The organism is Streptococcus australis ATCC 700641, assembly GCF_000186465.1.
Classification (GTDB): Bacteria; Bacillota; Bacilli; order Lactobacillales; family Streptococcaceae; genus Streptococcus; species Streptococcus australis.
This window is the reverse complement of the sequence record NZ_GL636091.1, coordinates 1-57,671: the sequence shown is the minus strand read 5'-3', so window position 1 is coordinate 57,671 and position 57,671 is coordinate 1. Positions and strand designations below refer to the sequence as shown.

General features: G+C 39.9%; 57 protein-coding genes, 1 tRNA gene and 1 pseudogene (1 of these 59 running past the window's edge). 56 read left to right on the top strand and 3 right to left on the bottom strand.

The genetic code is table 11. The annotated features are described in order from the left end of the window. The 40 genes and pseudogenes from HMPREF9421_RS00295 to HMPREF9421_RS00105 all read left to right on the top strand — a co-directional run. On the top strand, window positions 1-621 hold the 3' portion of the coding sequence (locus tag HMPREF9421_RS00295) for a tagatose-6-phosphate kinase (RefSeq protein WP_006595005.1). 309 nt of this gene lie to the left of the window's left edge; only the last 621 of its 930 coding nucleotides appear in the window; the start codon falls outside the window, past its left edge; the stop codon is at window positions 619-621. Between the two features lies 1 nt (window position 622). Further along, entirely contained in the window at window positions 623-1,603 is a 981-nt protein-coding gene (gene lacD, locus HMPREF9421_RS00290) for a tagatose-bisphosphate aldolase (protein ID WP_006595004.1), read from the top strand. 291 nt (window positions 1,604-1,894) lie between these two features. Further along, on the top strand, window positions 1,895-2,728 hold the full coding sequence (locus HMPREF9421_RS00285; protein WP_006595002.1) for a PRD domain-containing protein: 834 nt from the start codon (window positions 1,895-1,897) through the stop codon (window positions 2,726-2,728). A gap of 42 nt (window positions 2,729-2,770) precedes the next feature. After that, window positions 2,771-3,088 carry a PTS lactose/cellobiose transporter subunit IIA gene (locus HMPREF9421_RS00280; protein WP_006595001.1) on the top strand — a complete coding sequence of 106 codons (318 nt, stop codon included), beginning with the start codon at window positions 2,771-2,773 and terminating at the stop codon, window positions 3,086-3,088. After that, the gene (locus HMPREF9421_RS00275; protein ID WP_006595000.1) at window positions 3,088-4,782 is read left to right on the top strand and encodes a lactose-specific PTS transporter subunit EIIC; all 1,695 of its coding nucleotides are present in this window, start codon (window positions 3,088-3,090) and stop codon (window positions 4,780-4,782) included. The genes HMPREF9421_RS00280 and HMPREF9421_RS00275 overlap by 1 nt, the downstream gene beginning before the upstream one ends. 213 nt (window positions 4,783-4,995) lie before the next feature. Continuing rightward, on the top strand, window positions 4,996-6,402 hold the full coding sequence (gene lacG, locus HMPREF9421_RS00270) for a 6-phospho-beta-galactosidase (protein ID WP_174263572.1): 1,407 nt from the start codon (window positions 4,996-4,998) through the stop codon (window positions 6,400-6,402). A gap of 276 nt (window positions 6,403-6,678) precedes the next feature. Beyond that, window positions 6,679-7,671, top strand: a complete 993-nt coding sequence (locus HMPREF9421_RS00265) for an ABC transporter ATP-binding protein (RefSeq protein WP_006594998.1) — start codon at window positions 6,679-6,681, stop codon at window positions 7,669-7,671. 1 nt (window position 7,672) lies between these two features. Continuing rightward, window positions 7,673-8,491, top strand: coding sequence for an ABC transporter permease (locus HMPREF9421_RS00260; protein ID WP_006594997.1), 819 nt, complete (start codon window positions 7,673-7,675; stop codon window positions 8,489-8,491). Window position 8,492: 1 nt separating this feature from the next. Continuing rightward, on the top strand, window positions 8,493-9,278 hold the full coding sequence (locus tag HMPREF9421_RS00255; RefSeq protein WP_006594996.1) for an ABC transporter permease: 786 nt from the start codon (window positions 8,493-8,495) through the stop codon (window positions 9,276-9,278). 39 nt (window positions 9,279-9,317) lie between these two features. Then, window positions 9,318-9,779, top strand: a pseudogene (locus tag HMPREF9421_RS11010) (GNAT family N-acetyltransferase). 47 nt (window positions 9,780-9,826) lie between these two features. Then, window positions 9,827-9,899, top strand: a tRNA-Thr gene (locus HMPREF9421_RS00245). 401 nt (window positions 9,900-10,300) lie between these two features. After that, the gene (locus HMPREF9421_RS00240) at window positions 10,301-10,750 is read left to right on the top strand and encodes a CopY/TcrY family copper transport repressor (RefSeq protein ID WP_002908710.1); all 450 of its coding nucleotides are present in this window, start codon (window positions 10,301-10,303) and stop codon (window positions 10,748-10,750) included. A 19-nt stretch (window positions 10,751-10,769) separates the two neighbouring features. Further along, window positions 10,770-12,956 (top strand): copper-translocating P-type ATPase, encoded by a 2,187-nt coding sequence (locus HMPREF9421_RS00235; protein ID WP_006594993.1) that lies wholly within the window; start codon window positions 10,770-10,772, stop codon window positions 12,954-12,956. Between the two features lie 645 nt (window positions 12,957-13,601). After that, entirely contained in the window at window positions 13,602-14,216 is a 615-nt protein-coding gene (locus HMPREF9421_RS00230; protein ID WP_002911684.1) for a CadD family cadmium resistance transporter, read from the top strand. An 11-nt stretch (window positions 14,217-14,227) separates the two neighbouring features. After that, window positions 14,228-14,566 (top strand): Cd(II)/Zn(II)-sensing metalloregulatory transcriptional regulator CadX, encoded by a 339-nt coding sequence (gene cadX, locus HMPREF9421_RS00225; protein WP_040802757.1) that lies wholly within the window; start codon window positions 14,228-14,230, stop codon window positions 14,564-14,566. Between the two features lie 43 nt (window positions 14,567-14,609). Further along, window positions 14,610-14,744 (top strand): hypothetical protein, encoded by a 135-nt coding sequence (locus HMPREF9421_RS11080; protein ID WP_264081591.1) that lies wholly within the window; start codon window positions 14,610-14,612, stop codon window positions 14,742-14,744. Between the two features lie 69 nt (window positions 14,745-14,813). Next, window positions 14,814-15,098, top strand: a complete 285-nt coding sequence (locus tag HMPREF9421_RS00220; RefSeq protein ID WP_014334291.1) for a hypothetical protein — start codon at window positions 14,814-14,816, stop codon at window positions 15,096-15,098. Window positions 15,099-15,767: 669 nt separating this feature from the next. Beyond that, window positions 15,768-15,971: a hypothetical protein gene (locus HMPREF9421_RS00215; protein ID WP_003010127.1), complete on the top strand. Its 204-nt coding sequence runs from the start codon at window positions 15,768-15,770 to the stop codon at window positions 15,969-15,971. After that, entirely contained in the window at window positions 15,964-16,950 is a 987-nt protein-coding gene (locus HMPREF9421_RS00210; RefSeq protein ID WP_003010129.1) for an ABC transporter ATP-binding protein, read from the top strand. The genes HMPREF9421_RS00215 and HMPREF9421_RS00210 overlap by 8 nt, the downstream gene beginning before the upstream one ends. Then, on the top strand, window positions 16,947-17,741 hold the full coding sequence (locus HMPREF9421_RS00205; RefSeq protein WP_003013825.1) for an ABC transporter permease: 795 nt from the start codon (window positions 16,947-16,949) through the stop codon (window positions 17,739-17,741). Before HMPREF9421_RS00210 ends, HMPREF9421_RS00205 begins: the two co-directional genes overlap by 4 nt. Window position 17,742: 1 nt before the next feature. After that, on the top strand, window positions 17,743-18,528 hold the full coding sequence (locus tag HMPREF9421_RS00200) for an ABC transporter permease (protein WP_003013947.1): 786 nt from the start codon (window positions 17,743-17,745) through the stop codon (window positions 18,526-18,528). A gap of 519 nt (window positions 18,529-19,047) precedes the next feature. Next, window positions 19,048-19,359 carry a hypothetical protein gene (locus HMPREF9421_RS00195; RefSeq protein ID WP_006594989.1) on the top strand — a complete coding sequence of 104 codons (312 nt, stop codon included), beginning with the start codon at window positions 19,048-19,050 and terminating at the stop codon, window positions 19,357-19,359. 177 nt (window positions 19,360-19,536) lie between these two features. Beyond that, the gene (locus tag HMPREF9421_RS00190; RefSeq protein ID WP_006594988.1) at window positions 19,537-19,983 is read left to right on the top strand and encodes a LytTR family DNA-binding domain-containing protein; all 447 of its coding nucleotides are present in this window, start codon (window positions 19,537-19,539) and stop codon (window positions 19,981-19,983) included. A gap of 4 nt (window positions 19,984-19,987) precedes the next feature. Continuing rightward, window positions 19,988-20,683 (top strand): LiaF transmembrane domain-containing protein, encoded by a 696-nt coding sequence (locus HMPREF9421_RS00185; RefSeq protein WP_006594987.1) that lies wholly within the window; start codon window positions 19,988-19,990, stop codon window positions 20,681-20,683. A gap of 118 nt (window positions 20,684-20,801) precedes the next feature. Then, a complete protein-coding gene (rpmB, locus tag HMPREF9421_RS00180; protein ID WP_001140948.1) occupies window positions 20,802-20,990 on the top strand; it encodes a 50S ribosomal protein L28 in 189 nt (62 codons plus the stop codon). A gap of 155 nt (window positions 20,991-21,145) precedes the next feature. Then, window positions 21,146-21,511, top strand: a complete 366-nt coding sequence (locus HMPREF9421_RS00175) for an Asp23/Gls24 family envelope stress response protein (protein WP_006594986.1) — start codon at window positions 21,146-21,148, stop codon at window positions 21,509-21,511. A gap of 2 nt (window positions 21,512-21,513) precedes the next feature. Continuing rightward, complete coding sequence (locus HMPREF9421_RS00170; RefSeq protein ID WP_006594985.1) at window positions 21,514-23,178, top strand: DAK2 domain-containing protein; 1,665 nt, start codon at window positions 21,514-21,516, stop codon at window positions 23,176-23,178. A gap of 162 nt (window positions 23,179-23,340) precedes the next feature. After that, a complete protein-coding gene (locus HMPREF9421_RS00165) occupies window positions 23,341-23,910 on the top strand; it encodes an SP0191 family lipoprotein (RefSeq protein ID WP_006594984.1) in 570 nt (189 codons plus the stop codon). Between the two features lie 126 nt (window positions 23,911-24,036). Then, entirely contained in the window at window positions 24,037-24,228 is a 192-nt protein-coding gene (locus HMPREF9421_RS00160; protein ID WP_006594983.1) for a hypothetical protein, read from the top strand. After that, on the top strand, window positions 24,225-24,422 hold the full coding sequence (locus HMPREF9421_RS00155; RefSeq protein ID WP_006594982.1) for a hypothetical protein: 198 nt from the start codon (window positions 24,225-24,227) through the stop codon (window positions 24,420-24,422). Before HMPREF9421_RS00160 ends, HMPREF9421_RS00155 begins: the two co-directional genes overlap by 4 nt. Further along, complete coding sequence (locus HMPREF9421_RS00150) at window positions 24,409-25,326, top strand: ABC transporter ATP-binding protein (RefSeq protein ID WP_006594981.1); 918 nt, start codon at window positions 24,409-24,411, stop codon at window positions 25,324-25,326. Before HMPREF9421_RS00155 ends, HMPREF9421_RS00150 begins: the two co-directional genes overlap by 14 nt. Continuing rightward, entirely contained in the window at window positions 25,295-26,035 is a 741-nt protein-coding gene (locus tag HMPREF9421_RS00145; RefSeq protein WP_006594980.1) for an ABC transporter permease, read from the top strand. The genes HMPREF9421_RS00150 and HMPREF9421_RS00145 overlap by 32 nt, the downstream gene beginning before the upstream one ends. After that, on the top strand, window positions 26,032-27,129 hold the full coding sequence (locus HMPREF9421_RS00140; protein WP_006594979.1) for a sensor histidine kinase: 1,098 nt from the start codon (window positions 26,032-26,034) through the stop codon (window positions 27,127-27,129). Before HMPREF9421_RS00145 ends, HMPREF9421_RS00140 begins: the two co-directional genes overlap by 4 nt. Before the next feature lies 1 nt (window position 27,130). Beyond that, window positions 27,131-27,730 carry a response regulator transcription factor gene (locus tag HMPREF9421_RS00135; RefSeq protein ID WP_006594978.1) on the top strand — a complete coding sequence of 200 codons (600 nt, stop codon included), beginning with the start codon at window positions 27,131-27,133 and terminating at the stop codon, window positions 27,728-27,730. A 185-nt stretch (window positions 27,731-27,915) separates the two neighbouring features. Beyond that, window positions 27,916-29,616 carry an acetolactate synthase large subunit gene (locus tag HMPREF9421_RS00130; protein ID WP_006594977.1) on the top strand — a complete coding sequence of 567 codons (1,701 nt, stop codon included), beginning with the start codon at window positions 27,916-27,918 and terminating at the stop codon, window positions 29,614-29,616. Next, on the top strand, window positions 29,609-30,085 hold the full coding sequence (gene ilvN / locus HMPREF9421_RS00125; RefSeq protein WP_006594976.1) for an acetolactate synthase small subunit: 477 nt from the start codon (window positions 29,609-29,611) through the stop codon (window positions 30,083-30,085). Before HMPREF9421_RS00130 ends, ilvN begins: the two co-directional genes overlap by 8 nt. Before the next feature lie 67 nt (window positions 30,086-30,152). Beyond that, window positions 30,153-31,175, top strand: coding sequence for a ketol-acid reductoisomerase (gene ilvC, locus HMPREF9421_RS00120; protein WP_006594975.1), 1,023 nt, complete (start codon window positions 30,153-30,155; stop codon window positions 31,173-31,175). A 215-nt stretch (window positions 31,176-31,390) separates the two neighbouring features. After that, window positions 31,391-32,641, top strand: coding sequence for a threonine ammonia-lyase IlvA (gene ilvA, locus HMPREF9421_RS00115; RefSeq protein ID WP_006594974.1), 1,251 nt, complete (start codon window positions 31,391-31,393; stop codon window positions 32,639-32,641). A gap of 61 nt (window positions 32,642-32,702) precedes the next feature. Then, window positions 32,703-33,590, top strand: a complete 888-nt coding sequence (locus tag HMPREF9421_RS00110) for an SPFH domain-containing protein (RefSeq protein WP_006594973.1) — start codon at window positions 32,703-32,705, stop codon at window positions 33,588-33,590. Window positions 33,591-33,699: 109 nt separating this feature from the next. After that, entirely contained in the window at window positions 33,700-33,915 is a 216-nt protein-coding gene (locus tag HMPREF9421_RS00105; RefSeq protein WP_006594972.1) for a capsule biosynthesis transcriptional regulator, read from the top strand. 194 nt (window positions 33,916-34,109) lie between these two features. On the opposite strand, the gene HMPREF9421_RS00100 is transcribed toward HMPREF9421_RS00105, so the two are convergent. Further along, a complete protein-coding gene (locus tag HMPREF9421_RS00100; RefSeq protein WP_006594971.1) occupies window positions 34,110-34,850 on the bottom strand; it encodes an amino acid ABC transporter ATP-binding protein in 741 nt (246 codons plus the stop codon). Continuing rightward, window positions 34,850-36,412, bottom strand: a complete 1,563-nt coding sequence (locus tag HMPREF9421_RS00095) for an ABC transporter substrate-binding protein/permease (RefSeq protein WP_006594970.1) — start codon at window positions 36,410-36,412, stop codon at window positions 34,850-34,852. The genes HMPREF9421_RS00100 and HMPREF9421_RS00095 overlap by 1 nt, the downstream gene beginning before the upstream one ends. 120 nt (window positions 36,413-36,532) lie before the next feature. Between HMPREF9421_RS00095 and HMPREF9421_RS00090 the strand changes: the two genes are divergently transcribed. The 10 genes from HMPREF9421_RS00090 to HMPREF9421_RS00045 all read left to right on the top strand — a co-directional run bounded on the left by HMPREF9421_RS00090 (window position 36,533) and on the right by HMPREF9421_RS00045 (window position 47,462). Continuing rightward, a complete protein-coding gene (locus tag HMPREF9421_RS00090; protein ID WP_006594969.1) occupies window positions 36,533-38,440 on the top strand; it encodes a DUF2207 domain-containing protein in 1,908 nt (635 codons plus the stop codon). A gap of 159 nt (window positions 38,441-38,599) precedes the next feature. Next, a complete protein-coding gene (locus tag HMPREF9421_RS00085) occupies window positions 38,600-39,436 on the top strand; it encodes an undecaprenyl-diphosphate phosphatase (RefSeq protein ID WP_006594968.1) in 837 nt (278 codons plus the stop codon). A 164-nt stretch (window positions 39,437-39,600) separates the two neighbouring features. Beyond that, window positions 39,601-40,347: an adaptor protein MecA gene (gene mecA / locus HMPREF9421_RS00080; RefSeq protein ID WP_006594967.1), complete on the top strand. Its 747-nt coding sequence runs from the start codon at window positions 39,601-39,603 to the stop codon at window positions 40,345-40,347. Further along, window positions 40,344-41,501, top strand: a complete 1,158-nt coding sequence (locus HMPREF9421_RS00075) for a glycosyltransferase family 4 protein (protein WP_006594966.1) — start codon at window positions 40,344-40,346, stop codon at window positions 41,499-41,501. Before mecA ends, HMPREF9421_RS00075 begins: the two co-directional genes overlap by 4 nt. Before the next feature lie 86 nt (window positions 41,502-41,587). After that, entirely contained in the window at window positions 41,588-42,358 is a 771-nt protein-coding gene (sufC, locus tag HMPREF9421_RS00070) for a Fe-S cluster assembly ATPase SufC (RefSeq protein WP_006594965.1), read from the top strand. A 41-nt stretch (window positions 42,359-42,399) separates the two neighbouring features. Beyond that, window positions 42,400-43,662: a Fe-S cluster assembly protein SufD gene (gene sufD / locus HMPREF9421_RS00065; protein ID WP_006594964.1), complete on the top strand. Its 1,263-nt coding sequence runs from the start codon at window positions 42,400-42,402 to the stop codon at window positions 43,660-43,662. 2 nt (window positions 43,663-43,664) lie between these two features. After that, window positions 43,665-44,891: a cysteine desulfurase gene (locus tag HMPREF9421_RS00060; protein WP_006594963.1), complete on the top strand. Its 1,227-nt coding sequence runs from the start codon at window positions 43,665-43,667 to the stop codon at window positions 44,889-44,891. Next, a complete protein-coding gene (gene sufU / locus HMPREF9421_RS00055) occupies window positions 44,878-45,312 on the top strand; it encodes a Fe-S cluster assembly sulfur transfer protein SufU (RefSeq protein WP_006594962.1) in 435 nt (144 codons plus the stop codon). Before HMPREF9421_RS00060 ends, sufU begins: the two co-directional genes overlap by 14 nt. Window positions 45,313-45,456: 144 nt before the next feature. Beyond that, window positions 45,457-46,869, top strand: a complete 1,413-nt coding sequence (gene sufB / locus HMPREF9421_RS00050; protein ID WP_006594961.1) for a Fe-S cluster assembly protein SufB — start codon at window positions 45,457-45,459, stop codon at window positions 46,867-46,869. 20 nt (window positions 46,870-46,889) lie between these two features. Continuing rightward, a complete protein-coding gene (locus HMPREF9421_RS00045) occupies window positions 46,890-47,462 on the top strand; it encodes a hypothetical protein (RefSeq protein WP_006594960.1) in 573 nt (190 codons plus the stop codon). 64 nt (window positions 47,463-47,526) lie between these two features. Here the strand turns inward: HMPREF9421_RS00045 and pbp3 are convergent, their stop codons facing one another. Then, window positions 47,527-48,768, bottom strand: a complete 1,242-nt coding sequence (pbp3, locus tag HMPREF9421_RS00040; protein WP_006594959.1) for a D-alanyl-D-alanine carboxypeptidase PBP3 — start codon at window positions 48,766-48,768, stop codon at window positions 47,527-47,529. Window positions 48,769-48,943: 175 nt separating this feature from the next. Between pbp3 and HMPREF9421_RS00035 the strand changes: the two genes are divergently transcribed. From HMPREF9421_RS00035 to HMPREF9421_RS00010, 6 genes are all read left to right on the top strand, one after another. Then, window positions 48,944-50,908, top strand: coding sequence for a peptide ABC transporter substrate-binding protein (locus HMPREF9421_RS00035; RefSeq protein ID WP_006594958.1), 1,965 nt, complete (start codon window positions 48,944-48,946; stop codon window positions 50,906-50,908). Window positions 50,909-51,099: 191 nt separating this feature from the next. Then, the gene (locus HMPREF9421_RS00030) at window positions 51,100-53,085 is read left to right on the top strand and encodes a peptide ABC transporter substrate-binding protein (RefSeq protein ID WP_006594957.1); all 1,986 of its coding nucleotides are present in this window, start codon (window positions 51,100-51,102) and stop codon (window positions 53,083-53,085) included. Window positions 53,086-53,149: 64 nt separating this feature from the next. Continuing rightward, on the top strand, window positions 53,150-54,649 hold the full coding sequence (locus HMPREF9421_RS00025) for an ABC transporter permease (RefSeq protein ID WP_006594956.1): 1,500 nt from the start codon (window positions 53,150-53,152) through the stop codon (window positions 54,647-54,649). Beyond that, on the top strand, window positions 54,649-55,575 hold the full coding sequence (gene oppC, locus HMPREF9421_RS00020; RefSeq protein WP_006594955.1) for an oligopeptide ABC transporter permease OppC: 927 nt from the start codon (window positions 54,649-54,651) through the stop codon (window positions 55,573-55,575). Before HMPREF9421_RS00025 ends, oppC begins: the two co-directional genes overlap by 1 nt. Window positions 55,576-55,586: 11 nt before the next feature. Beyond that, complete coding sequence (locus HMPREF9421_RS00015) at window positions 55,587-56,654, top strand: ABC transporter ATP-binding protein (RefSeq protein ID WP_006594954.1); 1,068 nt, start codon at window positions 55,587-55,589, stop codon at window positions 56,652-56,654. 9 nt (window positions 56,655-56,663) lie between these two features. Beyond that, window positions 56,664-57,587: an ATP-binding cassette domain-containing protein gene (locus tag HMPREF9421_RS00010; RefSeq protein ID WP_006594953.1), complete on the top strand. Its 924-nt coding sequence runs from the start codon at window positions 56,664-56,666 to the stop codon at window positions 57,585-57,587. The last annotated feature ends 84 nt before the right edge of the window (window positions 57,588-57,671 follow it).

Genomic DNA, 57,671 nt, shown 5'->3' with positions numbered 1-57,671 from the left:
AAAGGTCCGTCTGTTTCTGAAGAAGAAGGACAAGCCTTTCTTGATCACTATGAAGCCTTGCTTCCAGATGTAGCAGTCGTTGCTATCTCAGGTAGTTTACCAGCTGGCTTGCCACTTGATTATTATTCTCAATTGGTCGAGCGCGCTAAGAAGGCAGGAAAACCAGTCGTTCTGGACTGCTCAGGCGCTTCCCTAGAAAAAGCACTAGTAGCTCCCGTTCAACCAACAGTGATTAAACCCAATAATGAAGAGTTGTCTCAACTGTTAGGCTACGAAGTGACTACGGATTTAGATCAATTAAAAGAGGTCCTTCAATCTGACTTGTTTAAAGGGATTGACTGGGTCATCGTCTCCCTAGGGGCTGACGGTGCCTTTGCTAAACATGGTGATGTCTTCTATAAAGTGGATATTCCAAAAATTGAAGTGGTTAATCCAGTGGGATCTGGTGATTCGACAGTTGCTGGGATTGCCTCAGCTCTCTATCATCAGGAAGACGACCAAGCACTTTTAACCAAAGCCAATGTCCTTGGCATGTTGAATGCTCAAGAAGCAACGACAGGCCATATCAATATTCATCGCTATGATGATTTGTATCAACAGATAAATGTAAAAGAGGTATAAGATGGTATTAACAGAACAAAAACGCAACTATTTAGAAAAATTGAGCACCAAAGAGGGGGTAATCTCAGCCTTGGCCTTTGACCAACGTGGCGCTTTGAAACGCCTCATGGCTCAGTATCAAGACACAGAACCAACAGTGGCTCAAATGGAAGAATTGAAGGTCCTAGTGGCTGAAGAATTGACACCATTCGCATCTTCTATGCTCTTGGACCCTGAGTATGGACTTCCAGCAACTAAGGTCTTGGATGCGGAAGCAGGGCTCTTGTTGGCTTATGAAAAAACAGGCTACGACACTTCAAGCACCAAGCGTCTACCAGACTGCCTCAACCTTTGGTCAGCTAAACGCATCAAAGAACAAGGTGCAGATGCAGTGAAATTCTTGCTCTACTATGATGTGGATAGTGCAGAAGAACTCAACCAAGAAAAACAAGCCTACATCGAACGCATCGGTTCAGAATGTGCGGCAGAAGAAATTCCATTCTTCCTTGAAATCTTGGCTTACGATGAAACAATCGCTGATGCAGGTTCTGTAGAATACGCTAAAGTGAAACCTCGCAAAGTCATCGAAGCGATGAAAGTCTTCTCAGACCCACGCTTCAACATCGATGTCTTGAAGGTAGAAGTTCCAGTCAATGTTAAATACGTTGAAGGCTTTGGCGATGGGGAAATCGTTCATAGCCGTGAAGAGGCTGCAGCCTTCTTTAAAGAACAAGAAGCAGCAACCAAGCTTCCATACATCTACTTGAGTGCCGGTGTTTCTGCAAAACTCTTCCAAGAAACCTTAGTCTTTGCGCATGAAGCAGGCGCAAACTTCAACGGGGTCCTTTGTGGCCGTGCTACTTGGGCTGGATCAGTTGAAGCCTACATCAAGAATGGCGAAGAGGCAGCTCGTGAATGGTTGCGTACCGAAGGTCGTCGCAATATTGAAGAGCTCAATCAAGTCTTGGACCAAGTCGCAACTTCTTGGAAAGAGCGCATTTAAAAGTGTAGACCACTCCTTTAACAATGGGCGTTCGAATTTCCTTGAAGAGCCCAGAGAAGACAGCTATAAACAGCTATTTGTTAGAAAAAAACAAAAAAGTTAAAAAGTTGTTAAGAAAGGGTTTACAAAAACAAAAGCGTGTGCTATACTTAATCCATAAGTGAATACAAGGTGAGTGTTAGTAAGTTAGATTACGCATGATCACAGATGAATCGGGGAGAGACCTCTCTGATCTCATTTGTGGTCATTTTTTATACCCTTAACCTTAAATAAACTAGCAAGGAGAGTACCATGTATCGGATTTTAAATCCACTCAATCACAATGTTGCTCTGGTGAGGAATGACAAAGGGGAAGAACTGATTGTCATTGGAAAAGGAATCGTTTTTGGCAAAAAGAAGGGCGACCTAGTCCCTAAAGAAAAGGTAGAAAAGCTCTTTCGGATGAAAACAGAGGAATCCCGAGAGAACTTTATGACCCTGCTAAAAAATGTTCCATTAGACTTCATCACAGTGACCTACGAGATGATTGATTACTTGAGCAAAAAGTATCACTACCCCGTTCAAGAATATATCTATGTGACCTTGACAGACCACATGTTTTGCTCTTACCAGGCAGTGACTCAAGGCAGGTATAAGGAAAGTAATCTTTTGGATATCTCAGAGAACTATCCAGTGGCTTTTAAGATTGCCAAAGAGGCAGTAGACATCTATCGGGAGAAGCTCACAACTAGCTTCCCTGAAGATGAGGTCACTCGCATCGCCTATCATTTCATCAATGCAGAAGGTGAAAATGGAGCGGAGGTCGTGGATTCCATGGACCAGCGCAAAGAAATCTTAAAAGGTGTGGAAGAGGTTTTGGATAGTTATTCAATCAAACGAACCGAGACCAACAACAACTTTTATGATCGTTTCATGATTCATCTTAACTACTTCTTGGATTACCTGGATCGCAATCGGGATGACAATCAATCGCTTCTAGATATGGAGGAACATATCAAAAGCTCCTATCCCAAAGCCTTTGAGATTGGTTCCAAGATTTATGATGTGATTTCTAGGGAGACCGGGGTTGACTTATACAAGAGTGAACGGGTCTATCTGGTCTTGCACATTCAACGATTATTGTAACAACTTTTAAAAATTAAGAAATTCAAATTGGAGGAATTAGTCATGACCAAAGAAGAAATGACACTATTAGGTTTTGAGATCGTTGCGTATGCAGGGGATGCTCGTTCTAAACTCTTGGAGGCCCTCAAGGTGGCTGAGAAGGGTGACTTCGCTCAAGCGGAAAGCTTGGTAGAAGAAGCAGGAAGCTGTATCGCAGAGGCTCACAAGTCTCAAACAACTATGCTAGCGCAAGAAGCAGCAGGAGAAGACCTCCCCTACAGCATTACCATGATGCATGGACAGGACCACTTAATGACAACGATCCTATTAAAAGATGTGATTCATCATCTCATTGAACTATACAAAAGAGGAGCTAAATAATGCATAAATTAATTGAATTAATTGAGAAAGGAAAACCTTTCTTCGAGAAGATTTCTCGTAATAAATATTTGCGTGCGATTCGTGATGGATTTATCGCGGGGATGCCTGTGATCTTATTCTCGTCTATCTTTATATTGATTGCTTACGTCCCAAATGCATGGGGCTTCCATTGGTCAAAAGAAATTGAAAACTTCTTAATGACACCTTATAGCTATTCGATGGGAATTCTGGCTTTCTTCGTAGGTGGAACCACAGCCAAAGCTTTGACAGATTCTGTCAATCGTGATTTACCTGCAACAAACCAGATCAACTTCTTGTCAACCATGTTGGCATCTATGGTTGGATTCCTTTTAATGGCAGCTGAACCAGCGAAAGAAGGAGGTTTTCTGACTGCCTTCATGGGAACAAAAGGTCTTTTGACAGCCTTTATTGCAGCCTTCGTTACCGTTAATGTTTACAAAGTCTGTGTGAAAAATAATGTTACTATTCGCATGCCAGACGAAGTTCCACCAAATATCTCTCAAGTATTTAAAGACTTGATCCCATTCACTGTATCTGTCGTTCTCCTTTATGGACTTGAACTGATTGTGAAGGGTAGTCTTGGTGTAACAGTAGCTGAATCTATTGGTACTCTTCTTGCGCCTCTATTCTCAGCAGCAGACGGTTATGTTGGTATTACGATTATTTTCGGTGCCTTTGCATTCTTCTGGTTTATTGGTATTCACGGCCCATCTATCGTTGAGCCTGCGATTGCAGCGATTACTTATGCAAATGCCGAAGTCAACTTAAACCTTCTTCAACAAGGTATGCACGCTGATAAGATCCTTACATCTGGTACACAAATGTTTATCGTCACTATGGGTGGTACTGGTGCAACTCTTGTTGTTCCGTTCATGTTTATGTGGTTATGTAAATCAAAACGAAATCGTGCTATTGGACGTGCTTCAGTAGTTCCTACATTCTTCGGTGTAAACGAACCAATCTTGTTTGGTGCACCGCTTGTTTTGAACCCAATCTTCTTTATCCCATTCATCTTTGCACCAATTGCAAACGTATGGATCTTTAAGTTCTTTATTGAAACACTTGGCATGAACTCATTTACTGCCAACCTTCCATGGACTACACCAGGACCTCTTGGTATTGTTCTTGGTACAAACTTCCAGTTCTTATCATTCGCTCTTGCAGCATTGTTAATTGTAGTAGATACTGCTATCTACTATCCATTCCTCAAGGTTTATGATGAACAAATTCTTGAAGAAGAACGTTCAGGTAAAGCTAATGATGAATTAAAAGAAAAAGTAGCTGCAAACTTTAACACTGCAAAAGCAGATGCTATTCTTGCAAAAGCTGGAGTAGAACAAGCACAAAATACAATTACTGAAGAAACAAACGTCCTCGTTCTTTGTGCGGGTGGTGGAACAAGTGGTCTTCTTGCCAATGCTTTGAATAAAGCCGCAGAAGAGTATAAAGTTCCAGTTAAAGCTGCAGCAGGTGGCTATGGAGCCCACCGTGAAATGTTGCCAGAATTTGACCTTGTTATCTTGGCGCCTCAGGTTGCTTCCAACTTCGAAGATATGAAGGCTGAAACAGATAAACTAGGCATCAAATTGGCGAAGATAGAAGGTGCTCAATACATTAAGTTGACTCGTGATGGTAAAGGCGCTCTTGCCTTTGTTCAGGCGCAATTCGATTAACGATAGGGACTGTGAAACAGTCTCCTATCGTAACGGAAATCGCTATGGCGATTTTCCTAATCGCCTTGTTAATTCGTCGGTAAAAATATATCGTTTTTACCTCCTCATGTCACAATTCGGTGGCTTGGAACAAGAAGTGAGATGGAGATGGATGGCTCACTAACTCCTCTCCCCTCACTTTTCATTTTATCCAATCAAGAAATAGGTGAAAAAATGACAAAAACACTTCCTAAAGATTTTATTTTTGGTGGGGCAACGGCTGCCTATCAAGCAGAAGGAGCTACGCATACAGATGGTAAAGGTCCTGTTGCCTGGGACAAATACTTAGCTGATAACTATTGGTATACAGCAGAACCAGCTAGTGATTTTTACCATAAATATCCAGTAGACTTACAGTTGGCGGAAGAATATGGCGTAAACGGAATTCGTATTTCTATTGCTTGGTCACGTATTTTCCCAACTGGTTATGGTGAAGTCAATCCAAAAGGGGTAGAATTCTATCATAAGTTATTTGCAGAATGTCATAAACGTCATGTAGAACCATTCGTAACTCTTCACCACTTTGATACTCCGGAAGCTCTTCACTCAAACGGAGACTTCTTGAATCGTGAAAATATCGAACACTTCGTAGATTATGCTGCATTCTGTTTCGAAGAATTTCCAGAAGTCAACTACTGGACAACCTTCAATGAAATTGGCCCAATCGGTGATGGTCAATACTTAGTCGGTAAATTCCCACCAGGCATTCAGTATGATCTTGCCAAAGTGTTCCAATCACACCACAATATGATGGTTTCTCATGCGCGTGCTGTGAAATTGTACAAAGACAAAGGATATACAGGTGAAATCGGGGTTGTTCACGCCCTTCCAACTAAGTATCCATTGGATCCTAAAAATCCTGCAGACGTTCGGGCGGCTGAATTGGAAGATATCATCCATAACAAGTTTATTCTAGATGCTACTTACCTTGGACACTACTCAGATGCAACCATGGAAGGTGTAAACCACATCTTATCCGTCAATGGTGGTGAGTTGGATCTTCGAGACGAAGACTTTGTGGCACTTGAAGCAGCTAAAGACCTGAATGACTTCCTTGGAATTAACTACTACATGAGTGATTGGATGGAAGCATTTGATGGTGAAACTGAAATCATCCACAACGGTAAAGGGGAAAAAGGAAGCTCTAAGTACCAAATTAAAGGTGTTGGTCGTCGTGTAGCTCCTGACTATGTACCTCGCACTGACTGGGACTGGATTATCTATCCTCAAGGATTGTATGACCAAATCATGCGTGTGAAGAAAGATTATCCAAACTATAAGAAAATCTATATCACAGAAAACGGTCTTGGATATAAAGACGAGTTTGTGGATAACACTGTTTACGATGATGGTCGTATTGATTACGTGAAGCAACATTTGGAAGTTATTTCAGATGCGATTGCAGATGGTGCAGTTGTGAAAGGATACTTCATCTGGTCATTAATGGACGTTTTCTCATGGTCAAATGGTTACGAAAAACGTTATGGTCTCTTTTATGTGGACTTTGAAACCCAAGAGCGCTATCCGAAGAAATCGGCTCATTGGTACAAGAAAGTAGCAGAAAGCCAAGTAATTGAATAAAGAAATAAACATGTAAGAAGGCTTATCCGTAAGGGTAGGTCTTTTTTGGTGTCTTAAGGAAACTATTTAACAGAATTTTTGATTAAAAGTTTCATTTTAAGAGAGAAATCTCTAATTTCATAATCAATAAGCAAACGCTTGCATTCCTTTTTTTATTAGATTATAATAGGTTGGTATAAAGCCCTCTGTAATAATATTGAAAAAGTGTAGAAAGTAAGGATTTAGAATATTTGTAGTCAAAAATACAATGTTGCTTCTTACGATAGGGAGATAGATATGGCAATGATAGAAGTGCAACATCTTCAGAAAAATTTTGTGAAGACAGTTAAGGAGCCGGGGTTAAAGGGAGCCTTGCGCTCCTTTGTTCATCCTGAAAAGCAGACTTTTGAAGCGGTCAAGGATTTAACTTTTGAAGTTCCAAAAGGGCAGATTTTAGGATTTATCGGGGCAAATGGTGCTGGAAAGTCGACAACCATCAAAATGCTGACAGGGATTTTGAAACCGACATCTGGTTTTTGTCGGATTAACGGCAAGATTCCACAGGACAATCGCCAAGATTATGTCAAGGATATTGGAGTCGTTTTCGGACAACGCACCCAGCTATGGTGGGATTTGGCACTGCAAGAGACCTACACAGTTTTGAAAGAGATCTATGATGTACCGGACTCGCTTTTTCATAAGCGCATGGACTTTTTGAATGAAGTTTTGGATTTGAAGGAATTTATCAAGGATCCTGTGCGGACTCTTTCACTAGGTCAACGGATGCGGGCGGATATTGCGGCTTCCTTGCTTCACAATCCCAAAGTTCTCTTTTTAGATGAGCCGACTATTGGTTTGGATGTGTCGGTCAAGGATAACATTCGACGTGCTATCACCCAGATCAATCAGGAGGAAGAGACAACTATTCTCTTGACTACTCATGATTTGAGTGATATTGAGCAACTCTGTGATCGGATTTTTATGATTGACAAGGGACAAGAGATTTTTGATGGAACGGTTAGCCAGCTCAAGGAGACCTTTGGCAAGATGAAGACTCTTTCCTTTGAACTGACGCCAGGTCAAAGTCACCTCCTTTCTCACTATGAAGGCTTACCTGATATGTCCATTGATAGACAAGGAAATACTCTCAATATTGAATTCGATAGTTCCCGCTACCAGTCAGCCGATATTATCAAGCAAACCCTGTCTGATTTTGAAGTCCGTGATTTGAAGATGGTAGATACGGATATTGAAGATATTATCCGTCGCTTCTATCGAAAGGAGCTCTAAGATGGTCAAATTGTGGAGACGTTATAAACCCTTTATCAATGCAGGGATTCAGGAGTTGATTAGCTATCGAGTCAACTTTATTCTCTATCGGATTGGTGATGTCATGGGGGCTTTTGTCGCTTTCTATCTCTGGAAGGCTGTCTTTGACTCCTCCCAGGAGCCTTTGATTCAGGGCTTCAGTATGGCGGATATCACCCTCTACATCATCATGAGTTTTGTGACCAATCTTTTGACCAGGTCTGATAGCTCCTTTACGATTGGTGATGAGGTAAAAGATGGCTCTATTATCATGCGCTTGCTGAGACCAGTCCATTTTTCGACCTCTTATCTTTTCACCGAGCTTGGTTCCAAGTGGTTGATTTTTATCTCTGTTGGACTGCCATTTTTAAGTGTCATTGTTTTGATGAAAATCTTATCTGGTCAAGGGATTGTAGAAGTGCTGGGATTAACTGTCCTTTATCTCTTTAGCTTGACTCTGGCTTATCTGATTAACTTTTTCTTTAATATCTGTTTTGGTTTTTCAGCCTTTGTGTTTAAAAATTTATGGGGTTCCAATCTACTCAAGACTTCAATAGTGGCCTTTATGTCTGGCAGTTTGATTCCCTTGACGTTTTTTCCAAAGGTGGTTTCAGATATTCTCTCCTTATTGCCATTTTCATCCTTGATTTACACTCCGGTTATGATCATTGTTGGGAAATACGATGCCAGTCAGATTCTTCAAGCACTTTTGCTTCAGCTTTTCTGGCTTATAGTGATGGTGGGCTTGTCTCAGTTGATTTGGAAACGAGTCCAGTCATTTATCACCATTCAGGGAGGTTAGGATGAAAAAATATCAACGCATGCATCTGATTTTTATTAGACAATACATCAAGCAAATCATGGAATACAAAGTTGATTTTGTGGTTGGTGTGTTGGGAGTCTTTCTGACTCAAGGCCTAAACCTCTTGTTTCTCAATGTACTCTTTCAACACATCCCCTCGCTAGAAGGTTGGACCTTTCAAGAGATTGCCTTTATCTATGGATTTTCCTTAATTCCAAAGGGATTAGATCACCTCTTTTTTGACAATCTCTGGGCTTTAGGTCAACGACTAGTTCGAAAAGGGGAGTTTGACAAGTATCTGACTCGTCCTATCAATCCCCTCTTTCATATTTTGGTAGAGACCTTTCAGATTGATGCCTTGGGTGAACTTTTGGTCGGTGGAATCTTACTAACGACAACGGCGACTAGCATTGCTTGGACTCTTCCCAAATTCCTGATTTTTCTAGTTTGTATTCCTTTTGCGACCTTGATTTATACTTCCTTGAAAATTGCAACAGCCAGCATCGCTTTTTGGACCAAGCAGTCAGGTGCCATGATTTACATTTTTTATATGTTTAATGATTTTGCCAAGTACCCGATTTCCATTTACAATTCGCTCCTTCGTTGGTTAATTAGCTTTATTGTGCCTTTCGCCTTTACGGCCTACTATCCTGCCAGCTATTTCTTGCAGGACAAGGATGTCTTCTTTAATATTGGTGGTTTGATTCTGATTTCTCTTATCTTTTTTTGCATCTCTCTGAAACTTTGGGACAGGGGGTTAGATGCCTACGAAAGTGCAGGTTCGTAAGAGCTAAAGTAAGACTAAAATCAAGAAAAGGAACTTATGATGCTTGTTATTAAAGAAGTTAAGGATGAAGAGCAAAAAATGGCAGTTGTCGCTGAGGTTTTAAAGGATTTGCCAGAATGGTTTGGAATACCAGAAAGCACGCAAGCCTACATCGAAGGAGCCAAGGACTTGAAGGTGTGGACCGCCTTTTAGGAGAGTAATTTGCTTGGCTTTGTAAGCTTGTCCTATTCTAGTGAAGATTGTGCAGAAATTGATTGTCTCGGTGTAAAAAAAGCTCATCAAGGTAGAGGAATTGGGAGTCAATTGCTTGCTACTTTAGAGAGTGAAGCTGGCAAAAATGTTGATTTTTTGCAGGTGAAAACAGTGGCAGAAGGCTCTAATAAAGATTATGACCGAACCAATGTCTTTTATCGCAGTCTTGGCTTTAAAAAACTAGAGATTTTTCCGCAACTGTGGGGGCCTCAAAATCCTTGTCAGATTTTGATTAAAAAGATGAATTAAGAATCCCTTGACATCCTTCCTTATAGTGCTATACTATAAGGGTAATCGCCGATTTAGCTCAGTTGGTAGAGCAACGCACTCGTAACGCGTAGGTCACAGGTTCGATCCCTGCAATCGGCATCAAATGATACAAGAAAAAGCCTATTGTGATAGGCTTTTTTTGATGTTGAATCACTTTTTGTACCAAAATTTGTACCAAATTATTATAAAAGTTTTCGGATGTTTTCAAACTCATCGTTAATATTCTCTTGTAATGTATAATCGAGTCTTAGCTAATATGGGAATGACTTTATCAATATTCTAGAGCTATTTTAGAAATGCTCAAAACTATCTTTCCAGAAAATACTTATTTTTCGGAAAGTTAGTTATTAATATTTATCAATTATAAAAATAGCATGTTTTAAGGGACTGACCCCAAAAAGTGAGAATTTAATAAAAAGACTTGACATAATTCGTTTACAATGGTAAACTTATTTTAAACATATTCGTTTACATCTGTAGACGACTAGGGAGGAAGGAGAATGAGCACAATAGAATTTAATACTTATATCACAGATGCAGAATGGGAAGTCATGCGTGTAGTTTGGGCAAATGATCGAGTAACTAGTAAAAAAGTCATTTCCGTATTGCAAGAAAAAATGGACTGGACACAATCCACTATCAAAACGATCTTAGGTCGATTAGTTGGAAAAGGCGTACTAAATACAGAGCATGAAGGTAGAAAGTTTATTTACACTGCCAATATTGAAGAGACAGAAGCCGTAAGGGATTATGCAGAAGATATTTTTAACCGTATTTGCAATAAGAAAGTCGGAAATGTAATAGGAAGCATCATTGAAGATCATGTTTTAAGCTTCGATGATATAGATCGACTAGAAAAAATATTAGAGATGAAAAAATCTTTCGCAGTAGAAGAAGTGGATTGCAATTGTCCAGAAGGACAATGCGAATGTCATTTACATCATCATTAAGCATAAGGAGGAATTTAAAATGAATAATGACAACATGGATAAGTTAAAACACGAGCATGGAATCACAGATGAACATGGATACCATAAGGATCAACATCAAGTACATCATGCTGGGCATGATCACTGCGGGCACAGTGGGAATGACCACAGCGGGCACAGTGGACATAATCACAGCGGGCACAGTGGACATAATCACAGCGGGCACAGTGGACATAATCACAGCGGGCACAGTGGACATGATCACAGCGGACACAGTGGGCATGCCCACCATCATCACGGAAGCTTTAAGGAACTTTTCTTAAAGTCATTGCCACTAGGAATCATTATTATGCTCTTAGTCCCTTTGCATGGATTTGAACTACCATTCCAGTTTACTTTTCCATATTCTGATATTGTAGTAGCTATTTTATCTACTATATTAATTATTTATGGTGGACGTCCATTCTATCAAGGTGCAGTTGACGAATTTAAACAAAAAGAACCTGGAATGATGTCACTCGTTTCTTTAGGTTTAAGTGTTTCATATTTATACAGTATTTATGCTGTGATCATTACCTACGTAACGGGTGAACACGTGATGGACTTTTTCTTTGAATTTGCTTCATTACTATTAATCATGCTATTAGGTCACTGGATTGAGATGAAAGCTATTGGAGAAGCAGGAGACGCACAAGCAGAATTGGCTAAGTTAGTGCCGAAAGATGCTCACGTTGTATTAGAAGACGATTCAATTGAAACACGTCCAGTTGCTGACTTAAAGGTAGGTGATTTAATTCGTGTTCAAGCCGGAGAAAATGTGCCAGCAGACGGGATTATCGAGCGTGGCGAATCACGTTTAAATGAAGCTCTTTTGACTGGAGAATCAAAAGCAGTTAAAAAAGGCCCTGGCGATGAAGTAATCGGGGGCTCAACAAATGGAGAAGGGGTTCTTTATATTAAAGTGAATGAGACAGGTGATCAATCCTTCATCTCTCAAGTTCAGAATTTAATTAGCCAAGCTCAAAGTCAGCCTTCCAGAGCAGAAAATATTGCTCAAAAGGTTGCAGGGTGGCTCTTCTATATTGCTGTTATTGTCTCGCTAATTGCTTTTGTAGTGTGGATGATTATTGGAGATATCCCAACGGCAGTTATATTTACTATTACTACATTAGTTATTGCTTGTCCGCACGCATTGGGTCTGGCTATTCCATTGGTAACCGCCCGTAGCACAAGCTTAGGAGCTAGCCGTGGCTTACTAGTAAAAGACCGCCAAGCCTTAGAAATAGCTCAAGATGCAGATGTGATGATTTTAGATAAAACGGGTACTTTAACAACTGGTGAATTTAAAGTATTAGATGTAAAACTTCTTAATGACAAATATACAAAAGAGGAAATCATTGCCTTATTGGCAGGTATTGAAGGAGGATCTAGCCACCCAATTGCTCAATCAATTGTAAGTTTCGCCGAGCAGCAAAATATACGTCCAGCATCTTTTGATTCGATTGATGTGATTTCCGGTTCTGGAGTAGAGGGTAAAGCAGGTGGGCACCGTTACCAATTAATTAGTCAAAAAGCCTATGGACGTAATCTTGATATGGCTATTCCAAAAGGAGCAACTCTTAGTATCTTAGTAGAAAACGATGATGCCATTGGTGCTGTAGCTTTAGGGGACGAATTAAAACCAACGAGTAAAGAGTTAATTAAAGCTCTTAAAAAGAACAATATTCAACCAATTATGGCAACAGGTGATAATGAAAAAGCGGCTCAAGGCGCGGCAGTAGATTTAGGGATTGAATATAGATCAAATCAATCTCCACAAGACAAATATGAGTTAGTTAAAACACTTAAAGATGAAGGAAAGAAAGTTATCATGGTAGGTGATGGTGTAAATGATGCTCCTTCTCTTGCCTTAGCAGATGTTGGTATAGCTATAGGTGCTGGAACTCAAGTTGCATTGGATTCAGCTGATGTCATATTGACTCAATCCGATCCAGGAGATATTGAATCATTCATTGAATTAGCACACAAAACAACTCGTAAAATGAAACAAAACCTATTTTGGGGAGCTGGTTATAACTTTATAGCTATCCCTCTAGCTGCAGGAATTTTGGCTCCTATTGGTATCACATTAAGCCCTGCATTAGGAGCAATCCTAATGTCTGTGTCAACAGTCATCGTCGCCATTAATGCGATGTTGTTAAGTTTAGATCCAAAAAATAACGGTTAACAGATTGAATGATTGAAACTCCTTAAAGTATCAAGATACAATAGTTTTACAGGAGAAAAAGAGATGTAAGTACTGGCTCTTTGTAAAATCGTGTTGGTAGAAGTAGACGATTTTTCTACCAACACGATTTTTAATTTATTATAGAACTGATTTCTTTTAAAATCCTAAAAGCCACCTATTTCGACAGTTTTATAGCTTGTTATTCTATTTTCTTGACAATAATACCACCGTCTCCAACTTGGAGGTGTTTTTATTTAATTCTCATTTACGGGGGTCAGTGCCAATTAAAATTGCGTATTTTTTATTTAAAATGTATTAGAATTAAATTCATATAAAATATGCACGAAAAATAAATCAAAATTAAAAAGTACAAATTAATGAAGTGATTATTGATAAAAATAGTTAATAATTGGTTAAACAAAATATATAACTCGTTTATAAATTTATAGAAATGAACCATTATAAATCTCCTCTTAAATATTGAAAAAACCTTTGGCAGTGGACATACTTTAAGACTATATATTTCTGAAACTAGTTTCACAATACAAATATTGACATGCAATTATTAATTGGTGGATTTTAAGTTGACATCTACAAAGTTTAATGTTAGAATACATTCAAAAATATATTTGAATGAGGTGTTTTATGATTCAAAATATTGTTACTTCAATAATCCTGTATTCTGGGACAGCCGTAGACTTACTTATTATCCTAATGTTATTTTTTGCCAAAAGAAAAAGCAGAAAGGACATCATTAACATCTATTTAGGACAATTTCTAGGCTCTGTTAGTCTAATATTCCTAAGTTTGCTTTTTGCATTTGTCTTAAATTATATTCCTAGTAAAGAGATTTTAGGTTTACTCGGTTTGATTCCAATTTTCCTAGGCCTCAAAGTTTTGCTTTTAGGAGATTCTGATGGAGAAGCTATTGCAAAAGATGGTTTGCGAAAAGACAATAAAAACCTGATTTTTCTAGTCGCTATGATTACTTTTGCAAGTTGTGGCGCTGACAATATTGGTGTCTTTGTCCCATATTTTACCACCTTAAATTTAGCGAATTTGATAGTGACTTTACTTACTTTTCTAGTCATGATTTATCTCTTGGTTTTTTCTGCCCAAAAATTAGCACAAGTCCCTTCTGTTGGGGAAACTTTGGAAAAATATAGCAGATGGTTTATTGCCGTTGTCTATTTAGGATTGGGGATGTATATCCTGATTGAAAACAACAGCTTTGACATGCTATGGGCTGTGTTAGGCTAGGAGAAAAAATTATGAAAAAAGATAGTATCTGTCAAGTGGATGTTATAAATCAACAAAATGTTACAACCGCAACGAACTACCTTGAAAAGGAAAAAGTCCAAAAATCACTTCGCATTTTATCAAAATTTACCGATAATAAACAGATAAATATCATCTTTTATCTCCTTGCCGTCGAAGAACTCTGTGTCTGCGATATAGCCTGTTTATTAAATCTCAGTATGGCATCTGCCTCCCACCATCTTCGTAAACTAGCCAATCAAAACATCTTGGGCACTAGAAGAGAGGGGAAAATTATATATTATTTTATAAAAGATGAGGAAATCAGAGATTTTTTTAATCAACTAGGATAACAACTATTTTTACTACTTTTCCATGATTATAGGGAGATTATATATGAAATTTTTTGATGAAAATTACTCACAAGAAATACCTACTCGTATCAAATGTTTAAGAAAAAAGTATAATTTAAAGCAAAGCGACCTAGGTAATGCAGGTCAAGTTAGCCAAGTTGAAAAGGGAGAAATTTGAAAGAATTTGTATCTTTTATTTTTTGTTTCATTTATGCCCTATGCTACTGGAATAGTTAGTAGTCATTTCATGAATCATACGGCACAGCTCTTTTATGGACTGATTGTTATTGTTTCAACGGTAGCAAACTGGTTTTTACATAAAGTAATTGATAAACCCAATATAGATCAGAAAGAATTACTTGAAGCTACCGCACAATATAGGAAGTTATTGATACCTGACCTAATAATTAAAGGAGTGGGATTGATTCTATCCTTAATTCTCTATCCTCCGATTATGATGTATAGTGTTTTAATTGCGGCATTTTACATCATAACTTTAAAAACACTATCCGAAAAAAGAGTGAATAACTAAAAAACGGTGACCAAAGTTAGGTGTATTATTTTAATGCTTAGAGACCTAAACTATTCCCCTATTTTAAAAATATTGATTCAGATTTTATGAAATTAATCAGTAGATATCGTTCTGAAAAGCCTTGATAATACGCTGTTTTTAGTCCAACTGAAACCCATACTTTCCAAACCAGGTCTTAAGAAAGCTCGTAAAGCATCACAATTATCAAAACGTTAATCAACACGCTTATATCAACGTTTACAGACATTTAAGAAATTTCTCTTGGATGTCTTTTTTTGTCTAGCTAAATTTTACAAATTGGGCAATTTAGGTTACTCAATAATATAAAAAAGATAAAAATTTAAAGTTCGAATTTTAATTTTAAAAAAGTAATTATTATTGAGTATCTGTTCAAACATTTTTTCTTTTCTAAGGTTAATATAAGTATATATACTTTAAAAAAGGAAGTCAAACATCTTGCTCATAGATTTTTGCATTTTTAAAAAATACATTTTGTCATATAATAATGTGGAAAATTGACGGATTCCTTACATAATCATATAATATGAATATGTAAACCCTTACATACTATTCTACTTATACTTGATAAAATGCAAGTTCTTGAGGATCTATAAATATATAGACACTCTTCTATTTATAAAGTGAAATAAAGAATCACGGAGAAAGTTTATGGATATTAAAGAGACATTCAACCAGCTAGACAATACAAAATTTAATGATTTCAATAATCGCCTTGAAGGTTTTGAGAAACTTTTTAAAGACAAATATTATTTTACCCATCCCGAAGATTTTAGCTCAATCTTTAGCATTTTGGTAAAGTATGGAAAAAGTACAAGTAAATATATTTTATCGAAAGGAGAGATATATGAGTGAAATAGTTATTAATGCTCAGAATTTATCTAAAAATTTTTATAATTTTGATTCAAGACTCCCATTTATCAAGAGATTTTTGAAACGTAATCAAATAACGATTCGAGCTGTTCAAGATATTAGTTTTACGATTAAGAGAGGGAGTATAGTTGGCTTTATTGGGAGTAATGGAGCTGGTAAATCCACAACGATTAAAATGTTGACTGGGACTCTTTATCCTAGTTCCGGAAAATTAGAAGTGAATGGAGAAATTCCATTTAAAAGAAGTATAAATTTTAGAAAAAAAATTTCAATAGTAGTAGGAAATAAATTACAGTTATTTCAAGATGTTTCGGCTATGGATTATTTTCAATTGATTGGTACTTTATATGAGGTAGAACCGGCGATTTTACAAGAACGAATTCAGGAATTAAGCAATTTGTTGAATGTAAAAGATCAGCTTTACCAGCAGGTCCGGACCCTCTCTCTTGGACAAAAAATGAAAATGGAGTTTATCGCGGCATCTTTAACAAGTCCGGAAATATTATTTTTAGACGAGCCTACTATAGGGTTAGATATACAGTCTAAAAAAGATATCAGAACATTTTTAAAGAAAATGAATGAAGAATGTCATACTACTATTATTTTAACGAGTCATGATATGGATGATATTTCGTCTGTTTGTGACGAATTAATCGTCATTGACAAAGGAAAAATTATTTTGCAGGAGTCAATGGATGTTATTTTATCTAAATTTTCTGATTTTAAATATTTAAAGATAAAAATGACATTAGATTTGGTACCAGAGTTATGCTCTGTTAAAGGAGTAGTAGTCATTTCTCAAACAAAATCGGAATGTATACTAAAAATACCTAGAGATTTTGTCTTTGAGACATTAGAATCAATCAATAAGCTTGTAGATATAGAAGATTTTGAAATATCAAATCTTTCTTTAGAAGAAATTATTTTACAAAACTATTTTACAAAAAAGGAGCACAATTGAAAAAAGAAATGTCTATTATTCTGATATCATTTCGATCTATTTTGAACTATAAATCAAGTGTACTATTGTTAATGTTACAGGCAAGTATACAAATTATGATATCAGTATTTTTATGGACGTATATATATCAGAGTAACCAGATAAATATAGCAGGATATGATTTTACCTCAATGGTTCAATACTATTTGGGGACTATAATTTTTTCATATTTTGTTTTTTATCCAGTTGATTGGGAAATCAATGACGATGTTCATTCAGGAAATTTTTTTAGCATATTAATAAAACCTGTTACTTTTTATAAGTATTATTTTTGTAAAATGCTTGGAGATAGGCTTGCTCATTTATTATTTATCATCATTCCTGTCATTTTATTCTCCAGTGTTTATTACAAGAATGAGTTATTAACCATTGAAATTCTTATTTTAGGAAGTATTGCAATTATTCTATCTATGGTTCTATGGTTTTTAATATCATGTTGTGTAGGTATGCTTTCTTTTTGGTTAGAAAATATATTTTTTGTCCTTACTGTTAAAGAAATAGTAATTCAGTTTTTATCAGGAATATTATTGCCTTTAAGTTTTTTTTCAAATAATTTTCGTCTGTTTTTAGATGTATTACCTTTTAAATACTTAGTATATGAACCGCTTCAGATGTTTAGTAATGATACATATAAATTAATAGACTATTTGAGAATTATTTGTATTCAATTGATTTGGTGCATCATTTTTTATATTATATCAAGATTCATATTGAGAAAAGGAGTGGAGCACTTCTCAAATGTGGGAGGATAAAATGTTTAGAATAAAAGTAATTTTTAGGCTACTTCATTTTGGTTTTAAATCTGATATGAATTTTCATTTTGACTTCTTTTGTGGTCTATTTTCGTCGATACTGTGGATTGGTTTACCTATTGTATTTTTTAGATTGATTTTCTTAAACATAGACTCTTTTAATGGTTGGGACTATTATCAAATTTTATTTTTGGTAGGTTCCTACACTATTGTAGATGGAGTTATGATGGGATTGTTAATTAGAAGTATGGGAATTTTAGAATCAGATATTTTGAGTGGTAACTTGGATCAAATTTTATTGAGGCCGTTTGATACTCAGTTGTTCTATATTTTTAGATCATTTAATTTAGTTCAATTCGTGAATACTTTTTTTGGTCTTGCGATCATTTTTATAAGTTATGGAAATTTAAATGTACATTTAAATTCATTAAAAATATTATTTTATATCCTTTCTTTAATGTGTGGTTGTATTATATATTATTCAATTTGGTTTCTAATAACGATTAGTTCATTTTGGTTCCCAACTAAATTTTCAAAAGTAGATGTATTTTTGAATTATATTGGAATTTCTAAGTATCCATATAATATTTTTACAGGTATTAACAGATTGATCACTATGTTATTTGTTCCCAATTTATTAATTGCCAATCCTGCAGTATTAATATTTTTAGGGAAAGATACATTGAACCTATTTTTCTATCAAATAGTTTTTACAGTTTTTTTGATTATTATCAGTCGTACAATTTTTAGAAAAGGATTGAAAAAATATGAAAGTGCAGGAAGATAAACAATGTTGTTCAGTTATATGTTTGACTAAAGGAAGTGATTCGCTGTACTTTGTTTTGTGGTCATTGAAACATCAGATAATTATAAACTATAATTTAAAGAATAGTATTATTAACTTATAGGTGCTAAGAAAAAATTTAAAGAAATTCCCTCATTCAATCAAACTTATTCATATTTTTTAAAATAAGAAAATAGTTGGATTTTGATGATGGTTGATATAAAGCTAAACTGAAAGTACCTGAAATCCAACTGTGTCAAACCAGGTTTTACGAAAAGTTTTATTTGTACCAAAAATGACAAAGCATCCAAAACCTTTTCTCCATCTCTACGGTAATTCATTGACCTTCCGTTATCCTCGAATATTGTCTTCTAACGCCTAGGAATGAACGGAGATTTGACCAGATAGTCCGATAATTTGACCACTTATCTAAATTTCCTTGTCACTCTTGCCTCTGTTTGCTATAGTAGTATTATCAAAAGAAGCTAGTCTTCTGATAACATTACAAAAAGAGGTAGTATCATGAAAAAATTAATTGGTTTTGGATTTATCCTTGCAGCTCTCGCCGTCATCACCTTTAGTATCATTGGTTATCCAAAAATAGATGCCAATCTTTGGCCCTTGGTTCCAGTCGTCTTGTTTGCTTTCTTTACTCTTGAAAATGCACTCAAGAAAGACTACAAGTCCAGTTTGATTTGTGCAGTGATTGGCTTTATCATTGCCAATGCCATCTATGATCTTCTTCCGATTTCAAATGGGGTTGTGATTACTGCGGGGGTCTTAGCTTGTCTTGGTTTAGGTTTTCTTTTTCCAGACGCACCAAAAGAAAAATAATGCTTCCGCTTTTATTCGCTCTAGGGACTTGGCATGAAGAGATTTCTTCAGACCAAGTCCTTTTTAGCTGTCTGAAATAACCACTTAGTGGCTGAAAATAACCACTTACTGAAAAGGACTTGTAAGATTTTGAACAGCTGTTATAATGTTACTAACAAAGGTTAAGAAAGGAGTCCTATGAAAGTTCGCATCGAATTAGATACGCAGATGGATGAGCCAGAAATGATCATTCGGGCTCCTCGATTGACGGAGGATGTCGCCCGCTTGCAACAGTTGATCTTGGAGCAAAAAATGACACCCTTGACCTTTTACAAGGATCGCAGCGAATACTTTGTAGATGTGTCAAAAATTCTCTTCTTTGAGACAGATGGTGAAAAGATCTATGGTCATACCAGAGAAGAGGCCTATGAGGTTCGTCAAAAACTCTATGAGTTGGAAGAGATCTTGCCGGTTGCTTTCTGTCGTGTCTCCAAGTCGACCATTGTCAATACTAAGCAGATTTATTCCATCGAAAAATCTTTTTCGGGAACCAGTACAGTGAATTTTTATCAAACCCATAAACAGGTACACGTGTCCCGACACTATTATCAACTCTTAAAAGAACGGTTAAAGGAAATGAGGTAACAAGATGAAAAATAAATTAATTGGGATTTTCTTAATCCTCCTAGCGGCTCTAGTTCTCTTACAAGGCTATTTTGTAAAATGGGAAATCAGTATTTGGACGCTGGCTTGGGTTGTTTTGCTAGCAGTCCTTTCCCTCTCAAGTTTTTTGAAGCGGCACTTTGGCTGGGGCTTCCTATATGGGATCTTGGCCCTGTTCTCCCTTAATGGCCAATACCATTTTCTTCCGGTATCCAATTCGGTCGTCATCTTTTCTTCTATTTTAGCGGTGATTGGTCTCAATATTCTCTTTAAGCCCTCTAAAAAAGCAAAAACGACTTGGAATTTGTATTCAGCAGGATCGCATGGCCAAACTGCTGGCAATGACATCGATGTCTCCTTCTCTACAGTGACCAAGTATTTGAATGACCAGAATTTTACGGGCGGAAGTGCGGATGTGAGCTTAGGAGAAGCTTCTATCTATTTTGACAATTGCCGGATCGAAGGGCCGTCAGCTCAGTTTGCGGTGGATGTTTCCCTTGGAAGTTTGAGTCTCTATGTTCCAAGCGACTGGCGGGTTCATGTCAATGTAGAAAGTTCTCTGTCAGCTATCCAACACCAGGAAAATCCTAGCAATTTAACCAGCAAAGACTTTTACATCGTCGGAGAGGTCTCACTGGGGAACCTAGAAATCATCTATGTAGGTGAGAATTCCTTTTCATAAGCCGATCTAAGAAAAACTTATTCAAAGGTCTTGCCAAGAGAAAGTTTTTTTGGTAATATAGTACGGTATGTGGTGCTAGCACATCCGTAATATTAGATCTAATAGGAGGCAAAACAGAATGGCTAAAGTATGTTATTTTACTGGTCGTAAGACTGTATCAGGAAACAACCGTTCACACGCGATGAACCAAACCAAACGTGCCGTAAAACCAAACCTTCAAAAAGTAACTGTCCTTATCGATGGTAAACCTAAAAAAGTTTGGGCTTCAGCTCGTGCATTGAAATCTGGTAAAGTAGAACGCGTTTAATCAGAAATGAGGATCTCTCGGAGATCCTTTTCTTTTTTCTTCATTTTTTCTCTTTTTGGACATTTGTATCAACCGATAGGAGAAAGGTGTATCCCTTTTACACGCGCCCTCTTTTATGGTAAAATAGAATATAAAATACTTTTGAGGTAGAAATTATGACAGTAAAAATCAATACAAAAGATGGTCAAATTGAATTGACTGATGATGTCATCGCAACTGTTGTAGGCGGTGCAGCCACTGAAATTTTTGGAGTGGTTGGAATGGCTAGCAAAAACGCGATTAAAGATAATTTCCAAGCTCTCTTAGGTAAGGAAAACTACTCTAAGGGTGTCGTTGTGAAAACAGCGGAAGCAGGAAGTATTGCGGTTGATGTTTACACTGTTTTGAGCTATGGTACAAAAATTAGCGAAGTCTCAAAAAATATTCAAGAGCGTGTCAAATTCAGTCTAGAAAATCAACTTGGAATCACAACGGATACAGTCAACGTCTATATCCAAAACATTAAAATTGTGGGAGAATAATCGTGTCTAAAATTACAACTAGTTTATTTCAAGAAATGGTCCAAGCAGGGGCTACTCGCTTAAATAAACAAGCCGAGTATGTCAATTCATTGAACGTTTTTCCTGTACCAGACGGTGATACTGGAACCAATATGGGGATGACCATTGAAAATGGTGCAAAAGAAGTAGCCGATCGCTCTGCTTCAACTGTTGGAGAAGCAGCAAATATCTTTGCGAAAGGGCTTTTGATGGGAGCGCGTGGAAACTCAGGAGTGATTACGTCACAATTGTTCCGCGGATTTTCTCAAAGTGTCAAAGACAAGGATGAATTGGATGGTGCAGCTCTTGCGGCAGCCTTTCAAGCAGGGGTTGAAGTAGCCTATAAAGCGGTAATGAAGCCTGTAGAAGGAACCATCTTGACCGTTTCTCGTGGTGCTGCCATCGGTGCCAAGAAAAAAGCAGAATCTACCAATGATGCTGTCGAAGTCATGCGTGCGGCCCTTGAAGGAGCTAAGACAGCTCTTGCCAAAACACCAGATATGCTTCCTGTATTGAAGGAAGTTGGTGTAGTGGACTCTGGTGGTCAAGGTTTGGTCTTCATTTATGAAGGGTTCCTATCAGCTTTGACAGGAGAATTTATCGCTTCTGAAGAATTTGTGGCGACTCCAGCAACTATGTCAGAAATGATCAACGCAGAGCACCACAAGTCCGTAGCGGGCCATGTGGCAACCGAAGATATCACCTTTGGTTACTGTACAGAGATCATGGTCGCTTTGAAACAAGGCCCAACCTATGTCAAAGACTTTGACTACGACGAATTCCGTAACTATTTGAACAATCTTGGGGATTCTCTATTAGTGGTTAATGATGACGAAATCGTCAAAGTCCATGTCCATACTGAAGATCCAGGTCTTGTTATGCAAGAAGGATTGAAATATGGTAGCTTGGTCAAGGTAAAAGTCGACAACATGCGCAACCAGCACGAAGCACAAGTTGAAAAAGAAGAGCGTCAAGCGAAACCAGCTGAAGCAAAAGAATATGCTATTATTGCAGTCGTTGCGGGTGACGGATTAGCGGATATCTTCAAAGCGCAAGGTGTGGACTACATCATCTCTGGTGGTCAAACTATGAACCCATCAACAGAAGACTTTGTCAAAGCTGTTGAAGAGTTGAATGCGCGCAATATCATTATCTTGCCAAACAATAAAAACATCTTGATGGCTGCTCAATCTGCAGCAGAAGTCATTGAACAACCTGCAGCTGTTGTAGAGACCAAGACCATCCCTCAAGGATTGACCAGCCTTCTAGCATTTGATGAGAGCAAGTCTATCGAAGAAAACTACGAACGCATGAGCGCTTCATTGGAAGATGTTGTATCAGGTAGTGTGACGACAGCCGTTCGGGATACCACGATTGATGGTCTTGAAATCCATGAAAACGACAATCTTGGAATGGTCGATGGCAAAATCGTTGTTTCCAATCCAGATATGATGGAAACCTTGACTGCTACCTTTGACAAGATGTTGGACGAAGATAGTGAAATTGTGACTATCTATATCGGTGAAGATGGTCAAGAAGATCTAGCCAATGAGTTGGCTCAAAACTTGATGGCTAAATATGAAGATGTCGAAGTCGAAATTCATCAAGGAAATCAACCGGTTTACCCATATTTGTTTAGCGTCGAATAATCAAAAAATTTCAAAAATAGAAAGAAAAAGAGCCAAAAAAATGATTTTTTGGCTCTTTTTTTTGATAAAAAAAGTTTTATGAAAGCGATTAGATAGGTGTTTTTAGACAATTTTTGTTTGATATGTTATACTTTAGAAAAATAGAAATAGGAGAAAAAGCACATGAAAAAGGTAATCTGCTTTTTAGGAGCTTTGCTTTTTGTGATGACAGGTTGTGCTACTAAGTCCCAGTCCACAGAAACATCAAAAAGCTCAACCACTACTTCGATAGAAAAAAGTGAAACTGTTACAAGTGAGGCAAAGGAAGAAACCAAGGTTCTCACTGCTGAAATCAATGGTAATCAACATCGCTACACCATCACGACAAAAGGTGATAAGGTTCAAAAGTTGAAGTTAGATGTTTTATCGGCCCTGCCAGAAAAAATTGCTACTAACTCAGCTAATCTAAGTCCTGAAGAGATGACAAAAATTATTAATGAAGGCTTGCAGTCAGATTCAGAATACACGGCTTTGAAAGACATGGCTGGCTTCAGTATCGAATATAAGGTCACTCCAGAGAAAAAATTAGCCTCAACGGTCTCTGTTGATATGGAAACCATTGATTGGGACAAGGTTAAAGACCTATCTTACTTTAAAGATCTTGGTATCGGTGACCTAAAAGACATCAAGGCATCGACTGTTTTCACAGGATTAAAACTCCACGGTTTCAAAGAAGAAACGCCAGCACCATAGGTTCGGACTCTTGTCCGGCCTTTTTTATTTTCCATGACAATTGTCATGTCAGCCAGTGACAAAATCATCTAGTAGCCTGTTAATCCTTTCGCTATAATAAAGTCAGAAAGTAAGAGGTAAGGAAAAATGAAACAATGGTTCTATAAAGTGTTTACGTTAACAGTGATTGGGATGGTCGTCTATTTGATCTTTTCAAAGGATGATACCCTCTATTACCATTTCCCTTGGGAATTATTTGCTGGGATTGGCATCATGAGCTGGGCAGTTCAAGAAGGGCTAAAAATGGTCAAGGCTGTTAAAAAGGAGATGGAGCAATGAAAAAGAAAATTGAAATTGGATTGGTAGCTGCTCTGTGTTTGGTCCTTTGGGCAACAGAGGTTATGACGGGATGGTTTTCTGCTTATTTTCCTAGCTGGTTTTTCCAAACGGTTTGGGGAGTGACCTTGGTCGTCTATGTCATCATTCCAGCTGGCCAAGTCTGGTTGAAAGGAGAGCACCATGAGTGTCATTAGAGTTGAGAACTTGAAGAAAAGTATTAAAGGAAAAGTGATTCTAGAAGATCTTTCTTTCAGGGTTGAACGGGGAGACTGTTTGGCTTTGATTGGGCCTAACGGAGCAGGGAAGACGACTTTGATGAATTGCCTCCTAGGAGATAGAAAGGCGACTTCTGGAATCATTGAAGTAGAGGGGAAAGCTCCTGGTCATCCTCAGTTAAAGACCAGCGTTTCTTATCTCCCTCAAGAGAATGCTATCGTGCAAAAGTTAACCGTGCAGGAATTGATCAGTTTCTTTCGCTCTATTTATCCCAACCCTTTAACGGTCAATGAAATCGATGATTTATTGCGATTTAGTCTAGAACAAAAGAAACAGTTGGCCAGTAAGCTGTCTGGTGGGCAAAAACGTCTCCTATCCTTTGTCCTGACCTTGATTGGTCGTCCCAGTCTTCTGTTTTTGGATGAGCCGACGGCTGCCATGGATACGTCCACTCGCCAACGCTTTTGGGAGATTGTCGGGCATTTAAAGGATCAAGGTGTGACTATTGTCTATTCTTCCCATTACATTGAGGAAGTAGAGCATACAGCTGACCGGATCCTGGTCTTGCACCAGGGACGTTTGCTTCGAGATACGACGCCACTAGCTATGAGAAGTGAAGAGGTAGAAAAACATTTTACCCTGCCTTTGCGATACCAAGCTCTAGTGGCAGGGATGGACGGAATTGGTCAAGTGACGGTAAAACCTGATGCCCTTCAAGTTGTGACAGGTGATGCCAATCGTTTGTGGACTCGATTGCAAGAAGAAGGCTGCTCGATCCAAGAGATCGAAGTGACCAATCGAAGTTTATTGGATTCTATTTTTGAAAATACAAAGGAAGTAGGTAGAGAAGATGAAACGCATGAAAGCTCTCGGCGTGGTTGAGTGGCATTTGACCAGACGCCAAGCCATTTATTATTTATTATCAATAGGGATGCCCACGGCCTTTTATCTCTTCTTTTCAGGGATGTACCAGGACACACCAGGGGCACCCGCTCACTTTATGAGGGATTATCTTCTCTCCATGACGGCTTTTTCCATGATGTCTACGGCTCTATTTTCCTTTCCAACAGTTCTTGAAACCGATCGACTCAATAATTGGCAAAAAGTCTTGCGCCATACCCCGGTATCTATGGTAGAATATTATCTAATAAAGGTTGCGGGTCTCTTTGTAGACTTTCTCCTATCCATTGGGGTCGTCTTTACCGTGGGTCATGTGGTGCGGCATGTGAACATGTCTCTACAGGATTGGGTCTTAGCAGCCTTCCTTCTCATCCTAGGAAGTCTAGCTTTTGTAGCTATCGGTCTGGTCTTGACCTTGCTTCCTTCTAGTCAATTGATGTCGGTTGCGGGCAATCTCCTCTATATGGGACTGGCTGTCATGGGTGGCCTATGGATGCCCATTAGTGTCTTTCCAGAATGGATGCAAGCTATTGGTAAATGCCTGCCAACCTATCAATTGATGGAACTGATCAAGACCTTTTTAAATAAGGGGCAGGTCAATGGCTTTGCTAGTCTCTATTTAACCTTGTTTACCTTGGTCTTGTTTACCCTTGTCATCGTCTATCGCCGTCATTCTGAGGTTCGTGCATGATTGAAAAACTCAAGCGTATTCATTATATGTTTTACGCTAGCCTAGTCTTTATGGGATTCCCCTTTATCTCTATTTTATTGGGTGAGGTTCCCTACTGGCACTTCTTTTTAGCCCTCTTGTTTATTGCTTCCTATCTAGGAATCTTGATTACTGAAAACAAAAAGCTGATCTGGATTTATTGGCTGTACCTCCTAGCCTATGTAGCAGGAAATACTCTTTTTATTAACGCCAACTATTTTTGGTTTTATTTCTTCATCAGTAACCTGTTAGTCTATCATTTTGAGATTCGCAATTTTCGCTCTCCTTATCTTTGGACAGTTTTTCTATCGCAATTCCTACTTTTTGGAGTTATCTTTTTCAGACAGAATGCGATGGAGTATGAATGGGTATTTTTAATCATCATTTTCTTTTTTACCCATGCCATGACTTACGGCATGGTTCGGATTCGGATGATGGAAGAGTTGAAAGCTGACCATGCCAAGCAAAATGCCCAGATCAATCTCTTGCTGGCAGAAAACGAGCGCCATCGGATTGGCCGTGATTTGCATGACAGTCTGGGCCACACCTTTGCTATGCTCAGTGTCAAGGCAGACCTGGTTGATCAATTCTTAGCATTGGGTCAGGTTGAGAAGGCGCAGGAGCAGGTGCAAGAGATTCAAGCCATTAGTCAAGAGTCCATGCACCAAGTCCGAGAGATTGTGGAGAACTTGAAGCAGCGAACCCTGGCAAGAGAGCTGGAAACCGTCAAGCAAATGCTAGAAGTGGCGCAAGTCAAAGTGGAGATCCAAAACAATCTCGATACAGCTAGCATCTCGCCGGTTCTAGAGTCTGCTCTGGCCATGGTGTCTCTGGAACTAGCCACCAATATGATCAAACATGCCAAAGCGACGCAAGCCCTTCTCACTTATCGCTCCACCGAAACAGGGGTAGAAATGGTCGCAGAAGACAATGGTATCGGCTTTGATAAGGTCTCGGATAAGGACCTGCACTCAATCCGCGAACGGATTGCCTTGTTGGGAGGAGAGCTGGATATCAGTCATCAATACAAGCCGACCCGCATAGAAATACGGATCCCCTATCAAGAAAGGAAATAAGATGCGCTTATTAGTTGCAGAAGACCAAAGTATGTTGCGCGATGCCCTCTGCCAGCTCCTGCTTTTGCAAGAGGATGTAGAAGAAGTCTTGCAGGCTGGAGATGGGCAAGAAGCCATTCGCTTACTCGAAACCCATCCAGTTGATATTGCTATTTTAGATATTGAGATGCCAATCAAAACAGGGCTAGAAGTGTTGGAATGGGCCAAAAGTCAACAACCCCAACTCAAGGTTGTCATCGTTACCACCTTTAAGCGGCCGGGTTACTTTGAGCGGGCCCTCAAGGCCGGAGTCGATGCCTATGTTCTAAAAGAGCGACGCATCACGGACTTGATGAGGACCCTGCATACAGTTTTGGCAGGGCAAAAAGAATATTCTCCTGAATTAATGGAGGGAATCCTGGCCCATCCCAATCCTCTAAGCTCTCAGGAGCAAGCGGTCCTAAAAGAAGTTGCAAAGGGAGCTTCCAACCAAGAAATTGCTGATCGTTTATTTCTCTCTAACGGGACCATCCGAAATTATATGTCAGGCATTCTAACTAAATTGGATGCAGAAAACCGGACGGAAGCAGCAAAGATAGCCCAAGAAAAGGGATGGCTATAAGCAAGCAAAGTTTCTAGGATTCCTAGAGACTTTTTTGATTGGATTGTTCTTTTTTAGGACAACTCTCATTAATCGGATTTGGATAGAAAATTCAGAAAATTTGTGATTTTTACTTGAATTATTTTCCAAAAATGGTATGATAGTAGCATGCTCATTTGATAATCAAAGAAACAGAAAGGAGAGACATGGAGAAAATTACCTTAGAAACTGCAAAGACAGGTTCAGAGCTTGTGCTAGAAACGCTTCGAGATCTTGGGATTGATACCATTTTTGGCTACCCAGGTGGAGCGGTTTTGCCCCTTTATGATGCTATTTATAGTTTTAAAGGGATCAAACACATTCTTGGCCGACATGAACAAGGCTGCTTGCATGAAGCTGAAGGCTATGCCAAATCAACTGGGAAGCTGGGTGTGGCCGTCGTCACAAGTGGACCTGGAGCAACCAATGCCATTACAGGGATTGCGGATGCCATGAGTGATAGTGTTCCTCTTCTTGTGTTTACTGGTCAGGTCAACCGTTCTGGGATCGGGAAGGATGCCTTCCAAGAGGCAGATATTGTTGGGATTACCATGCCGATTACCAAGTACAATTACCAAGTACGTGAGACAGCGGATATTCCACGGGTTATCACGGAAGCAGTTCATATTGCGACAACTGGGCGTCCAGGCCCCGTCGTCATTGACCTTCCAAAAGATGTCTCTGCCCTAGAAACTGATTATATTTACAATCCGGCCATTAACATTCCAAGTTACCAGCCGACTATTGAACCAAATGAATTACAGATTAAGAAAATCTTGAAGCAACTTGGCAAGGCTAAGAAACCAGTCCTCTTGGTTGGAGGTGGCGTCAGCTATGCAGAAGCGGCGGATGAATTGGTAGCCTTGGCAGAACGCTATCAGATTCCTGTGGTAACTAGTCTTCTAGGACAGGGAACGATTGCAACCAACCACCCTCTCTTCCTTGGGATGGGAGGCATGCACGGTTCTTTTGCGGCCAACATTGCTATGACAGAAGCAGATTTCATGATTAGCATCGGTTGTCGTTTTGATGATCGTCTGACGGGAAATCCAAAGACCTTTGCGAAGAATGCCAAAGTCGCTCACATTGATATTGACCCAGCAGAGATCGGTAAAATCATTGCAGTCGATATTCCAGTCGTTGGCGATGCCAAAAAAGCCTTAAAACAGTTGTTAGCAGAGCCAGTGGTTCATACCAATACGGAGAAATGGGTTGAGAAGGTTACCCAAGATAAAAATCGGGTTCGTTCTTACGATAAGAAAGAACGCGTGGTCCAACCCCAAGCAGTTATTGAACGCGTGGGTGAGTTGACCAAGGGGGATGCCATCGTCGTGACAGACGTTGGCCAACACCAAATGTGGGCTGCTCAGTACTACCCGTACCAAAACGAACGGCAGTTGGTGACTTCTGGTGGTCTAGGAACCATGGGATTCGGTGTGCCAGCCGCCATTGGTGCTAAGATTGCCAATCCAGATAAAGAAGTCGTGCTCTTTGTCGGAGATGGTGGCTTCCAGATGACCAACCAAGAATTGGCAATCTTGAATGTTTACAAGATCCCAATCAAGGTCATCATGCTCAACAACCATTCACTTGGAATGGTTCGGCAGTGGCAAGAAGCCTTCTATGATGGACGAACATCAGAGTCTGTCTTTGAAACCTTGCCAGACTTCCAATTGATGGCGCAAGCCTATGGGATTAAGAATTACAAATTTGATAATCCCGAAACCTTAGAGAAGGATTTGGAAGTTATTACCGAAGATGTACCAATGTTCATCGAGATCGACATTTCTCGGAAAGAGCACGTTTTACCAATGGTACCAGCTGGTAAGAGCAATCATGAGATGTTGGGGGTGAAGTTTAATGCGTAGAATGTTAACAGCCAAACTTCAAAACCGGTCTGGGGTTCTCAATCGCTTTACTGGTGTCTTGTCTAGACGCCAAGTCAACATTGAGAGTATCTCGGTAGGGGCGACAGAAAATCCCAATGTGTCACGGATTACTATTATCATTGACGTCGCGTCTCATGATGAAGTGGAACAAATCATCAAGCAACTCAACCGTCAGGTCGATGTGATTCGCGTTCGAGATATTACAGATAAACCTCACCTCGAGCGTGAAGTGATTCTGATCAAGGTCTCAGCGCCTGCAGAGAAACGGGCAGAATTGCTAGCCATTATCCAGCCCTTCCGCGCGACTGTGGTAGACGTGGCTCCAAGCTCCATCACCGTGCAGATGACAGGAAATGCAGAGAAGAACGAAGCTCTCTTGCGTGTCATTCGTCCTTATGGGATTAAGAATGTTGCACGGACGGGTGCGACTGGCTTTACCCGCGATTAAAGCCTACTATTCAAAATAGTTACTACCGCCTAAGAGGCAATAAAAATAGAAAAGAGAGAAAAAAACTATGGCAGTTCAAATGGAATACGAAAAAGATGTAAAAGTAGCAGCACTTGACGGTAAAAAAATCGCCGTTATCGGTTATGGATCACAAGGTCATGCCCATGCTCAAAACTTGCGTGACTCAGGTCATGATGTGATCATCGGTGTACGTCCAGGTAAATCTTTTGACAAAGCAAAAGAAGATGGTTTTGATACTTACACAGTAGCAGAAGCAACTAAATTGGCTGATGTCATCATGATCTTGGCTCCAGACGAAATCCAACAAGAATTGTACGAAGCAGAAATTGCGCCAAACTTGGAAGCTGGAAATGCTGTTGGATTTGCACATGGTTTCAACATCCACTTCGAATTCATTAAAGTTCCTGCAGATGTTGATGTCTTCATGTGTGCGCCTAAAGGACCAGGTCACTTGGTTCGCCGTACGTATGAAGAAGGATTTGGTGTTCCTGCACTTTACGCTGTCTACCAAGATGCTACAGGAAATGCCAAAAACATCGCTATGGACTGGTGTAAAGGTGTTGGTTCAGCACGCGTTGGTCTTTTGGAAACAACATACAAAGAAGAAACGGAAGAAGATTTGTTTGGTGAACAAGCCGTTCTTTGTGGTGGTTTGACTGCCCTTATCGAAGCAGGTTTTGAAGTCTTGACGGAAGCCGGATACGCTCCAGAATTGGCTTACTTTGAAGTACTTCACGAAATGAAACTCATCGTTGACTTGATCTACGAAGGTGGATTCAAGAAAATGCGTCAATCAATTTCAAACACTGCTGAATACGGTGACTACGTGTCAGGTCCACGTGTCATTACTGAGCAAGTGAAAGAAAACATGAAAGCCGTTCTTGCGGACATCCAAAATGGTAAATTTGCTAATGACTTTGTCAACGACTACAAAGCTGGTCGTCCAAAATTGACTGCTTACCGTGAACAAGCGGCTAACCTTGAAATCGAAAAAGTTGGTGCTGAATTGCGTAAAGCAATGCCATTCGTTGGAAAAAATGATGACGACGCCTTTAAAATCTATAACTAATGAGGTGATGGTGAAGTTGGGAGAAATCCCAACTTCTTTTTCATCAATAGCAGAGATGGATTGGAAGGTATTTTCAACCATTTAGCAGAATCTGTATGAAGAGACGTGCCATATCGAGCATTTTGGGTGATTTTTCTGAAAATTTGGAAAACACGCTGAAATTTTTGCAGTCTTTTGATATAATTAGATGAAATAAGGAGAAGAAGAGGAAGACTATGATAACATCGAAAGATATCATAAAAGCCCACAAGGTCTTAAAGGGTGTGGTTGTTGAGACTCCCTTAGATTATGATCATTATTTATCCGAAAAGTATGGAGCGAAAATCTACTTAAAGAAGGAAAATGCTCAGCGTGTTCGTTCCTTTAAGATTCGTGGAGCCTACTACGCGATTTCTCAGTTGAATGAGAAAGAGAGAGAGCGAGGAGTAGTCTGTGCCTCGGCGGGCAATCACGCTCAAGGAGTTGCCTACACCTGCCGGGAAATGAAAATCCCAGCGACCATCTTTATGCCGATTACGACACCTCAGCAAAAGATTAGCCAGGTTCGTTTCTTCGGTGGAGAGTATGTGACCATTAAATTAGTAGGAGATACCTTTGATGCTTCTTCTAAGGCGGCGCAGGAATATACCGAGCTTAAAAACTGTACCTTCATTGATCCATTTGATGATGCCAATGTCCAAGCGGGTCAAGGAACTGTAGCCTATGAAATTCTTGAGGAAGCAAAAAAAGAGTCAATTGATTTTGATGCTGTCTTAGTACCAGTTGGTGGGGGTGGTCTCATCGCTGGAGTATCCACCTACATTAAGGAACAAGCGCCGGAAATCGAGGTGATTGGGATCGAAGCAGATGGCGCTCGGTCGATGAAGGCAGCCTTTGAAGCCGGAGGTCCAGTAAAACTCAAACAGATTGATAAGTTTGCGGATGGGATTGCTGTTCAAAAGGTTGGTCAGTTGACTTATGAAGCAACGAAAAAAAATGTTGAGACCTTGATTGGCGTCAACGAGGGCTTGATCTCTGAGACCTTGATTGATCTATATTCTAAGCAAGGTTTGGTTGCAGAACCAGCTGGAGCTGCCAGTGTTGCAGCTTTGGAAGTGTTGAGAGAGTATATCAAAGGGAAGACCATTTGTTGTGTGATTTCTGGTGGGAACAATGACATTAACCGGATGCCAGAGATGGAAGAGCGGGCCTTGATCTATGATGGTATCAAACACTACTTCATCGTCAACTTCCCGCAACGTCCAGGAGCTTTGAGAGAGTTTGTAAATGATATCTTAGGTCCAAATGACGATATCACGCGGTTTGAGTACATCAAACGGGCAAGTAAAGGGACTGGGCCAGTCTTGATTGGTGTCGCTTTGGCAGATAAGCATGACTATGCAGGACTGATCAATCGGATTGAACAATTCGACCCTTCTTTCATTAACTTAAATGGAAATGAAACCCTCTATAACATGTTGGTATGATGGATTCTTTAACAAAGAATCACTTCTAAAAAGTAAATAAAATATAAAGGAGAATCAGGAAATGATTTGGATTTTTCTATTGGCTATTCTATTAGTCGGAGCTACTGTATTCATTAGCTCGCTCTATGTGGTGAAACAACAATCTGTTGCGATTATTGAGCGTTTTGGACGCTATCAAAAGATCAGCAACAGTGGGATTCATGTCCGTGCACCATTTGGAATCGATAAAATTGCGGCGCGTGTGCAATTACGTCTCTTGCAAAGCGAGATTGTGGTCGAAACTAAGACACAGGATAACGTATTCGTTACCATGAATGTAGCGACACAATACCGCGTAAACGAAAACAATGTAACGGATGCTTACTACAAATTGATGCGCCCAGAAGCTCAGATCAAATCTTACATCGAAGATGCCTTGCGCTCATCTGTTCCAAAGTTGACCTTGGATGAATTGTTCGAGAAAAAAGATGAAATCGCCCTTGAGGTTCAAAAACAAGTAGCTGAAGAAATGTCAACCTATGGTTACATTATCGTAAAAACCTTGATTACTAAAGTTGAACCAGATGCTGAAGTGAAGCAGTCAATGAATGAAATCAACGCTGCTCAACGGAAACGTGTGGCTGCCCAAGAATTGGCTGAAGCTGATAAGATTAAGATTGTTACCGCAGCCGAAGCAGAAGCTGAAAAAGATCGCCTTCACGGGGTCGGTATTGCAGAGCAACGGAAGGCCATTGTAGATGGTTTGGCAGATTCTATCAAGGAATTGAAAGACACCAATGTGAATTTGACAGAAGAACAGATCATGTCGATTCTTTTGACCAACCAATATTTGGATACTTTGAATAATTTTGCAGAAAAACAAGGCACCAATACCCTCTTCTTGCCAGCAAATCCGGATGGCGTAGAGAATATTCGCACCCAAATCCTCTCAGCTTTAAAAGCTAAGTAACAAAATATCTGACTTTTTTAAAATTGTTCGTATTTTCAGCTATTATGGTTGACAAAATATGTAAAAAATTTTATATTAGTATTGGAAATAATAATATAGGAGAAGAATCATGGCTAAATCGAACTTCGAAAAAGTGGAATCAGTTGTTGGTTGGGTACGTGATAAAAAGATCACTGGCTATCGTATTAGTAAAGAAACAAACGCCCGTGAAATGTCTATCATTGCACTTGCGCAAGGTCGTGCAAAAGTGAAGAACATCTCGTTTGAAACTGCGCTTGGCTTGATCGATTTTTATGATAAGAATCATCAAAAATTCGAAAATTAAACTTACATATAAAAAGAAGGGAAAAAGCTTCCCTTCTTTTTATATAGTATAAATCAAGATATCGTAGGAAAGTATCACTAGCTTTCTTCATATCTATCAAAGGATTTTAACCAGTTTATGTGTGGAATCATACTTTCAATTGATGGTATTAAAAAACTCCCTCATCGGAAGGATTTCCAGTGAGGGAGTTTGTTTTAGTTTAAGAAACGTTGTAAGAATTCTTTCGTCCGTTCTTCTTTTGGATTGGTAAAGATTTCTTTCGGATTACCTTGTTCAGCGATGACCCCCTTGTCCATAAAGATCACACGACTTGAGACGTCTCGTGCAAATTCCATTTCGTGTGTGACCACGATCATGGTTAAGCCTTCTTTGGCTAAGTCTTGCATAATTTTAAGAACTTCTCCGACCATTTCAGGGTCCAGAGCTGAGGTTGGCTCATCGAATAAAATGGCATCTGGATCCATAGAGAGAGCACGAGCAATAGCTACCCGTTGCTTTTGTCCTCCTGAAAGTTGTTTTGGACGAGCAGCCCAATAAGGTTCTCCCATGCCAACTTTCTCCAAGTTCGCTTTAGCAATTTTCTCTGCCGTTTCTCTGTCCCGTTTTAGGACAGTTGTCTGAGCGACAATGGTGTTTTCTAAGACATTTAAGTTTTCAAAGAGATTAAAGCTTTGGAACACCATGCCCAATTTTTCCCGATAGTGGGTGAGATCGTAATCTGGATCGAGAACGTTTTGCCCCCGGTATAGGATTTCTCCATCAGTCGGCGTTTCTAAGAGATTAATGGAGCGAAGGAAGGTAGATTTTCCGCTACCAGAGCTCCCAATGATAGAGATTACTTCGCCCTTCTCAACAGAAAGAGAGATGTCCTTCAAAACTTCGTTTTGACCGTAGGATTTTTTTAAGTGTTTGATTTCAAGTATTTTTTCTGCCATTATTTCACCTCTTTGACTTGCATTTGATTGGCACCAGTTGTATAGGTATCAGAATCTAAGCGACGTTCGATGTAACGAAGGATACGGGTGATAGTGAAAGTCAGGATAAAGTAAATAACCGCAATAATAGTAAAGGTTGGGAAGTATTGGTAGTTTTGAGTTGCGACCGTATTTCCTGTAAAGTAGAGTTCAACCACAGAGATAACATTCAAGACCGATGTATCCTTGATGTTGATAACAAATTCATTACCTGTTGCTGGCAAGATATTACGCACCACCTGAGGAAGGACGACCTTGCGCATGGTTTGTCCATGGGTCATTCCTAGAGCAGTAGCTGCTTCAAACTGGCCAGTATCCACTGCTAAGATTCCTCCCCGAACAATCTCACTCATATAAGCCCCTGTATTGATCGAAACAATAAAGATGGCTGCCCAGGTACGATCCAAGGAGATGTTGAAGGCTTGGGCGGATCCGTAGAAAATAACCATGGATTGAACAATCATCGGAGTTCCACGGAAGATTTCAATGTAGACATTGAGGAACCAACCAAAGAATTTTTGCAAGGCAGCGAGAGCCTTGTTTTTAGATGTAGGAGCAGTCCGGAAGACACCGATTAACAAACCGATGATCAAACCAGCAATAGTACCTGTCATGGAGATGAGGAGGGTCATACCAGTTCCACGTAAGAACTGTGGGCCATTATCTTTCAAAATCTTCATCATTTGGCTGAAGAAAGTCTGCTCATCATCGCTAGCATCACTGGAAGCGGGTTGTTTCTTGATCATATCATCCATGAGTTTGACTTGGTCTTCAGATGAAATCTTAGCTAGTGCCGCATTGACTTGGTCAATTCTAGTGTCACCCTTCTTCATCCCGATAGCGATGGTTGCATCTTCCTCCCCAACTTCAAAACCTTTTTTGAATTGGATCATCTTAAATTTTGAATTAGCGGATTCAGCTGTCAAGGCTTCTGGACGCTCAGAAACATAGGCATCGATAACGCCGGATTCTAAAGCTTGACGCATTTGAGCAAAGTCTCCCATTGCAGTTTCTTGTTTTGCACCCTTGAGTTGGGAGATAAGAGAGTAGAGGTAGACCCCTTGTTGAGAGGTGACCTTTGCATCCTTAAAGTCATCTAGACTAGTGGCATTCGCATAGTTTCCGTCTTTACGCACCAGCATGACCGGCTCACTGGTATAGTAGCTATTAGAGAAAGCGACTTCTTTCTTACGCTCGGCAGTAGGACTCATCCCAGCGATAATCATATCGATTTTCCCAGAAGTGAGGGCAGGGATTAAACCGTTCCAAGATGTTTTTACAATTAGAGGTTTTTTACCTAGTCCCTCAGCAACCTTTTTGGCGATTTGAACATCGTACCCGTTGGCATATTGATTGGTGCCATCAATCTTTACGGCTCCATTTGAATCATCTTCTTGAGTCCAGTTGAAAGGAGCATACGCAGCCTCCATTCCAATCCGGAGATACTCATCTGCTTTGACAATATGGCTCATTCCCAGACACAAAAGTAGTCCGGTAAAGAGAGCATAAATTGTTTTTTTCATGTAGTCTCCTCTTCCTTTATAAATAGTATCATCTTATTGTACAGGAAATTGGTCTACTTTTCAAACCTGATAACCTTTTCATGAAAAAATGCTATAATAAACCAAAGGAGTATAGGGGAAATGAAAAAAATTCTGTATGTTCTATTAGCAGTGATGGCCTGTCTATTTATAACAGGTTTTGTAAAAGCGGATGGTCCTTCCTATGAGGTTCAGTCTTATCGAGGGACTCTTACCTTGGAAACTTGGGACGATGCTACCTATGAGGAAGAATTGGTCTATCATTTTACAACTTCCTATAATGGTCAATATGTCAGCTTGGGAAGTGCGGGTAAAATGCCTCAAGGTTTTGAAATAGTAATTCCTCCTTTGGTGGAAGTGGAAGGTAGAACCTTGTCGCAAGAACCAGAAGTTCATAATTTAGGCGATGGTTATCAGGTGAAGATTTATAACGGCGGAAGTGCAGGGGATACTGTCAAGATAAAGGTTACCTGGCGCTTAAAAAACCTGCTCTATGTTCACCAAGATATCCTATTATTGAACTGGAAACCAATTAGTGATGGGGATCAAGAGGTCAAAAAAGTGGAGTTACAGGTTATCCCGAAATTTGCCGCGCCTGCCTCGAAATCGGAACTGAATATCCATACGGCTTATATGGGGGCTGAGGCAACTGTTCAGAAAGAAGAAGCAAACTATAAGGCTACTCTAGAGAATCTGAAACGAAAAGAAGGTGTTGAGATTTATGCTTACTGGCGGAAATCGGATGTAGCTTCCTTTGGGGAATCCTATCGCGATACAGGTTTGATGGAGGAGTCCAACTATCATCGGACGGAAGCAGGAATTGTTCAAAAACGGACCTGGATTCGCCTATTTATGAAGGTCCTACTCCCAATCCTTATTCTGTTCATCCTTCTTCTTGCTATTTATTATCGTCATCGATTCATGCAATCTGTGACTTCTACCAGAGTTTTCCCAAAAAATAGCCGCTTGTATGAGATTCCAAATGACGTTGCGCCTCTACTAATGGCCTCGATTGTATACTCTACAGAGCTAGATGAGATTTCTCCAACCAAAAAACATGCTCGGGGCGCCTTTAAATTTGATCAGTTGGTGCAAGCAACCTTACTTGATTTTATTGATCGAAAAAATATCATCTGTGAGCAATACGACACTCATACAGTTTTAACCATTCAAAATGAAGATACATTGGATGAATTTGAGCGCGAGTTTCTTAGACTTGCTTTCGGTTCTCAAAAATATTGTAGAACAGATGACTTGTTTTCAGATTATGAAATTTCAGATTCTCTCTATAAATATGCCTCTGAGAAAGAGCAAGATGCCATTCGCAAGCGAGGAAAACAAGCGCAAGATCGGATTGATGCAGCGATTTCTCGTGTCGCTCAGGCAGTTCAACAAAAGATCCAAACCTTTGCCCTTTCTCCTTACTACCGTCCTTTAGAGGCAGGGGAGGAACGTGCAGGCCGTATGTGTCTCTTCTTTGGATGGGCTGCGTGGGGCATTGCTTTGGTAGCCGGTCTAATTGCTTATTTCATCTTGAATTGGCTCTCTATCTTTTGTGTGATCTATGTGTTGGTAATGTGGATTCTTCCGGCATCCTTCCAAGGGAAGTTCACCCTCTATCGACGGGATGGATTCCCAACGGACCTCGGTGCAGAACAGCGCTATTACTGGGATAGCTTCCGTAATATGTTGCGGGATATCGCTCATTTGGAAGAAGCAGAAGTTCAATCGCTGGTTTTATGGAATCGCTTATTAGTCTATGCTACTCTGTTTGGTTTTGCAGATCAAGTAAGTAAAGTGATGAAGCTTCGTCAAATCCACCTAGACAACCCAAGTATGGATGCCTATGTCTACACTCCATTTCGTAGTAATCTGATCCATTCCAGCCATCTCTTATCTACTTATGGAACGACCGCGACAACTGCTAGTCATTTTACAGTGTCTTCAAGTGGTAGTTCTGGTGGTGGCTTCTCTGGTGGCGGTGGCGGCGGTGGCTTCGGTGCTTTTTAGAGTCGAAAAGTGCTAGCTAGCCACAGTTGTAGTTACACTTTTATAGAAGTGAGGTAGGATCTACCTCACTTTTTTTAGTCTATGCATCCTTGCAAGCGCATCTGGTTCTATGGCTAGAAATGTGTTATAATATAGCAAATGTAAGTTTAGGAGAAGAAGATGTTTATCATTGAAGTGATAAAAGCGATTCTTTTTGGAATCGTTGAAGGAGTCACCGAGTGGCTTCCAATCTCAAGTACAGGTCATTTGATTTTGATCCAAGACTTTATCCAGTTTAAGGATCAAACCCCTGCCTTTATGGAGATGTTTAATGTCGTTATTCAGCTTGGTGCTATTATGGCCGTCGTCGTGATTTACTTCGACAAGCTTTATCCCTTTAAGCCTGGAAAATCGAAAAAAGAGGTGAGACGGACTTGGCAGTTGTGGGCCAAGGTTGCTGTAGCGACCCTGCCTTTGCTCTTTGTTTTTAAATTGGATGATTGGTTTGAAGCTCATTTTCATAACTCTTTTTCTGTAGCCATCATGCTGATCACCTATGGGTGGGCCTTTATTTACCTTGAAAAACGAGAGCAAGTAGAACCAGAAGTGACGGAATTACACAAGTTGCCTTATAAGACTGCTCTCTATATTGGTTTGTTCCAAGTCTTGTCACTTTTCCCAGGGACCAGTCGGTCAGGTGCAACGATTGTAGGTGGTTTGGTCAATGGAGTTAGCCGTTCTGTTGTGACAGAATTTACCTTCTATCTGGGGATTCCTGCCATGTTTGGAGCTAGCCTATTAAAGGTCGCTAAGTTTGTCTTGGGAGGAAATGCTTTAAGTTTCAGCCAAGGGACGATCCTTTTGGTCGCTATGGCAGTTGCCTTCGGAGTCAGTATGGTAGCAATTCGCTTCTTGACAGATTATGTTAAAACTCATGACTTCACGGTTTTTGGAAAATATCGGATTGTTTTGGGAGCGATTTTGCTGGTCTATGCAGTAATTAAAATCTTTATCTAATCATGAGATAGGAGTGCTTCTTCTTTCTCTTCAAATGGCTATGTTTGAGGGGGGAGGAAGTGCTCTTTTGTTTTAGGTTTTTTCATATCTGAGGTGGGGGTCATGTTTTGAAAAATATGTCCCTTTTTAGTATAATAGAAAGACTAACAGTATGAGGTGCAGTCATGAAGATGAAGCAAATCAGTGATTCAACCATTAAAATCACGATTCAATTAGAGGATTTAGAAGAACGAGGCATGGAAATGGCCGATTTTTTGGTGCCTCAAGAAAAAACAGAAGAATTTTTCTATACCATCTTGGATGAATTGGAAATGCCAGAAAGCTTCTTAGACAGTGGCATGTTGAGTTTCCGAGTGACTCCTAAGCCGGATAAGCTCGATGTGTTTGTGACCAAATCAAAAATTGATCAGCATCTAAATTTTGAAGATTTTTCCGACTTGCCTGATATGGAAGAATTGTCGCAAATGTCTCCAGACGAATTTATCAAGACCTTGGAAAAAACCATCTCTGAAAAGAGTAAGGGAGACGGCGATGCTATCCGTCATTTAGAAGCTGAGGAATTGGCTGATGAGAATCAGCTTTCAGAAGAAGATACGCCGAATCATCCAGTAGATACACGGTATATTTATTATATCCTCCAGTTTTCTCAGTTAGAAGAAGTGATTCGGTTTACAAAAACAGTTCATTATGCGGTTGAGACTTCGGAACTTTATAAAATGGACGGGGTTTACTATTTAACCGTCTTGATTGATTTGGAAGGGTGCCCGCAGGATTATCCAGGTTGGCTCTTGGCAACCATGCGTGAATATGCGGAAGACACAGATACTACTAGAGCTGTCCTCCAGGAACACGGTCATCTCTTGCTCGTTTCAGATGCTATTCACGAACTACAAAAGGTCAATTTGGTATGATTACTTTTCCATTACAATTTATCCTGGTCCTGATTGCAACTTTTTTGATCAGTTTGATTCTAACTCCCTTTGTAAGGTTACTGGCCTTTAAAATAGATGCAGTCGATTATCCGAACGCACGGCGAATCAATAAGAAACCCATGCCCAGCGCTGGTGGATTAGCCATTCTTCTTGCTTTTACCATTGCAACCGTGGTATTGCTACCGATGATTACCAAAGGCTATGTAGCCAAGACATCTTATCTGACCTATACTTTACCAGTTGTTGTTGGAGGATGGATCATTGGCCTGACTGGTTTAATCGATGATGTAAAAGAATTATCACCGCGGTTAAAGATGCTGGGGATTTTCCTAGGGGCCAGTGTGATCTGGTTCTTTACAGATTTTCGCTTAAATGATTTCAAGATCCCTTTTGGAGGGCCATTTCTTCATTTTGATCCCTGGTTGTCCTATATTTTAACAGTCATTTGGATCATTTCGATTACCAATGCAGTCAATTTGATTGATGGTTTGGATGGCCTGGTCAGTGGGGTTTCGATTATTTCCTTGGTGACGATGGGGATTGTTTCTCATTTCTTTCTCCCAGTGCCCAATCTCTTTCTGACTATGACGATTTTTGTCTTAGTCATGGCCATTGCTGGTTTCTTCCCCTTTAATTATCATCCAGCGATTCTTTATTTGGGGGATACAGGAGCCCTCTTCATTGGTTTTATGATCGCTGTTTTGTCCTTGCAAGGTCTTAAGAATGCGACGGCAGTTGCGGTTGTTACGCCGATGATTATTTTAGGAGTTCCCATTACGGATACCTTTTTAGCGATTGTTCGTCGGACTCTCTCTGGCCAGAAGTTCTATGCCCCAGACCGGAATCACTTGCACCATCGCCTACTTTCTTTGGGCTTAACGCATCGTGGAACTGTCTTGGTCATCTATGGAATTTCGATGATTTTTGCTATGATTTCTCTTCTATTGAATATTTCGACTCGTATTGGTGGCGTTCTGCTTGTCATCGGTTTGGTATTAGGAGTTGAATTATTAGCAGAATTGATTGGAGTCCTAGGTCCGAACCATAGTCCGCTCCTCAATTGCTTACGCTATATAGGAAATTCTGCCTATCGAGAGGAAGTTCGACAAAATAGAAAAAACAAAACTAAATAAGAACGATTCTAAACACCAGAAAAGCCTTTTAGGCTTTTTTTTGTTATACTAGATAAGACAAAACTCTATAGCAGAAAGGAATACAAATGTCAGTATTAGAGATTAAAGATCTTCATGTAGAAATTGAAGGTAAGGAAATTTTAAAAGGCGTGAACTTGACCCTTAAAACAGGGGAAATTGCAGCCATCATGGGACCTAACGGGACAGGGAAATCAACCCTATCTGCAGCCATCATGGGAAATCCAAACTATGAAGTGACTAAGGGTGAAATTCTATTTGATGGAGTGAATATCCTTGAATTGGAAGTGGATGAACGTGCTCGCATGGGCCTTTTCTTGGCTATGCAATACCCATCAGAAATTCCAGGAATTACCAATGCTGAATTCCTTCGTGCAGCCATGAATGCTGGCAAAGAAGAGGATGAAAAAATTTCTGTTCGTGATTTTATCACAAAATTGGACCAGAAAATGGAACTCCTCAATATGAAGGAAGAAATGGCAGAACGCTATTTGAACGAAGGATTCTCAGGTGGTGAGAAGAAACGCAATGAAATTCTGCAATTGTTGATGTTGGAACCGAAGTTTGCCCTCCTTGATGAGATTGACTCTGGTTTGGATATCGATGCCCTTAAAGTGGTTTCAAAAGGGGTCAATGAAATGCGTGGCGAAGATTTTGGTGCCATGATCATTACCCACTACCAACGTCTTTTAAACTACATTACTCCTGATGTGGTTCACGTGATGATGGAAGGTCGTGTCGTCCTTTCAGGTGGTCCTGAGCTTGCTGTGCGTTTGGAGCGTGAAGGATACGCGAAATTAGCAGAAGAGTTAGGTTACGACTACAAAGAAGAACTCTAATCTTGTGTCCAAAACTGAACAGGATCTTTGAGGAGGAGTAAATGACCAAAGAAAATATCAAACTTTTTTCAGAAATGCATGCAGAGCCCCAATGGTTGCAGGACTTGCGCCAGAAGGCTTTTGATAAAATTGATGACTTAGAACTACCTGTGATTGAACGCGTGAAATTTCATCGTTGGAATCTCGGCGATGGAACAATCACAGAAAGTGAGCCACTCACTGCTGTGCCAGACTTCACTGCGATTGACAATCAATTAAAATTGGTTCAGCATGGAACTCATACAGTATTTGAACAGATTCCAGTTGACTTGGCCAACCAGGGAGTCATCTTTACAGACTTCCACTCAGCCCTGGAAGTAATTCCAGAGGTCGTAGAGGAATTTTTCATGTCATCCGTTAAATATGATGATGACAAGTTGGCAGCCTACCACACAGCTTATTTCAATAGTGGAGCTGTTCTCTATATTCCAGATCATGTAGAAATCGCGGAGCCAATCGAGGGTGTCTTCTACCAGGATAGTGATAGCGATGTGCCATTTAACAAGCACATCTTGATTATCGCTGGTAAGAACAGTAAGATTAGTTACCTTGAACGGTTAGAGTCACGTGGAGAAGGTAGTGCCAAGGCAACTGCTAATATCACAGTAGAAGTGATTGCACGTTCAGGTGCGCAAGTGAAGTTTGCTGCGATTGATCGTCTTGGTGAGAATGTCACTGCCTATATTAGCCGCCGTGGGAAACTAGGCAAGGATGCTAGCATTGATTGGGCAATCGGTGTCATGAACGAAGGAAATGTCGTTGCTGACTTTGATAGTGACTTGATAGGAAACGGCAGCCATGCAGACCTGAAGGTCGTAGCCCTATCTAGTGGTCGTCAGGTACAAGGGATTGATACCCGCGTAACCAACTATGGTTGCAATTCGGTAGGGAACATTCTCCAACATGGTGTCATTCTTGAAAAGGCAACCTTGACCTTCAACGGGATTGGCCACATTATTAAGGGAGCAAAAGGGGCAGATGCCCAACAAGAAAGCCGTGTGTTAATGCTTTCTGACCAAGCTCGTTCCGATGCCAACCCAATTCTTTTGATTGATGAAAATGATGTGACTGCAGGTCACGCAGCTTCTATCGGTCAGGTAGATCCAGAAGACATGTACTACCTCATGAGCCGTGGCTTGGATCAGGCAACTGCAGAACGCCTAGTGGTTCGTGGGTTCCTTGGATCAGTGATCGTGGAGATTCCAGTCAAAGAAGTTCGTGAAGAAATGATCCAAACCATTGAAGATAAATTATTGAAGAGATAAAGATGATAGATGTCGAAAAGATTCGGAAAGATTTCCCGATTTTAGATCAAATTGTGAATGATGAGCCGCTTGTCTATTTGGATAATGCAGCGACGACACAAAAACCAAAAGTTGTCTTAGAAGCGGTGAATCGATATTACCAAGAGGATAATGCCAATGTTCACCGAGGGGTTCATACCTTAGCCGAACGGGCGACTGCTTCCTATGAAGGAGCAAGAGAAACGGTCCGTCGCTTTATAAACGCTTCCTCGACCAAAGAGGTCTTGTTTACGAGAGGGACCACGACAGGTTTGAACTGGATTGGTCGGTTTGCAGAAGAAATCCTAGAAGAGGGGGATGAAGTTCTCATCTCCATTATGGAACACCATTCCAACATCCTTCCTTGGCAGGAAGCTTGTCGGAAGACAGGGGCAAAGTTGGAATATGTCTATTTGAAAGATGGTGGTCTGGATCTAGAGGATTTCCGAAAAAAATTGACAGATCGAACCAAGTTTGTTTCCATCGCCCATGCCTCCAATGTTCTCGGAGTGATCAATCCTGTCCAAGAAATCGCTCAATTGGCCCATGAAAAAGGAGCCATTGTGGTAGTGGATGGGGCTCAATCAGTCCCCCATATGAAAATAGATGTTCAAACATTAGATGCAGATTTCTTTGTCTTTTCTGGTCATAAAATGGCTGGACCGACAGGGATTGGAGTCTTGTATGGAAAAGAGCAATATCTCAACCAAATGTCACCTGTTGAATTTGGTGGGGAAATGATTGACTTTGTCTATGAACAATCAGCAACCTGGAAGGAGCTTCCTTGGAAATTCGAAGCGGGGACGCCTAATATGGCTGGTGCCATTGGTTTAGCTGCGGCGATTGATTATTTAGAGGCCATTGGCATGGATGCGATTGAGCGTTATGAGCAAGGCTTGATTGCCTACGTCTTTCCCAAGCTTCAAGCGATTGAAGGGCTGAAAATCTATGGCTCACAAGATTTAGCGAAGCGCTCTGGAGTGATTTCATTCAACCTAGGCGATCTGCATCCTCATGACCTTGCGACAGCCTTGGATTATGAAGGGGTTGCAGTTCGGGCAGGCCACCATTGTGCCCAACCCTTGATCCAGTATTTGGAGGTTCCGGCGACTGCTCGAGCTAGCTTTTATCTCTACAATACAAAGGAAGACTGCGATAAGCTTGTAGAAGCGCTGATAAAAACAAAGGAGTTTTTCAATGGCACTTTCTAAATTAGATAGCCTCTATATGGCTGTAGTAGCTGATCATTCAAAAAATCCCCATCACCATGGAAAGATTGAAGGGGTTGAACAAATTAACTTAAACAATCCAACCTGCGGGGATGTGATTAGTTTGTCTGTTCAGTTTGATGATGAAGGAGTAGTCAAGGACATTGCCTTTGTTAACTCAGGTTGTACGATTTCGACTGCTTCTGCTAGTATGATGACAGATGTTGTCCTAGGAAAAACCAAGGAAGAAGTACTAGAGTTGGCGACTGTTTTTTCAGAAATGGTCCAAGGCAAAGAAGATGCCCGTCAAGACCAGTTGGGAGATGCAGCTTTTTTAGCTGGGGTTGCTAAATTTCCACAACGGATCAAGTGCTCTACCCTAGCTTGGAATGCTCTCAAGAAAGCAATCGATGCTCAAGCCTAATGATGAATAAAAGTGATGAAGATTCAAGTCTGTTTTTTAACCGAGCTTCTGGTGAGAAGTGATATCAACAATCGGGTGCTGATGGTCCAGACTAGAAGAGTAATCGCATGGAAAGAGTGCTAAAAAGAAAATGAAAGGAAAGATATGACAGAAGAAAGAGTAGAACCAAAACCAATTGATCTTGGTGAATATAAATTTGGCTTTCACGATGATGTAGACCCAATCCTGTCAACAGGAAAAGGGTTGAATGAATCGGTTATTCGCGAGTTGTCTGCTGCGAAAAATGAGCCGGAATGGATGCTGGAGTTCCGTTTGAAGTCTTATGAAGCATTTAAAAAAATGCCGATGCAAACTTGGGGAGCGGACTTGTCAGATATTGATTTTGATGATTTGATTTATTATCAAAAACCATCTGATAAACCTGCACGTAGCTGGGATGAAGTGCCTGAAAAAATTAAGGAAACGTTTGAACGGATTGGTATTCCAGAAGCAGAGCGTGCATACTTGGCCGGAGCAGCTGCTCAGTATGAGTCTGAAGTGGTTTACCATAACATGAAGGAGGAATTCCAAAAGCTCGGAATCATTTTTACCGATACAGATTCTGCCCTCAAGGAATACCCAGACTTGTTTAAGCAATACTTTGCTAAATTGGTACCTCCAACGGATAATAAGTTGGCAGCCCTCAACTCAGCTGTTTGGTCAGGTGGAACCTTTATCTATGTACCGAAGGGTGTAAAGGTTGATGTTCCTTTGCAGACCTACTTCCGGATTAATAATGAGAATACAGGTCAGTTTGAACGGACCTTGATTATTGTGGATGAAGGCGCTAGTGTCCACTATGTAGAAGGATGTACAGCACCGACTTATTCAAGCAACAGCTTGCATGCAGCCATTGTCGAAATTTTTGCCTTGGATGGCGCTTATATGCGCTACACGACCATCCAAAACTGGTCAGACAATGTTTACAATTTGGTAACCAAACGGGCCAAAGCGACCAAAGATGCGACAGTTGAATGGATCGATGGAAACCTAGGTGCCAAAACGACCATGAAATACCCGTCTGTTTATCTAGATGGAGAAGGTGCGCGTGGGACCATGTTGTCGATTGCTTTTGCAAATGCAGGGCAACACCAAGATACAGGTGCTAAAATGATCCACAATGCTCCACATACCAGCTCTTCAATCGTCTCAAAATCCATCGCTAAAGGTGGAGGAAAGGTTGACTACCGTGGACAAGTGACCTTCAATAAAGATTCAGCAAAATCAGTCAGTCACATCGAGTGTGATACCATTATCATGGATGACTTATCTGCATCTGACACCATCCCATTTAATGAAATCCACAATTCACAAGTCGCATTGGAACACGAAGCTAAGGTCTCAAAAATTTCTGAGGAACAGTTGTATTACCTCATGAGCCGAGGCTTGTCAGAATCTGAGGCGACTGAAATGATCGTCATGGGATTTGTAGAGCCCTTTACTAAAGAACTTCCAATGGAATATGCAGTTGAGCTCAATCGCTTGATTAGCTATGAAATGGAAGGATCTGTCGGTTAAGGGGATAAAAGGAGAAGCAAATGGGATTCTTAAAAAAATTATTTGGTAATGTTGAAAAAGCGAATAAGAGCGAAATTCCTGCAGAAGAAATTATTCCGCCATTTACAAATGATCTAGCCGAAGAAGCAGATGATTATTGGAGACAAATGGAACAAAATCTCTTGATTAATGCTGTGAAGGCTGTTGGAGGTCCTGACAAAGCGGATCGTGCCTTTATGCTAGTGAATTTTAAACCAGGTCAAGAAACATTTGAATTGTATTATCAAGTCGATGGGAAATTGATTTCTTGGAAAGAATTGGATCTAGCACTTGTAGAAAAAATCCGCCTTCAACTCTTGCCTCAAGCACCAGCTGTAGCCCGTGCAGTGAATGAAAATTACGAAGCTGCGAATGTTCCTGTGATTAGCTATGCCATGCTTCAATTAGAAACAGCAACCATGGCTTGGTTTGGTCGTAAACTAACAACAGCTACTCCTGAAGCTAGCTTATCTTTTGAAGAATTGGTGGCAGGTTGGCGTGTGGTGATTGAAGAAGAAATCCCGACTCATCCAATAGATAGCGACACTGCTTTTCCTTATTTCGAAGTTCGATAGAAGTTCTGTTGACCGAATAGAATAAACAAAAAAAGAGGGTAACCTCTTTTTTGTTTATGAGCATTTATAGCTTTTCATTGACGTAACGAACAAATTGATTCCACCACACCTTTAAGAAGAAACTTTTTTGGATGTTTTCTCCGCTCACCATTTCCATACTAGGAGATTTACCTTCGATATAACCTCGCCCGATGGGTTCTGGATCGGCGTAGGTGAGGATCCCAAGAGAAGTGCCTTTCTTTAAGGGAGCACTAAATGAAGCTTGGCTGCTTTTGAAGGTGATTTTAGGTTCGGTCTGGCTTCCTTGCCGTTCAATCACGATGAAGTCATCCTTTGCAACAGCAATGACGCTGGTTTTCTTACCGTCAAGAACAGTTGATTTGCTGTTGTTATAGGTTTCGCCTTTGCTGACAATCAAATTTGCAACGAAGTTTTGGCTGACGTAATTCATCAGGTTGGCTGTTGTAACAAATCGTGCGTAGGGATCTCCGTCGATTGCTTCGACACCAATGACAACGGTGATCATTCGTATGCCATTTTGATTGGTAGAGGCGACAAATGAGATCCCTCCTTTTTCGGAATTTCCAGTTTTTAGACCATCCACCCCAGCTCGATAATTGGGCATGTTTTCCAGCATATAGTTGCTGCTCTCTAATTGAATTCCAGCAAATTCTGCATGAGAGAGTGAAGTGATTTTGGTAACTTCAGGATAGTCTTCTAGAAGATGTTTTGCGATGACTGCCACATCATAAGCGCTCAGCTTGTTTTCGTTATTTTTCTTTTTATTTTCCTCATCCCCATCAATGATAGATTGGTTCAATCCACTAGCATTCACAATTGTCGCATCTGTAATCCCCCATTCTTTGAGCTTTGCTTTCATGAGGAGGACGAATTTTTCTTCGCTACCAGCTACTTTTTCAGCTAAGGCGATGGCAGCGCTATTGGCATTTGATACGAGGAGAGCAGTGAGCAAGTCCTTAACCTTGTATTTACGAGCTTCCATGGGGACGTTGCTGATACCCTCGATGGCGGTCAGTTGGTAGGCTTTATCCGAAATATCCACGTCATCAGTTAAAGAGATTTTTCCTTGCTGAATGGCTTCATAAACGAGATAAGTAGTCAAAAGGTTGCTGATTCCGCCAACTTCTTTTTTCTCATCACTATTTTTTTCGTAGAGTATTTTACCTGTTGTTCCATCAATCGCAATAGCATGCTGGGCTCCAAGGTCTAGGTCTTCCGCTTTTACAGGAGAAGTACTGAGAAGGGTAAGAATTAGACAAAGAAGTAAAGTGATTATTTTTTTCACGTTTGAATCCTCGATTGTTTTTTGTCTCTACTATTGTATCATAAAAGAATCCAACTGCTCTAATCCTAATTTTGTCCAGTTATTGATTGAGATCCTGCGGTCCGATTTAAAAGATAGTTGGTAAAATGAGAGAAATAGTGTATAATGGTAGAAAACCTAACATAAGGAGATAGTGATGAAAGTAAATAAACGGTTCGTACTGGCCGGTGTTTCTCTGGCCAGCGCTCTTCTATTGACAGCCTGCGGTGGTGGAAGCAGCAATCAATCTACTTATTCTTATATTTATTCAACAGATCCAAATACATTGGACTACATTGCATCGACTCGTACAACGACGTCTGATATTACAAGTAACCTTGTTGATGGTTTGTTAGAAAATGATAAATATGGAAATTTAATCCCAAGTTTGGCAGAAGACTGGACAGTTTCAGAAGACGGCTTGGTCTATACCTATAAACTTCGAAAAGATGCCAAATGGTACACCAGTGAAGGAGAAGAGTATGGTGCTGTAACAGCTCACGATTTTGTGACAGGGATCAAACATGCTGTGGAATCAAAATCTGAAGGTCTCTTCTTAATCCAAAACTCCATTAAAGGTTTGGATGCCTATGCCAAGGGTGAAACAACAGATTTTAAGACGGTTGGCGTGAAAGCCCTAGATGATTACACCGTTCAATATACCTTGGAACGTCCAGAAAGCTTTTGGAATTCTAAGACGACATCAGGCGTCCTTTTCCCAGTTAACGCAGCTTTCTTAGAATCTCAAGGAAAAGACTTTGGTTCCTTGAAACCAAGTAGTATTCTCTATAACGGTCCATATTATTTGAAGAATTTAACTTCAAAATCTCAAATTGAGCTTGTAAAAAATAAAGAATACTATGATGAAAAGAATGTTCATATTGATAATGTGAAGTTGACCTACAATGACGGGTCAGATCCAGAATCTGTTATCAAGAAATTTGAGAATGGACAATATTCATTTGCGACAGTAATGCCAAATAGCTCCACTTATAAGAATGTGAAAAAGAAATTTGGTGATAATATTGTTTATGGTGTTCAATACGGAACATCATACTACCTAGGCTTCAACATTGATCGTCAGAAGTATAACCATACAGCTAAAACGACAGATGCTCAAAAATCGTCTACAAAACAAGCGATTTTAAACAAGGATTTCCGTCAAGCCGTCAACTTTGCCTTTGACCGTGAAGCCTATGCAGCTCAAACATCTGGTGCGGATGCGGCGACCAAGATTCTTCGAAACACCTTGGTTCCACCGACTTTTGTTCAAGTAAATGGTGAAGAGTTCGGTAAGGTTGTTGAGAAGCAATTAGTGACCTATGGAGATGAGTGGAAAGATGTAAACCTAGATGATGCCCAAACCACTCTCTATAATCAAGAGAAAGCCAAAGCTGAGTTTGCAAAAGCCAAAGAACAACTACAAAAAGAAGGGGTAGAATTCCCAATTCATATAGATTACGTTGTTAGTCAGACAGATAACAGCCAGGTACAACAAGCTAGCTCCTTCAAACAATCCGTAGAAGCTGTTCTCGGTGCAGACAATGTTGTCGTAGATATTCAGAAATTATCTGATGATGACTTTAACAATATTACCTACTTTACTGACACTGCTGCTGAGAAAGATTATGACCTTGCAGGTGGAGGATGGGTGCCTGACTATCAAGATCCATCTACTTATTTAGAGAGTTTAAGTCCTGTTAATGGTTCTGTTTTCTACTATCTAGGTGTGGATGCAGGATCAAATAGCCCTGCTATTACAGCGGTTGAATTTGGGAAATATGCAGAACTCTTAAAAGATGCCAATGCAGAAGTGAGTGACCAAGCTGTACGTTATGAGAAATACGCAGCTGCTCAAGCCTGGCTAACCGATAGTTCGTTGATCTTGCCAACTGTTTCAAATGGTGGAACGCCAATGTTGCAACGGACTGTCCCATATAGTCGTGCGGCTTCATGGGTTGGAACAAAAGGTACAGGAACCAACTATAAATATCTTGAGCTTTCAGAAGAAGTCATCAAGACAAAGGATTACGATGCAAGTAAAGAAAAATGGTTGAAAGAAAAGGCTGAATCCAATAAAAAAGCCCAAGAAGAATTAAAGAACCACATCGAATCGAAATAGATAAAAAATAGCTTGGATAGTCTGAGTGCATAAGTTTAAGTAGGGGAAGGAGCCACTAAAAAGGATTGATTTTTTAGACAGTCCTCCGCTTAGTGGCTCCTTTCACTTGCCAAATATTCAGAAAATTTAGTTTACTTTTTTCCTCACTTATGCTATAATTCTATCTAAATTCAATAAAATGGAGACTCAAAATGAAAAAAAGTAAAGTTTTTGCATTTGCCGGAGTAACATTGCTCGCAGCAACTTTCCTTGCAGCATGTTCTGGCTCAAAAGATAGCAAGTCTGCATCAAAAAAAGATACAACTTATGGCTATGTTTATAACGATGATCCAACAACTTTGGATTACACTGTATCTTCAAAAGCGTCTGTGCACGATATTACAACTAACGGTGTAGATGGTTTGTTGGAAAACGACAAATACGGAAATCTTGTGCCATCTATTGCTGAAGATTGGTCTGTTTCAAAAGACGGTTTGACTTATACTTACAAAATCCGTAAGGGTGTTAAATGGTATGATGCCGATGGCGAAGAGCATGGTGAAGTAACAGCTCATGACTTTGTTACTGGATTGAAGCATGCGGCAGACAAGAAATCAGAATCTCTTCCATTGGTGAAAGACTCAATCAAAGGATTGAAAGACTACTCAGAAGGAAAAATTTCAGACTTCTCTGAAGTTGGGGTCAAAGCAGTAGATGATTATACACTTGAGTATACTTTGAACCAACCAGAAACTTTCTGGAATTCAAAAACAACTAATGGGGTTCTTTTCCCAATTAGTACAGAATTCTTGAAGAGCAAGGGTGATGAATTTGGTCAGCCAGGTAATGTCAAATCAATCTTGTTCAATGGTCCATTCCTTTTGAAATCAATCACTTCTAAATCAGAAATCACTTTTGAGAAGAACGAAGATTACTGGGATAAAGACAACGTTCATATTGACAAGATTAAATTGTCTTATTATGATGGATCAGATCAAGATTCCATAGCGCGCGGTTTTAGCGATGGTTCATATACCAAGGCGCGTCTATACCCTGCTAGCTCTAACTTTGCGTCTGTTGAAAAGAAATACAAAGACAATATCTACAACACACAGCCTGGTTCTGGTGTCGCAGTCTTAGGTTTCAACATTGACCGTCAAGCCTACAACCATACTTCTAAAACATCAGATGAGCAGAAATCTTCCACGAAGAAAGCGATCTTGAACAAGGATTTCCGTCAAGCCATCACCTTTGCCTTGAACCGCGAAAATTATTCAGCACAAGTTAATGGTAAAGAATACGCTAAGGCTGCTATTCGAAATATGTACACTGCACCTGCCTTTGTTCAAGTAAATGGTAAAGACTTTGGTGATGTAGTAGCAGACAAGTTGCAAACTTATGGAGATCAATGGAGCGGTGTGAATCTTGCAGACGGTCAAAACGGACTCTATAGCAAGGAAAAAGCAAAAGCTCAGTTTGAAAAAGCAAAAGCTGAACTCCAAAAAGAGGGTGTTCAATTCCCAATCCACTTGGATGTTCCGGTTGCACAAAACTCAACAAACTTTGTGTCACGGATGCAATCCTTCAAACAATCAGTTGAAGAAACACTTGGCACAGAAAACGTTGTGGTGGACCTTCAAATGATGGACCAAGATGAAGTGTTAAACATTACTCTTAACGTACCATCAGCTGCAGAAACTGACTGGGATCTTCAAGGACTTGTAGGATGGAATCCAGACTATGATGACCCATCTACTTACCTTGATACCTTGCAACCATCTTCTCCAGACCAAACTAAGACTTACCTTGGATTTGCTGGTGGTGTCGACAATGCTTCTGCTAAAGCAGTTGGTTTAGATGAATATGCGAAGTTGCTTGATGATGCAGAAAAAGAAACCCTAGACGTAGTGACACGTTATGAAAAATTTGCAGCAGCGCAAGCTTGGTTAACAGATAGCGCATTAGTCATTCCAACTATGACAAGCTCTGGTGCAGCTACAGTGGTTTCAAAAGTGGTTCCATTCTCTGAACCTTCCTCACAAACAGGTAACAAAGGATCAACTTATTTCAAATATGTTGAAGTTCAAGATGAACCGGTTACTAAAAAACAATATGATCAAGCACGTGAAAAATGGTTGAAAGAAAAAGCTGAATCAAACAAGAAAGCTCAGCAAGAACTAGAAAAACACGTCAAATAATCACCTTCATCAGAACTTTCTCTAATAGGGGAGAAAGTTCTTTTGAACATTAAAGGAACGGAATATGAAAAAATATATATTTATGCGTATTTTGCGTTCGTTAGTGTCGATCTTTTTGGTTACGACATTGACCTATACAATTATTTATACGCTAACCCCAAGAAATTTAATTTTCAAAAACGACCCTAACTATAATAAGATTGCAAAGACTAAGGATTCTAAAATCAATTATGAAAACACAGTCTATGATCGTATGGGGTATATAGAATATCTTGATTCAAAAGCTTTGAAAGAAAAAGCAAGCAAGGAAGACTCATCAGTAACTGTAGAGCCTACTAAAGAAAACGAAAAGATCTACAAAAAGTACATTTCTAATCTTGGAAATGGCTGGGTATTGAAACGTTTCCCTGAAAACAAAGGCTTTTACGCAACTCGTGAAGTCCCTGTCTTTGAACGTGTTATTGGATTCTACGGCAACCTGATTCAGATTGATCATCCAAATGTCATCAAAGATGCTTCAAATCCAAAACTTGAACGCTATATTCGCATTGAAAATGATCCAGCTATTGGTTGGTCAGTAGTTGGTTCGGGGACTAAACATAAATATCTTTTGTATTTCAATGGTCAATTCCCGTTCATTCATCAAAATTTTGTATCGTTAAACTTGGGTGAATCTTATCCAACTTATTCAAATACGCCAGTTCTTCAGGTTATTACACAAGGACAAGGTACGACTAAGAAGAGTGAAGTAAACTTCCCAACAGGGAAAAAAGAATCTTCTATCAACATCTACTCACGTACATACAAATCACCAAGCAAGGCAGATGCCCAAGATATTGCCCGCTTTGGTGAAGGCGATGCTTATACAGCAACATTGAGCAACTATGAAAATCCATCTATGATTGTCAGCTCAGCCATTATTGGTTTGATCGGGATTGCGATTGCTTACTTGATTGCTATTCCTTTAGGATCTTATATGGCCTTGTTGAAGAATACTTGGTTTGATAGTGCTTCTACGGCAACATTAACATTTATGATGTCATTGCCAACGATTGCCTTGGTCTACATCGTTCGCTTGGCGGGTTCTTCTATCGGCTTACCGGATTCCTTCCCAGTCTTAGGGGCTCAGGATTGGCGCTCTTATGTACTGCCTTCTGTGATTTTGGGTCTTTTGAGTGCACCGGGATTGGCAGTTTGGATTCGCCGTTACATGATCGATTTGCATTCTCAAGACTTTGTCCGTTTTGCACGTGCCAAAGGGCTTTCTGAGAAAGAAATTTCACGCAAGCATATCTTTAAAAACGCTATGGTTCCGATCGTTACAGGGATTCCTGTTCAATTGGTTCTAGTCATCTCTGGGGCAACATTGACAGAAACTGTCTTTGCCTTCCCTGGTATGGGTAAAATGTTGATTGATTCTATCAAAGCATCCAATAATACCATGGTGGTCGGCCTTGTCTTCATCTTTACTGTTCTTGCTGTATTTGGAGCAATGGCTGGGGATATCCTTATGGTTATGGTAGACCCTCGTATCAAATTGACAACTAAGAAAGGAGGCAAATAATGTCTACAATCGATAAAAAGAAATTCCAATTTGTTGAACGTGACGATTTTGCCTCTGAAACAATTGATGCGCCGTCGTACTCATACTGGAAATCAGTATTCCGTCAATTCTTCAAAAAGAAATCAACCATTTTGATGTTAGCCGTTTTGGTTGGTATTCTCTTGATGAGTTTTGTATACCCGATGTTTTCAAACTTTGATTATAATGATGTAAGTAAAGTAAATGACTTCACTGCTCGTTTGAATCCTCCAAGTGCCAAGGCCTTCTTCGGTACGGATAACAATGGTAAATCCTTGTTTGATGGAGTTTGGTTTGGTGCCCGCAATTCGATTATCATCTCCTTTATTGCTACCTTGATCAATGTTGTGATTGGTGTTGTGATTGGTGGGATTTGGGGTGTATCAAAATCAATCGACCGCTTCATGATGGAAGTTTACAACGTTATTTCAAACGTTCCATTCATGTTAATTGTTATTGTCTTGACTTACTCAATCGGTGCTGGTTTCTGGAACTTGATTTTGGCGATGACGGTAACAGGATGGATTGGGATTGCTTATTCTATCCGTGTTCAAATTATGCGTTACCGTGATTTAGAGTACAACTTGGCCAGCCGTACTTTGGGTACTCCAACTCTAAAAATCGTGACAAAAAATATCTTGCCACAGTTGGTATCTGTCATTGTGACGACAACTACACAGTTGTTGCCAGCCTTCATTTCAACTGAAGCCTTCCTTTCCTTCTTTGGATTGGGATTGCCAATTACAGTTCCAAGTTTAGGTCGTCTGATTTCAGATTACTCACAAAACGTAACAACCAATGCATATCTTTTCTGGATTCCATTGACAGTCTTAGTCTTGGTATCCTTGTCATTCTATATCGTTGGACAAAACCTTGCAGATGCCAGCGATCCACGTACACATAGATAGGAGGAGTAGGTATGACAACTGATAAAAATGTAATCTTATCTGCTCGCGATATCGTAGTAGAATTTGATGTTCGGGATCGTGTCTTAACAGCTATTCGCAATGTGTCTTTAGACCTTGTTGAAGGTGAAGTCATGGCACTTGTTGGTGAATCAGGTTCTGGTAAATCTGTTTTGACAAAAACCTTCACAGGAATGTTAGAAGACAACGGACGAATTGCCAATGGTACTATTAATTATCGCGGACAAGAATTAACAGAACTCAAGTCAAATAAAGATTGGGAAGATATCCGCGGTGCAAAAATTGCAACAATCTTCCAAGATCCGATGACCAGTTTGGACCCGATTAATACAATTGGATCACAAATTACGGAAGTTATTATTAAACACCAAGGTAAGAGTGCCAAAGAAGCCAGAGAGATGGCCATTGATTATATGGAAAAGGTTGGAATCCCAGAAGCAGAACGTCGCTTTGATGAATATCCTTTCCAATATTCAGGTGGAATGCGCCAACGGATTGTTATTGCTATTGCGCTTGCTTGTCGTCCTGATATCTTAATCTGTGACGAGCCTACAACTGCCCTTGACGTAACCATCCAAGCCCAAATCATCGACTTATTGAAATCATTGCAAAAAGAATATAACTTTACAACAATCTTTATTACCCATGACTTAGGTGTGGTCGCAAGTATCGCAGATAAGGTTGCTGTAATGTATGCTGGTGAAATTGTCGAATTTGGTAAAGTAGAAGAAATCTTCTATGACCCAAGACATCCTTATACATGGAGTCTTCTTTCAAGTTTGCCACAGTTATCTACCTCAAAAGGTGATTTATATTCTATCCCAGGGACTCCTCCATCATTGTATTCACCAGTAAAAGGTGATGCCTTTGCTTTGCGCTCTGACTATGCCATGCAAATTGATTTCGAGGAACACCCACCAGTCTTCAATGTTTCCAATACACATTGGGCTAAAACGTGGCTCTTGCATGAAGATGCACCAAAAGTCAATAAACCAGAAATTATTGATAATCTTCATGAAAAGATTAGTGCGAAAATGGGATTCACTACAATGAAGGACTAGGAGAAGGAAATGACAGAAAAATTAATAGAAGTTAAAGATCTAGAAATTTCCTTCGGTGAAGGAAGTAAAAAATTTGTAGCTGTAAAGAATGCAAATTTTTTCATCAATAAAGGTGAAACATTCTCTCTTGTTGGTGAGTCAGGTAGTGGGAAGACGACGATTGGTCGTGCAATCATTGGTTTGAATGACACTAGTGCAGGTGATATTCTATATAATGGTAAAAAGATCAATGGGAAGCAATCACGCAAGGATGAAAGTGAATTAATCCGTAAGATTCAAATGATCTTCCAAGACCCGGCAGCGAGTTTGAATGAACGTGCAACAGTCGACTACATAATTTCAGAAGGTTTGTACAATTATCACCTATTCGAAAATGAAGAAGACCGAGTACGTAAAGTAAAAGAGATTATGCATGAAGTGGGGCTTCTAGCAGAGCATTTGACTCGTTATCCTCATGAATTCTCTGGTGGACAACGCCAGCGGATTGGGATTGCTCGTGCCTTGGTAATGGAACCAGAATTTGTTATCGCAGACGAGCCAATTTCAGCTCTTGACGTATCAGTACGTGCTCAAGTTTTAAATCTCCTTAAGAAATTCCAAAAAGAATTGGGCTTGACCTATCTCTTTATCGCACACGATCTTTCGGTAGTTCGATTTATCTCTGATCGTATTGCGGTTATTTACAAAGGAGTTATTGTAGAAGTAGCTGAGACAGAAGAATTGTTCAACAATCCAATTCATCCATACACACAATCTCTACTATCAGCTGTACCGATTCCAGATCCAATTCTAGAACGCAAAAAAGTTCTGAAAGTTTATGATCCAGATCAGCATGATTATTCAACCGACAAACCAGAAATGGTTGAAATCAAACCTGGACATTACGTTTGGGCAAATAAAGCAGAACAGAAAAAATATAAAGAACTTGTATAATCATAAGAAAACGAGAAGAATACACTTCTCGTTTTCTATTTTTTAAAAAAAGAAAAACTTTTTTTAAAAAATAGAAAAAAGATA

Coding starts and splice junctions, on each gene's coding strand:
- HMPREF9421_RS00100 (WP_006594971.1), bottom strand. CDS start 34,850: ATGGCAGAAAAAATACTTGAAATCAAACACTTAAAAAAATCCTACGGT.
- HMPREF9421_RS00265 (WP_006594998.1), top strand. CDS start 6,679: ATGGCAATGATAGAAGTGCAACATCTTCAGAAAAATTTTGTGAAGACA.
- HMPREF9421_RS00060 (WP_006594963.1), top strand. CDS start 43,665: ATGATAGATGTCGAAAAGATTCGGAAAGATTTCCCGATTTTAGATCAA.
- HMPREF9421_RS00140 (WP_006594979.1), top strand. CDS start 26,032: ATGATTGAAAAACTCAAGCGTATTCATTATATGTTTTACGCTAGCCTA.
- ilvA (WP_006594974.1), top strand. CDS start 31,391: ATGATAACATCGAAAGATATCATAAAAGCCCACAAGGTCTTAAAGGGT.
- HMPREF9421_RS00095 (WP_006594970.1), bottom strand. CDS start 36,412: ATGAAAAAAACAATTTATGCTCTCTTTACCGGACTACTTTTGTGTCTG.
- HMPREF9421_RS00145 (WP_006594980.1), top strand. CDS start 25,295: ATGAAACGCATGAAAGCTCTCGGCGTGGTTGAGTGGCATTTGACCAGA.
- HMPREF9421_RS00110 (WP_006594973.1), top strand. CDS start 32,703: ATGATTTGGATTTTTCTATTGGCTATTCTATTAGTCGGAGCTACTGTA.
- sufD (WP_006594964.1), top strand. CDS start 42,400: ATGACCAAAGAAAATATCAAACTTTTTTCAGAAATGCATGCAGAGCCC.
- HMPREF9421_RS00155 (WP_006594982.1), top strand. CDS start 24,225: ATGAAAAAGAAAATTGAAATTGGATTGGTAGCTGCTCTGTGTTTGGTC.
- HMPREF9421_RS00045 (WP_006594960.1), top strand. CDS start 46,890: ATGGGATTCTTAAAAAAATTATTTGGTAATGTTGAAAAAGCGAATAAG.
- HMPREF9421_RS00075 (WP_006594966.1), top strand. CDS start 40,344: ATGATTACTTTTCCATTACAATTTATCCTGGTCCTGATTGCAACTTTT.
- HMPREF9421_RS00175 (WP_006594986.1), top strand. CDS start 21,146: ATGACAGTAAAAATCAATACAAAAGATGGTCAAATTGAATTGACTGAT.
- HMPREF9421_RS00185 (WP_006594987.1), top strand. CDS start 19,988: ATGAAAAATAAATTAATTGGGATTTTCTTAATCCTCCTAGCGGCTCTA.
- HMPREF9421_RS00135 (WP_006594978.1), top strand. CDS start 27,131: ATGCGCTTATTAGTTGCAGAAGACCAAAGTATGTTGCGCGATGCCCTC.
- rpmB (WP_001140948.1), top strand. CDS start 20,802: ATGGCTAAAGTATGTTATTTTACTGGTCGTAAGACTGTATCAGGAAAC.
- HMPREF9421_RS00030 (WP_006594957.1), top strand. CDS start 51,100: ATGAAAAAAAGTAAAGTTTTTGCATTTGCCGGAGTAACATTGCTCGCA.
- HMPREF9421_RS00105 (WP_006594972.1), top strand. CDS start 33,700: ATGGCTAAATCGAACTTCGAAAAAGTGGAATCAGTTGTTGGTTGGGTA.
- HMPREF9421_RS11080 (WP_264081591.1), top strand. CDS start 14,610: ATGAAATTTTTTGATGAAAATTACTCACAAGAAATACCTACTCGTATC.
- sufC (WP_006594965.1), top strand. CDS start 41,588: ATGTCAGTATTAGAGATTAAAGATCTTCATGTAGAAATTGAAGGTAAG.
- HMPREF9421_RS00085 (WP_006594968.1), top strand. CDS start 38,600: ATGTTTATCATTGAAGTGATAAAAGCGATTCTTTTTGGAATCGTTGAA.
- HMPREF9421_RS00090 (WP_006594969.1), top strand. CDS start 36,533: ATGAAAAAAATTCTGTATGTTCTATTAGCAGTGATGGCCTGTCTATTT.
- sufU (WP_006594962.1), top strand. CDS start 44,878: ATGGCACTTTCTAAATTAGATAGCCTCTATATGGCTGTAGTAGCTGAT.
- HMPREF9421_RS00260 (WP_006594997.1), top strand. CDS start 7,673: ATGGTCAAATTGTGGAGACGTTATAAACCCTTTATCAATGCAGGGATT.
- HMPREF9421_RS00215 (WP_003010127.1), top strand. CDS start 15,768: ATGGATATTAAAGAGACATTCAACCAGCTAGACAATACAAAATTTAAT.
- HMPREF9421_RS00130 (WP_006594977.1), top strand. CDS start 27,916: ATGGAGAAAATTACCTTAGAAACTGCAAAGACAGGTTCAGAGCTTGTG.
- sufB (WP_006594961.1), top strand. CDS start 45,457: ATGACAGAAGAAAGAGTAGAACCAAAACCAATTGATCTTGGTGAATAT.
- oppC (WP_006594955.1), top strand. CDS start 54,649: ATGTCTACAATCGATAAAAAGAAATTCCAATTTGTTGAACGTGACGAT.
- HMPREF9421_RS00255 (WP_006594996.1), top strand. CDS start 8,493: ATGAAAAAATATCAACGCATGCATCTGATTTTTATTAGACAATACATC.
- ilvC (WP_006594975.1), top strand. CDS start 30,153: ATGGCAGTTCAAATGGAATACGAAAAAGATGTAAAAGTAGCAGCACTT.
- HMPREF9421_RS00275 (WP_006595000.1), top strand. CDS start 3,088: ATGCATAAATTAATTGAATTAATTGAGAAAGGAAAACCTTTCTTCGAG.
- ilvN (WP_006594976.1), top strand. CDS start 29,609: ATGCGTAGAATGTTAACAGCCAAACTTCAAAACCGGTCTGGGGTTCTC.
- HMPREF9421_RS00235 (WP_006594993.1), top strand. CDS start 10,770: ATGAATAATGACAACATGGATAAGTTAAAACACGAGCATGGAATCACA.
- HMPREF9421_RS00200 (WP_003013947.1), top strand. CDS start 17,743: ATGTTTAGAATAAAAGTAATTTTTAGGCTACTTCATTTTGGTTTTAAA.
- HMPREF9421_RS00190 (WP_006594988.1), top strand. CDS start 19,537: ATGAAAGTTCGCATCGAATTAGATACGCAGATGGATGAGCCAGAAATG.
- HMPREF9421_RS00195 (WP_006594989.1), top strand. CDS start 19,048: ATGAAAAAATTAATTGGTTTTGGATTTATCCTTGCAGCTCTCGCCGTC.
- HMPREF9421_RS00210 (WP_003010129.1), top strand. CDS start 15,964: ATGAGTGAAATAGTTATTAATGCTCAGAATTTATCTAAAAATTTTTAT.
- HMPREF9421_RS00150 (WP_006594981.1), top strand. CDS start 24,409: ATGAGTGTCATTAGAGTTGAGAACTTGAAGAAAAGTATTAAAGGAAAA.
- cadX (WP_040802757.1), top strand. CDS start 14,228: ATGAAAAAAGATAGTATCTGTCAAGTGGATGTTATAAATCAACAAAAT.
- HMPREF9421_RS00010 (WP_006594953.1), top strand. CDS start 56,664: ATGACAGAAAAATTAATAGAAGTTAAAGATCTAGAAATTTCCTTCGGT.
- HMPREF9421_RS00285 (WP_006595002.1), top strand. CDS start 1,895: ATGTATCGGATTTTAAATCCACTCAATCACAATGTTGCTCTGGTGAGG.
- HMPREF9421_RS00280 (WP_006595001.1), top strand. CDS start 2,771: ATGACCAAAGAAGAAATGACACTATTAGGTTTTGAGATCGTTGCGTAT.
- HMPREF9421_RS00240 (WP_002908710.1), top strand. CDS start 10,301: ATGAGCACAATAGAATTTAATACTTATATCACAGATGCAGAATGGGAA.
- HMPREF9421_RS00230 (WP_002911684.1), top strand. CDS start 13,602: ATGATTCAAAATATTGTTACTTCAATAATCCTGTATTCTGGGACAGCC.
- HMPREF9421_RS00160 (WP_006594983.1), top strand. CDS start 24,037: ATGAAACAATGGTTCTATAAAGTGTTTACGTTAACAGTGATTGGGATG.
- mecA (WP_006594967.1), top strand. CDS start 39,601: ATGAAGATGAAGCAAATCAGTGATTCAACCATTAAAATCACGATTCAA.
- lacG (WP_174263572.1), top strand. CDS start 4,996: ATGACAAAAACACTTCCTAAAGATTTTATTTTTGGTGGGGCAACGGCT.
- HMPREF9421_RS00220 (WP_014334291.1), top strand. CDS start 14,814: ATGAATCATACGGCACAGCTCTTTTATGGACTGATTGTTATTGTTTCA.
- HMPREF9421_RS00025 (WP_006594956.1), top strand. CDS start 53,150: ATGAAAAAATATATATTTATGCGTATTTTGCGTTCGTTAGTGTCGATC.
- HMPREF9421_RS00165 (WP_006594984.1), top strand. CDS start 23,341: ATGAAAAAGGTAATCTGCTTTTTAGGAGCTTTGCTTTTTGTGATGACA.
- HMPREF9421_RS00015 (WP_006594954.1), top strand. CDS start 55,587: ATGACAACTGATAAAAATGTAATCTTATCTGCTCGCGATATCGTAGTA.
- HMPREF9421_RS00035 (WP_006594958.1), top strand. CDS start 48,944: ATGAAAGTAAATAAACGGTTCGTACTGGCCGGTGTTTCTCTGGCCAGC.
- lacD (WP_006595004.1), top strand. CDS start 623: ATGGTATTAACAGAACAAAAACGCAACTATTTAGAAAAATTGAGCACC.